Below are 56,249 nucleotides of genomic sequence, written 5' to 3' on the forward strand. Positions count from 1 at the left end.
CATCCTCGCCCATTGGGCGTCCGTCAGTACAAATCGTTCCATTCACAGCTTGAATCACAGCAACACCCAAATGGGAATCCCAAATCCCCACAAACCCTAATGTTGTTTTGATGACACTTCATGTCGCAAGTCTCATCATCAGCAGTCCAAACGCGAGCGCCGGGCCGAAGGGCAGTCTTTGCTGCATCAGCCCCGCACTGCCGGCCTCCGCGCGCAGCACGGACCAGACGGCGAACCCGGCGAGCCCGGCAAGCCCGGCGATCACCACCGCCCAGGGCAAGGCGGCGGGCGGCAGCCAGGCGGCGCCGGCCGCCAGCAGCTTCGCATCCCCCGCCCCCAGCGCGTCGATCCCGCGCAGCCGCCGCCAGAGCAGGCGCAGCCCGGTAAAGCCGAGATAGCCCAGCGCCGCGCCCGCCGCATGCGCGCCCAGCGCCTCCGGCTGCCGCAGCGCGGTCGCGGCCAGCCCGGCCAGCAGCAGCGGCAGGGTCAGCGCGTCGGGCAGCCGCAGACAGTCGAGATCGATCAGCGCCAGGGCCAGCAGCGTCGCCGCGAAGGCGAAATCGAGCGGCACCAGCGGCCCCGCCGGGTCCAGCGCGGCGATGACCACCGCCAGCAGCAGCGTCGCCAGCTCGATCAGCAGCAGCTTGCGCGGGATCGCGGCACCGCAATGCGCGCAGCGCCCGCGGCGCAGCAGGAAGCTCGCCAGCGGCACCAGGTCGGCCGGGCCGAGCGGCGTCGCGCAGGCATCGCAGCGCGAGCGCCGCCGCGCGAGCAGGCGGCCGCGCGGCAGGTCCTCGACCAGCGTGCCGATGAACGAGCCGATGAACGGCGCCACGAGAAGCGTGCCCGCGACCAGAATATTTCCCTGAACTGTCATATGTTTTCGGCTCCGGCGGCGGCGCCCTCGGGGCATAAGGTAAAAAATATCTTTCCGCGAGACACAAGCGATGCTCGATCACGCCGCCACGCGCCCTGATGAGGAGAGTTCAGCCATCGGCCCGGCGCTGCTGCGGGCCGGGCTGGTCGATCCCATCGGCATCGCGCGGGCGCGCGCGCTCGCGGCGGAAACCGGGCTCGGCCTCGCCGCCGCCCTGGTCCGCCTCGGGCTGATCGGCGAGCGCAGCCTCGCCGAGGCCGCCGCCGCCGCCGCCGGCCTCGCCCTGCTGGCGCCGGACGCCTATCCCGCCGCCCCGGTCCTGCCCGAGCGGCTGCGCCCGCGCTTCCTGCGCGATGCGCGGGTGCTGCCGCTGGCGCTGGACGCGGGCGTGCTCGACCTCGCGATGGTCGATCCGTTCGATGGCTTCGCCGCCGGCGCGGTGGCGGCGGCCACCGGCTGCGCGGTGCGCCGCGCCGTCGCCGTGCCGATCGACCTCGATGCAGCGCTCGACCGGCTCTACCCCGAATCCGGCGCGGCGGACGCCGCGACTGACGCCGCCGAAGAGGCCGCGCCGAGCGAGGCGGATGCCGAGCGCCTGCGCGATCTCGCCAGCGAGGCGCCGGTGATCCGCCTGGTCAACCAGCTCATCGCCCGCGCGGTCGAAACCCGCGCGTCGGACATCCATATCGAACCCGAGGAAGACCGCCTGCGCATCCGCTACCGCCACGACGGCGCGCTGATCGAGGCGGAAACCCACCCCGCGGCGATGGCGCCGGCCATCGTCTCGCGGGTCAAGATCATGGCGCGGCTCGACATCGGCGAGCGCCGCCTGCCGCAGGATGGCCGCATCCGCCTGCCGGTGCGCGGCCACGAGGTCGATTTCCGCGTCTCCTCGATCCCGACGATGCACGGCGAGACCATCGCCATCCGCGTGCTCGACCGCAGTGCGATGAGCTTCGAGTTCGGCGCCCTGGGCCTCGACCCCGCCATCGTCGCCGCCTTCCGCGCCGCACTCGCCGCACCGAACGGCATCGTCCTCGTCACCGGCCCGACCGGCAGCGGCAAGACGACGACGCTCTACACCGCCCTGCTCGGCCTCGACCGCGCGAGCCGCAAGATCGTCACCATCGAGGACCCGATCGAATACCGCCTCGCCGGCATCAGCCAGAGCCAGGTCAAGCCGCAGATCGGGCTGGATTTCGCCCAGCTCCTCCGCGCCATTCTTCGGCAGGACCCGAACGTGATCATGGTCGGCGAAATCCGCGACCTCGAAACCGCGCAGATCGCGACCCGCGCCGCGCTGACCGGCCATCTCGTGCTCTCGACCCTGCACACCAACTCGGCGGTCGCGACCATGACCCGCCTGCGCGACATGGGGCTCGAACCCTATCTCGTCGCCTCGGTGCTGCGCGGCGTGCTCGCCCAGCGGCTGATCCGCCGTCTCTGCCCCGCCTGCCGCCGGAGCGCACCGGCGAGCCCGGCCGAGGCGGCGCAGCTCGGCATCGCCGCCGGCACGCCGCTCAACCACCCCACCGGCTGCCCCGAATGCCGCGACACCGGCTATCGCGGCCGCATGGCGATCGCCGAATTCCTCACCCCCACCGCCGAGCTTGCCGCCCATCTCGCCGCCGGCGCCGGCGAGGCGGAGCTGGCCCGCGTCGCCGGCCTGCGCAGCCTGGCCGATGCCGCGCGCGATGCGGTGCTGGCCGGCGAAACCTCGCTCGCCGAAAGCCTGCTCGCATGATGAAGCGCGATCATGCCTGATTTCGTCTTCCGCGTGATCGACCGCGCCGGCGCCCCGGCCCGCCTCGCCATCGACGCGGCGAGCGAGGCCGAGGCGATCGAGACACTCAAGCGCCGCGGCCTGATCCTGCTCGGCACCGCCCCGCGCCGCGGCGCCTCCCTGCTCGCCCTGCTCAACCGCGACATCGGCGGCGCCCCCCGCCTCGGCGCCGACGCGCTGGCCGATTTCACCCGCGAACTCGCCTCGATGCTCGGCGCCGGGCTCGACCTCGAACGCGCCTTGCGGTTTGCCGCCAGCACCGCCGCCACCCCGCGCGGCCGCGCCATCATCCTCGCGATCTGCGACAAGGTGCGCGACGGCGCCGCCCTCTGGCGCGCGCTCGGCGAGGCCCCGCGCAGCTTCCCGCCCTTTTATGTCGGGCTGGTCCGCGCCGGCGAGGAATCCGGCGCTCTCGCCGCGACGCTCGAAGACCTCGCCGAATTGCTGGAGCGCAACCGCTCGCTGCGCGCCGCGATGATCGCCGGCCTCACCTACCCCGCCCTGCTCGCCCTCGCCGCGACCGGCGCGATCGTCTTCCTGCTGACCAACGTGCTGCCCGAATTCGTGCCGATCTTCGCCGAAAACGGCGTCCCCCTGCCCGCCACCACGCGCCTGCTGCTGGCGGCCGGGCAGGCTTGCGCCGCGTTCTGGCCCTATGCGCTGGCGCTGCTCGCCCTCGCCATTCCCGGCATCCGCCTGCTGCTCGCCCGCCCCGCCCCGCGCCTGCGGTTCGACCGTCTGGTGCTGCGCCTGCCGCTGCTCGGCACCCTGCTGCGCGAGGCACTGGCGGCGCGCTTCACCCGCACCCTCGGCACGCTGCTCGGCAACGGCGTCGCCCTCGTCCCGGCGATGGCGATCGTGCAGAACGTGATCGGCAACCGCGCCGCCGCCCTCGCCATCGCCACGGCGGCGGATGCGGCGCGGCACGGCAAGGGCCTCGCCGCCGGTCTCGCCGCCGCACGGCTGATGCCGGAGCGGACGGTGCATCTGCTCCGCCTCGGCGAGGAAACCGGCCAGCTCGGCCGCATGGCGCTGCGGGCCGCCGCGATCCACGAGGAACGCGCCCGGCTCGGCGTGCAGAAGCTGGTCTCGCTGCTGGTCCCCGCCATCACCATCGTGATGGGCGGCGCGATCGGCTTCATCGTCGCCTCGCTGCTGCTGGCCATGCTCGGTCTCGATGCCCTCGCCCACTGAGCCCGTACCCACTGAGCCATCGCCCACTGAGCCCGCACCTGACGATCGCGGCTACACGCTGCTCGAACTGCTGATCGTCGTCGTCATTCTCGGCCTGGCCCTCACGCTCGCCGCCAATGCCGCACCCTGGCGGCGCATCGGCCGCGACCCCGCGACCGCCGCCGCCACCCTCGCCGGGGCGCTGCGCACCGCCCGCGCCGTCGCAATCGCAACCGGACGGCCTGCCACCTTCGCGATCGAGCCGGCGGACGGGCGCTGGGTCGCCCCCACCGCTGCGGGGCGGCTGCCGCGCGGCATCGCCATCGCCTTTCACGGCCCGGTCGCGCGCGGCTGGGGGCGGATCGTCTTCTCCCCCGATGGCAGCGCGACCGGCGGGCAAATGCTGCTCGCGCGCGGCGCCGCCCGGGCGGGGGTGGCGGTGGACTGGCTGACCGGACGGATCAGCACCGATGCCGCGGCGCGATAGCGGCTTCATCCTGCTCGAAACCCTGGTCGCCTTCGTCATCGCGGCGCTGGCGGTCGCGGTGCTCTACCGCGCCGCCTTCGATGGCGCGGCGGGAATTGCGATCGGCGGACGCGAGGCGGCGGCGGTGGAACGCGCGCAGTCCCGCCTCGCCGCCCTCGCCGCCTTCGCGCCGCGCGGCCACTACGTCCGCACCGGGCAGGATGGCGGCGGCTTCCGCTACCGCGAGGAGGCGGCGCCGCTGCCGATGGCGAAGGGCGCGCCGCTGCGGGCGCTGCGCCTGTCGGTCAGCGAGCGCTGGGGCCGCGCCGGAAGGGCGGTGACGCTGGTGACCATCCGCGCAGCCCCGCCATGAGGCGGGAGGCGGGCTTCACCCTGCTGGAAATGCTGGTCGCGCTGGTCGTGCTCGGCCTGCTGCTCGCGGGGCTCGCCCAGGCCAGCCATTTCGGCATCGCGACCTATCGCCGCACCACCGGGACGATCGCCGCCACCGCCGACCGGCAGGCCAGCTTCCGCGCCCTGCGCCGGCTGATCGCCCAAGCCCGCCCCGGTCAGCCGGCCGGGTCGGCGCACAACCTCGCCCTCGTCACCACCCTGCCGCGCGCCGCCGCCCTGTCGAGCCGCCTCGTCTTCGCCGAAATCGGCGTCACCCGCGCGGGCGATCTCGTCCTGGCGTGGCGGGCGGCGCCGACCGGCCCGCCGCTCGGCCCGCAGGCATCGCCCGCCGGCACGGCCCATGTCGAAACCCTCGCCCGCCACATCGCCGCGATCGAGCTGCGCTACTGGTGGGCCACACGGCCGGGCGCGCCGCCAGCCTGGCACGACGCCGGGCCGGCAGGCGCGCTGCCGCGCCTGATCCGGCTGCGCATCATCCCCACAGCCGGGCAGCGCCCCTGGCCGGACCTGATCGCCGCCCCCTGGCGCGCCCCCTTCGCCGCCGGCGGATAGGCGCGCAGCGGTCGAGTGACACAAAACCTTAATTTTCAATTTTTCTTTAGTCGCGTAACCAGAATATTAATGGATTTCATTCATTGGTACATCGCGACCCTGCGGTCGCTGGTGCCCGGCGCCTCGCGGCGGCCGGGCGGGCAGGATGCGGCGGTGACAATCACCGCCGCCGCCGGCGCGCCCCCCGAATCCGCCGAGGTCACGCAGGACGGGCGCGGCGGCCCCCGCGCACTCGGCCGGCTGGGGCAGATGCGGCGGAGCGCGGTGATCCGGCCGGTGGTGCTGCGGCTGCGTGGCGCCGGCGCGCTGATCCGCCGCGTCACCCTCCCCGCCGCCGCGCGGCGCGACCTCGCGGCCGCACTCGCCTTCGAGATCGACCGCCTGACCCCCTTCACCGCCGACGAGGTACTGGTCGCCCACGAGATCGTCGCGCGCGACACCGCGCAGGGCCTGCTCCATGTCCGGCTCGCGGTGCTGCCCCGCGCCTGGATCGCCGGCCTCCTCGCCGCACTGGCCGAGGCCGGGTTCGCCGCCGTGCGGATCGAGACCGCCGGCGCCGAGGGCGAGGCCGTATTCACACTTCCCGGCGCGCGGCGGCAAAGCCGCGTCCCCCCGGCGCTCGCGCTGCTCGCCGCCGGCCTCGCCGCGCTGTGCCTCGCCATCCCGCCGGCGCGCCAGGCGCTCGCCCTGCACCGGCTCGGCGCGGCGCAGGCAGCGCTCGCCCCGCAGCTCCGCCTTGCCGAAGCCCTGCGCGCCCGCCTCGCCGCCGAAGACCGCTTCCGCGCCGCGCTCGGCGCCGAGGCAGCGCGCGAGGGCGACACGCTGCTGATGCTCGCCGCCCTCACACGCGCCCTGCCGGACCGCAGCTACCTCACCGATCTCTCCCTGCGCGACCGGGTGGCGACGCTCGATGGCGAATCGCCCAACGCCGCCGGGCTGGTGGCCCGGCTCGCCGCCGATCCGCATTTCGCCGATCCGGCCTTCGCCGCCCCCGTCACCCGGTCGCTGAACGGCGGCGGGGATGTGTTCTCGATCCGGGTGCGGCTGCGCAACGATGAAGCGGGCTGACGCGATGGCACAGCTCCCGCGCGACCTGCCGGACGGCCGCGCCGGCCAGGCGCTCGCGCTCGCGATCTCGGCGGCGCTGCTCGCCCTTGTCGGCTTCGGCGTCGTCCGCCCCGGCCTCGCCTGGTATCGCGGCCTCAGCGCCCGCGTCGCCACCACGAACACGCTGCTCGCGCATGAGCGGCGTCTCGTCGCCGACCTGCCGGCGCTGCGCCGCAGGGCCGCGCAGGGCCGCCCCGGCGCCGGGCGCGACGCCTATCTCCCCGGCGGCTCCGCCGCCATCGCCGGCGCGCGGTTGCAGGGCGCGGTGCAATCCCTCGCCGCGACGCACCGGATCGGGCTGGACAGCGCCGAACTGCTCCCACCGGTCAGCCTCGGCAGCGTCCAGCGCATCCGCCTGCGGATCGCGATGACGGCCTCCTACCCCGCGCTGATCGGCTTTCTCGACGCGCTCGGCGCCGCCACGCCGCGCATGCTGGTCAACCGGCTCGACCTGCACGCGACCGGCGTGCCCGCCGCCGGCACCGCGCTGCCCCTGCATGCGAGCTTCACCGTCTCGGGCTTCCGCATCGCGAAGGCGGCACGATGATCGGCGCGCGGCTCGGCCTCTTCGGTCTCGTGCTGGCGCTGGCCGCCACCGCCGCGGCGCTGGCGCTCGCCCCGATGCCGGCAGCGCGTCCCAGCCCCGTGGCCGCGCGCCCGACCCGGACGACCTCGCCCCCGCCCGCCGCACCCGGGACCGCCGCCACGGCGCAGATCCTCGCCCGTCCCCTGTTCCGCCCCGACCGCCGGCCCGTCGCCGTCGCGGCCGACACCGCCGCGACCGGGATGCCCCGGCTCTCCGGCATCCTGCGCGGCGATGCGGTACGGCTCGCGATCTTCGCAACACCGTCCGGCAAGCCGGTCCTGCTCGGCGAGGGGGCTCATCTCGGCGGCTACCGCATCGCGCGGATCGGCCGGCGCGCCGTGCTGCTGGAGGGTCCGCGCGGCCAGCTCCGCCTCGTGCCGCGCTTCGCCCACGAGACCGGCGCCGCACCGCAAGCCAACCCGCCGAAGCCGGCCGCCGATGCCGGCATCCTTGTCCATCCCGGCCCTCGATAATTCCCAGGAGATCCAGCGAAACCATGCGCGTCCGTGTCCATGCCGGCGTCATCGCGGCAGCCTCTCTGCTCGCCGGGTGCACCCCGCGGCCGGCGCCGCCCGACGCCACCCGCCTGCTCGCCCCCGCACCCGCCGCCCCCGCGGCGACCACCGCGCCGGGCCGCGCCGATGCGGTGATCGCCACCCCGGCCGTCACCGGGGCGATCACCGCGAGCCCCGGCCACGCGCCACCCGCGAGCCTCCCCGGCGCCCCGCTGCCCGCGGGCAGCGGCGATGTCTCGCTCGACTTCGCCGATACCGACATCCGCGCCGTCGTCGCCCAGATCCTCGGCAACATGCTGCACGTCACCTACACGATCGACCCGGCGGTGCAGGGCAAGGCGACGCTGCGCACCGCGCACGACATCCCCGCCTCCGCCCTGATCCCGACGCTGCAAACCCTGCTCGCGCAGAACCACGCCGCCCTCATCCGCAGCAACGGGCTCTACCAGGTCGTCCCGGCGGACAAGGCGGCGGCCGCCCTCGCCACCGCGCCGGGGCTCGACGGATCGAGCGTCGTCACCCTCACCCATGTCAGCGCGGCGCATCTCGCCGCCGTGCTGCAACCCTATGTCGGCAAGGGCGGCAAGGTGGTCGCCGCGCCGGACCGCAACGCCCTCATCGTCGGCGGCAACCCGCAGGTCCGCGCCACCCTGCTCGCGCTGATCCGCGCCTTCGACGTCGATGCCCTCGCCGGCCAGTCCTACGCGCTCTACCCCGCCAGCGGCGCCAACGCGCGCGATTTCGCCACCGCCCTGACCCAGGCGCTGCACGCCGGCAAGGCGGGCGGGCTGGCGAAGGTGGTCCCGCTGGTGCGCATCGGCGCGGTGCTGGTGATCGCCCCCTCCGGCGCCGCCATCCGCGCGGCGGACCGGGTCTATCGCACCCTCGCCCGGCAGGAAGCGGCGACGCACCGGGCCTGGCACGTCTATTACCTGCGCAACAGCCGCGCCGGAGACGTCGCCGAGGTGCTGCAGGAAGCCTTCACCCCCGACGACGTCACGGCCCAACCCTCGGCGCCCGACACCACGGGCGGCACCGCCCCCGGCGTCTCGGCGCAGACGCTGATGGGATCGGGCGGGCTGGTGGGCAACGCGGCCGGCGCCGGCACCTCGGGCACCGGCACCACCGCCGGGCTCGGCGCGACCCCCGGCTCCGGCAGCGGCACCGCCTCCGGTCTCGGCGCCGGCCTCGCGTCCTCCGCCGCATCGCCCGCCGCATCGCCGGCATCATCCCGCGCGGCGGCGAGCAACCCGCTGCTCGGCCCGCTCGGCGGCAGCGCCGGTGGTGGTGGTGGTGGCGCGACCAGCGGCCTCAGGATCATCGCCGACCCCCGCCAGAACGCGATCCTGGTGCGGGCGGACGCCTCGGAAAACGCCTCGGTCGAGGCGATGCTCCGCAAGCTCGACATCGAGCCGCTGGAAGTCGAGATCGACGCGACGATCGCCGAGGTCGATCTCAACGGCGCGCTGAAATACGGCACCCAGTTCTTCTTCAAGTCCGGCGGCATCAACGCGGTGCTCAGCACCGGCGCGACCGCCGCCCTGAACCAGAGCTTCCCCGGCTTCGTCCTCGCCGGCCATGGCGCCGACGGCGCCCCGCTCGCGATCTCCGCGCTGCAATCGGTCACCCAGGTGCAGGTGCTCTCCTCGCCGCAGCTCCTCGTGCAGAACGGCCGCACGGCCAACCTGCTGGTCGGCAATCTCGTGCCCTATCTCTCGCAGACCTCGCAGAGCACGCTGACCACCGGCGCGCCGGTCATCAACTCGGTGAACTACCAGGAAACCGGCGTGATCCTGCAAATCACCCCGCATATCTCCAGCGACGGCCTGGTGGCGCTCACGGTTTCGCAGCAGGTGAGCAACGTCGCCCCCTCGGTCACCACCCAGGGGCTGAACTCGCCCACCTTCTCCGAACGCGCCGTCTCCTCCAGCGTCGTCGTGCATGACGGGCAGACGATCGGCCTCGCCGGGCTGATCACCGACAATGTCCAGCGCGGCAATTCCGGTCTGCCCTTCCTCAAGGATGTGCCGCTGCTCGGCCCGCTCTTCGGCACGCAGGACAACAACCGCGCGCGGCAGGAGCTGCTGGTGCTGATCACCCCGCATGTCGTCCACGACGCGACGGACGCGGCGGCGCTGACAAGCGACCTCGAACAGGCGCTGCCCAACGCCGCCAACGTGCCCGCCGAACTCAACGGCCTGCCGATGGACGGATCGGCCGATCCGCAAGCGGCGCTGCGCCGGCATCTCGGGCTGCACTGAGCATGGCGCGGCCCCGCCGGCACGACGATCGCGGCTTCGCGCTGCTGATCGTGCTGGCGGTGCTGGTGCTGTTCGGCTTCCTCGTCACCCGGCTGCTGGTCGCCGCCCGCCAGCAGATGGCGATCGCCGGCAACCTGCGCGACGCCGCGGTGGCGGCGGCGGCGGCCGAGGGCGGCGTGTGGCTCGCCGTCGCCCGGCTCGATGCCGGCGGCGCAGCACCGGGTGAGGTGCGGATCGGCGCATCGCAGGTGCGGCTCGCGACCAGTGGCGTCGCCGGCCGGATCAACCCGGACACCGCACCCGCCCCCCTGCTGGCGGCGCTGTTCCGCGTCGGCGGCATGGCGGCCGCACCGGCCGGCAGCCTCGCCGAAACCCTGACCGAAGCGCGCGACCCTGCCCTTGCGCCCGCCAGCCTCGCGACCCTCATCGCCCGCTACCGCGCCGCCGGCAGCGCCGAAGGCCCGCCGCAAGCGCCGTTCCGCAGCCTCGCCGAGCTTGCCAGCCTGCCCGGAATGACGCCGGGCCTGCTCGCCCGGCTGCGCCCGCATCTCTCGCTCTACGCCCCCGCCTTGCCCGACCTCGCGAGCGCGGATGCGGCGGTGCGCGCGGCGGTGGGGCTGGCAGGGCGGATCGATGTGCCGGGCGGGCATGTGAGCGGCCCGCCGGTGGTGCGGATCGAGGCGGTGGCGACCGGGCCGGGTCTCGCCCGCGCGGCGCGCTGCGCGACCGTCCGCCTCACACCCGCGAATGTCGACGCGCCCTATATCGTGCTCGACTGGTCGGATGCGCGCTGTGGCTGAGCCCGGCTCAGCGGTTGCAGATCGTCCCCGGCGCGCCCGGCGCCGCGGTCACGTCCTTCGGCCCTTTCGAGCACAAATCATACGCCAGTCCCGGCCGCGCCGAGGGCGCCTGGTACACGAACCCATGCCCCCACGGGTCGCGCGGCAGCGTGGTCTGCTTGAGGTAGGGTCCGTGCCAGCCGCTCACCCCTGCCGGCCTGGTGATCAGCGCCTGCAACCCCTCATCCGTGGTCGGGTAGCTGCCGACATCGAGCTTGAACAGGTCGAGCACCGAGCCGATCCGCTCGATCGACTGTTCGGCGATGCTCGCCTTCGCCCGCCCGAGCTGGCTGAGCAGCGCCGGCCCGACCAGGGCGATCAGCAGGCCGAGAATGACGATGACGACCAGCAATTCGAGCAGCGTATAGCCTGCCTCGTCCCGCGCCGGAGTTCTTTTCCCAAACATGTGACACTGGATATCCGACATCCCGGCCCGCGCGCCAGCGCGGCGTTTTCCCGCCGGCGCGATGTCACGGAGACTTCACGATGACGGGCTTGCTGCGCTGCATGCTCCTCGCCGCCACGGTCTATCACCTGCCGCCGCGGGTCCTGCCGGTGATCGCAAGGCTGGAGGGGGGACATCCCGGGCTGGTTCGCCCTGATTCCAACGGCACCGCCGATTACGGGCTGATGCAGGTCAACAGCATCTGGCTCGACACCATCGCCCGCCGCGCCCGGCTCGGCCGGCGGGAGACGCGGCGCCGGCTGATCGAGGATCCGTGTTTCAACATCGCCGCCGCCGCCTTCATCCTGCGCACCGACATCGACCGTGCCGGCACGCTGATGCGCGGCATCGGAGACTATCACTCGGCCACCCCGTCGCTCAACGCCGCCTACCGCGCGCGCGCCCTCGCGATGGCACGGCGAATGTTTCAGCTGAAATAATTTCACGGTTCTGCAACTGAATCGTCACAGCACAAGGAAATTTGATCTGTATATTTTTAACGTAGGTTAATAAATTATTTTGGAGACAATCATGAAACGAGCCTTGGCAATGGCTTGTTCAGCGCTCTGCGCGCTGAGCATTACCATTCGGCCGGCACTTGCCGAGCAGGATGGACGCCTCGCCTTCAACCGTCCGGACGATGCCCACGCCTTCGTCGCCGGGCTGATGGACCGCGAGGCCTGGCACAATGGCGGCCAGGAACGCGGTCAGGAACAGGGTGAACGCGGCGAGCATCGGCATCACCGCTTCCACCTCACCCACGCGCAGCTCGTCCAGCTCGTGCGCAAGAAGATCAAGTATGTCTTCGTGCTGTATCAGGAGAACCGCTCGTTCGACTCCTATTTCGGCACCTTCCCCGGCGCGGATGGGCTCTATTCGCAGCCGGCCGCGAAAACCCCCGGCTTCGTGCAGACGCTGGTCAACACCGATGGCAGTGCGACCACCATCTCGCCCTTCCGCATCGGGCCCAAGCAATATGCGTGGGACACCGACGACATCGACCATTCGCACGCCCGCATCGCCGCCAAGATGGACGTCGTCGCCGGCAAGCCGCTGATGGACAAGTTCGCCGTCACCGAGGAGCTGAAATACTCGCCGACCGGCAATCCCTCGGTGAAGGCCAAGCAGTTCGGCGAACTCGCGATGGCCTACGAGGATTGCGACACGGTGCCCTTCCTCTGGCGCTACGCCGCGCGCTTCGTGCTGTTCGACCATGTGTTCCAGAACATTACCGGCCCCTCGACGCCCGGCAACCTGTCGATCTTCGCCGCCCAGACCGGCCTGACCCAGTGGGCGCTGCACCCGAACCAGTCCTTCGCCTCCTTCGACCCGACCACCGGGCCGACCGCGACCAACCCGCACGGCCTCAAGGTGACGGAATCTGGCGCCGGCGAGCCGGTTATGGATGACAACGATCCGTTCTGGGGCTCCCCGCTCGACCCGAACCAGAACGCCAACGTGCCGGTCAATCCGGGCGATTTCGGCGGCTCCGCCTTCACCTACGGCGTGCAGCTCAACCAGACCTACGCCTCGATCGCGATCAACACGATGGGCCGCAACGCCGCCGCGATCACCAGGCACGATACCGATGCCGCCGGCGACCTCGCCGACATCAACGACGACATCTCCTACCTCACCCAGTCCGGCCACAAGCAGGTCAACTGGGGCTGGTACGAGGAAGGCTACGACCACGAGCCGACCGACCCGGCCAACCCGGTCGATGCCAACGGCACCCACGCCTCCTACATCACCCACCACAACGGCCCGCAATATTTCGGCTACGTCGCCAACAACCCGGACGAGCGCGCCAACCTGCACGGGCTGGGCGACCTGTTCACGGCGCTCAAGGGCGGCACCCTGCCGGCCTCGGGCGGCGTGTTCTACGTCAAGGGCGGCTTCCAGAACATCTTCGGCCTGACCCCGGTCAACCCGGTCGCCAAGGTGCAGGCCAACTTCCTCGGCGATGACGACCACCCCGCCTACTCGGATGCGCAGATCAGCGAGGCGATGGTGGCCAAGGCGGTGAACGCGATCGCCAGCAGCAAATACTGGAAGCACGCCGCGATCATCATCACCTGGGACGATTCCGAAGGCGATTACGACCATGTGCCGCCGCCGGTCATCGTCAACGGCCCGGACAAGCAGGTCTTCAAGTTCGGCCCCCGCGTGCCGATGATCCTGATCTCGCCCTATGCGAAGACGCACCAGGTCGATCACCAGGATGGCAGCCAGTCCTCGGTGGTGAAATTCGTCGACGAGGTGTTCGGCCTCACGCCGCTCGCCTTGCTGCCGGATGAGCTGAAGGGCCGCGCCGATGGCGAGAGCGAGTTCGGCGAGGCGAATATCGGCCCGTCCGACGCGCTGACCCCCTATGTCGGCGACCTGATGGGCGCCTTCGACCCGGCCCGCCTGACCGGCCGCGCGGAGCCGCTGCCGGCGGACTACGCGATGATCCCGAACAAGGTCATCATGTCGCTGCCGCATTACGGCGGCAATGGCTGCCAGGCCGACCACATCGTGCCGACCGACGTCGCCAAGGGCATCACCACCACGATCCCGGCCGACTTCAACCCGCTGCCGAGCACCAACCCGACTCCCTAGAGCATCATCCGATCAGATGGAATCATCTGATCAGATAAAGATGCTCGGTTTACGAATATGTCAGAGCACGACATCCGATCCGAAAGGATCGGAACGTGCTCTGATCCTTTCGGCGATCACCCGTCCCGGCGCATGCGAATGCGCCGGGATTTTTCATGCCCCCGCGCCCACGCCTTTTGCCCCGACCAGATGATTCCATCTGATCGGATAAAGATGCTCTAATTATCAACAAGATAGAGCACGACATCCGATCCGGATGGATCGGAAAATGCTCTAATCCAGCCCGTCATCCCGGCGCGGGCGGAACCGCGCGAGGCGCGGCGCCAGCACCGGCAGCACGAACAGCGACAGCAGCGTCGCCGTCAGCAACCCGCCCAGGATCACGATCGCCATCGGCCCCTCGATCGCATCGCCCGGCGAGCCGGAGGCGATGGCCAGCGGCAGCAGCCCGAGCGCGGTGACGATGGCGGTGATCACGATCGCCGGCAGCCGGTCCGCCGCCGCCAGCCGCGCCGTCGCCGCCGACCACGGCAGCCCCTACTCGGTCGCCAGCCGGCGCATGTGGATCAGCAGCAGCAGCCCGTTGCGCAAGGTGAGGCCGAACAGCGTCGCCAGCCCGACCATCGCGCCGAGGCCGAGATGCCCGCGCAGGAAAATCCACACCGTCGCCACCCCGCCGGCAAACGCCACCGGCAGGATGCCCACCACCAGCGCCACCGCCCGCGCATCGCGCAGCGCCAGCGCGATCAGCGCGAGAATGACCGCGAGCGCGATCCCCGCATCAGCGACCAGCGCCCGCCGCGCCGCCCCCCCGGCCACCGCCGTCCCGCCATAGTCCACATAAACGCCGGCCCCGAGCTTCACCTGTGCGAGATCCCGGCGCAGCGCCGCGATCACCGCGGCGGCGCTGCCATGCCGCGTCTGCACCGCAACCACCTGCACCCGCCGCCCCTTCTGGTGCAGGATCTGCGCCGGCGAGCGCGTCTGGCGGATCGTCGCGATCAACCGCAACGGCACCAGCGTTCCGCCCGCCGCCGCCACCGGCAGGTTCCCCACCGAGGCCGGCAGCCGGCGCAGCGCGCGCGGCAGCGTCACCACCACCGGCTGGACCAGCGTGCCGCGATAGACATGGCCGACGATCTGCCCGGCATAAGCCAGCCGCAGCGCCTCCAGCGCCGCCCGCGCGCTGACGCCGAAGCGCAGCATCGCCGCGCGGTCGAGCGTGACGGCAAGGGTCGGCTCGGCCGCGCTCGCCGCCGGCGCCGCGGCGATGACGCCGGGCAGCTTCCGCGCCAGCGTGGCGATCCGCCGCGCCGCCGCGTCGATCCGGGCGAGATCAGGCCCGAACACCGCCACCGTCACCGGCGCGGTATCGCCGGACACGCTCTCCTCGATCCGCTCGGAAAGGAACGTCCGGCTCCACCACGACAGGCCGTCGATCCCGCGCACCGCATCGAGAATCCGCCCCGCCGAGCGCGCCGCGTGCCGATTGCCGCGCCGGCTCAGCGTGATGTCGATCTCGGCCTTGTTCACCCCGGCATGGCCGTTGCTCATCGAGGCGCGGCCGATATGCATCACCGCGTTGGCCACCTCGGGCAGGCGGTCGATCGTGCCGACCACCTGCCTGCCGATCGCCAGCATCGCATCGACCGACATGCCGGGGGCGGCGAGGTAATGCACGATCACGTCGTTCTCGCGAAACCGCGGCAGGAACCGCGCCTGGAGCAGCGGCACGCTCGCCGCCGCGGCGATCACCGCCGCCAGCGCCAGCGCCGCCGCCAGCCCGCCGGCACGCTCCAGCCTGGCCAGCGCCCGCTGGTAGGCGGGTTGCAGCAGCACGATCGGCGGGGTCCGCACCGCCCGGCCGTCACCGCCGCCAAGCAGCAGCGCCGCCAGCGCCGGTGTCACCACCAGCGCCACCGCGAGCGAGGCGGCGATCGCCGCGATATAGGCGATGCCGAGCGGCGCGAAGAGCCGGCCGGCGACGCCGCCGAGCATGATCACCGGGGTGAAGGCGGCGATCACCGCCGCACTGGCAAAGACGATCGCACTGCGCACCTCAAGCGAGGCGCGCAGGATCACCCGCAACCGTGGCTCCGGCGCCGTCCGCGCCCGGTTCTCCCGCAGCCGCCGGGTGATGTTCTCGACATCGACCACCGCATCGTCCACCAGCTCGCCGAGCGCGATCGCCAGCCCCGCCAGCGCCATGGTGTTGAGCGTGATGCCGAGCGCCGTGATCACCCCCACCGCCGCCAGCAGCGAGACCGGAATGGCGATGAACGAGATCAGCGCCGCCCGCCAGTCGCGCAGGGCGGCGAGCAGCACCAGCAGGATCAGCCCCGCGCCGATCAGCAGCACATGGCCGAGATCGAGCAGGGCAATGCGGATGAATGCCGCCGGGGTGAAGGCGCGCGGATCGACGCCGACCCCCTGCGCCACCAGCCCCGGCGTGAGCCGTGCCACCACCTGCCCCGCCTCGTTGGCGACCTTGAGCGTGTTGGCGCCATAGAGCGAGGAGACCAGCAGCAGCAGCCCCGGCCGGTCATGGATCAGCGCCGCCCCGAAGCGCGGCGGCGCGCCCACCCGCACCCGGGCGACATCGCCGATGCTCACCGGCAGGCCGCCCCGCGTCCCGAGCCAGCTCTGCGCCAGCGCCGCCGCGTCGCGCGCCTGCCCCTCCGGCGCCAGCACGAGGCGCTGCGCCCCGGTATCGATGAACCCGGCGCCGATCACCGCACTCGCCGCATGCGCCGCCCGCGCCACGTCGGCGGCGGTGAAGCCGGTCGCCAGCAGCCGCCCCGGCCGCAGTGCGATGTCGAATTGCGGCGGCCGGGCGCCAAAAATCACGATCGTCGCCACCCCCGGCACCGCCAGCAGCGCCGGGCGCAGCTCGGTCTCGGCGATCGCCGTCAGCCGTTCGAGCGACATGCCGGCCCGCGGATACAGCCCGATCTCCAGCGCCGTCCCGGTCGAGGACTGCATCGGCGCGAGCCGCGGCACGATCCCGGCCGGCAGGGTTCCGCCCAGCTCGGCGAGCCGCCCGGCAACGCGCTGGCGGTCGGCATAGGGATCGGTGCCGCCGTGAAACACCAGATGCACCACCGAGAGCCCGGCCTCCGAGGTCGAGCGCATCCGCGCCAGCCCCGGCAGGCCGGTCAGCCGCCGCTCCAGCCGGTCGGTCACCAGCTGCTCGGTCTGCAACGCGCTGAACCCCGGCGTCGCCGATTCGATCAGCACGGTCGGCGCGGTGAATTCGGGAAACACGTCATACCGCGCCCCCGGCAGCCGGGCGATCTGGATCGCGGCAAGCCCCGCGACGACAAGGACGACGACGAGGCGATAACGCAGCGCGATGCGGACAATGGCGGGAAGCATGGGCGCGGCCTCAGTCCCCGTCGCCGTCGCCGCCGCCGCCGGCCAGCATCGAATTCAGCAGCCCGGCGCCGCGAACGACGATCGCCGGCGCGCGCGGCAGCGCCGCCGCCGGCACGAATTGCGTTTGACCCGCGCCGGATGGCGCAGAGGAACCCGCGCCAACTGGCGCAGACGGATCAACGCCGGATGGCGCCAGCAGCCCTCCGCCGCCCAGCGCGACCGCGGCGAAGCGCCCCGGCGCCGTCCGCACGAACACGAAGGCCCGGCCCCGATGCCAGACCAGCGCGGCCACCGGCACGTCATATCCCGCGATCCGCCGCCCCGCCGGCAGCGACACATCGAGCGGCGCGCCCACCGGCAGCGGCGGGCCGGTGAACAGCAGCGCCTGGCCGAGCAGCCCCGGCGGCTGAACCCCGGCCGGGCCGATGTCCCGCAGCGCCGCCGCCGTCCCGTCGGGGAGCCGCGCCGTGGCCCGGGCAGGCGCCGGCTTCAGCGCGGCGCCCGCCTGCACCACCAGCACCAGCGCGCCGCCGCCGGCAAGGGCGCGGAACGCCGGCCCATCCTGCGCGATCGCCCGGCCGAGCGGCGCGCCGAACCGCGCGATCGCCTCCGCCCGCAAGGCGGCGAGCCTGGCGGCGCTGCTGGCCGCCGCCGCTTCGGCCTGTTCGAGACTGGCCTGCGACACATTGCCCGCCGCGCGATAGAGCTGGCGGGTCCGATCGAGGGTGGCGGCGTCCAGCTTCGCCGCCGCGGCGGCGGCCACGATCCGGCCGCGCAGCGCGAGCGCCGGGGCCGGGTCGAGCACCCGCCCCTCGGCGTGGCGCTGCGGCGCCTCGGTGCGCAGGGTCGGCGTCACCGTGGCGATCAGCCCGCTCGCCAGCGTCGCGTTGTCGAGCGTCAGATCCGCCGCCCGCGCGCGAACGCCTGCCAGCGGCAACAGCAGCAGCGCCGCCACTGCCGCCACCGCCGCGCGATATCGTCCCTGCCTCATGCGGGCGTCTCCCTGAAAACCGGTATCTCCAGCGCATCGGCGAGGCCCGAGAGCGCCCTCAGCATCTCGGCCTCGGCGGCAAGGCGCCGGCTGCGCGCGAGCAGCGCGCCGCGCCGCGCCTCCAGCAGCCGCAGCCGCCCGGTGGTGCCGAGCCGATAGGCAGCAGCCGCCTGCGCGTCCTGCCGCCCGGCCACCACCTCCAGCCGCCGCGCCGCGCGCAGCACCGCACGGCTGCCCCGCCACGCCGCGGCGGCGACATCGATCCGCGCCAGCGCCCGCGCCTGTACCCGCTCGAAGGCGGCGGCGGCCACGCGGCGCCGCGCCCGCGCCACCGCGATCTGCCCCTGGTGCTGGTTGAGCACCGGCAGCGGCAGCGACAGCGAGAGCACGAACTTGTTGTCCCCCTGGTCGTATTCATAGCCGGGCCCGATCCGCAACCCGGGGAACTGGCTGTCCACCGCCTGGCGCAGCGCCGCATCGGCGGCGCGATAGCGGGCGAGGGCGGCCTCGATATCGGGCCGTGCGACCAGCGCGCGACGCACCAGCGCCGGCAGGTCGCGCGGGGGTATCGGATGGGCGAAGGCGGCGAACGACAGAGGCGCATGGCGCAGCGCCGCCACCGGCATGCCGATCGCCGCGGCAAGGCGGGCGCGGTCGTCATCGCGCCGCCGCCGGGCCTCGGCCACGGCCAGCCGCGCCCGGTCCGCCGCCTGCGTGGCGCCGGCCAGCACGCTCGCCGCCAGCATCCCCGACGCCGCCCGCCCGGCGATCGTCGTCTCGATTTCCGCAGCCGTACCCGCCAGACGCCGGCTGAGCCGCAGGGCGCGGCGGTCGATGAACAGGGCGAGCAGTGCCGCGCGCACCGCGCCGCGCTCCTGCCAGGCGGCTTGGGCGACCATGTCCCGCGCGGCGGCGACGCGCGCATCGGCGGCGGCGATCCCGGCCTGCCGGGCGCCGAAATTCGCCAGCAGGAAGCTGATCTCCGGCCCGATCCGGATCGGCGAGGGATTGGCCTGCGTCGCGTTGAAGGTCGGCGACAGCGACAGGGTGGGGTTCGGCACCTGCCGCGCCAGCACCGCACCCGCCGCGGCCGCGCCGGCCTCGGCGGTGGCGAGCTTCAGCCCCGGCCGCTCATAGACCGCGACCAGCGTCAGCGCCCGCAGCCCGAACCCGCGATCCGGCGCCACGCTCATGGCGCGGAGAAAGCGCACCAGCCCCGGCTGATCCAGCCGCCGCGCGGTCAGCGCCGCCGCCGTCGCCGCCGGGTCGATCGGCGCCGGGCGATACCGCGCGCAACCGGCCAGCGCGAGCAGCAGCGCCGCACCGGCAAGCCCGCGCCACCACACGCCGCCCGCGCGCCGCGCGTCGGCCCCACCCGCACAACCGCCAGCCGGGCGCGAAACCGCCCCGGCCCTCACCCCCAACGCAACACCAGCGGATCGAGCCGGCGGGCGATCTCCAGCAGCCCCGCATGCGTCGCCGGGTGCAGCGGTGCGAGCGGATGGCGCACCGCCTCGCTGCGGATCACCCCGCCCTCGCGCATCAGCGCCTTCGCGGCGATCAGCCCGCACTGGCGGTTTTCATAGTTGATCAGCGGCAGGATGCGCTCGTAGCCGGCCACCGCCTCGTCGCGCCGTCCGGCGAGATGGGCGTGGACGATCGGGCCGATCAGGTCGGGATAGCCGCCGCCGGTCATCGCCCCGGTGGCCCCCGCGTCGAGATCGGCGAGCAGGGTGATCGCCTCCTCGCCATCCCACGGCCCCTCGATCGCGCCACCGCCCAGCTCGATCAGCCGGCGCAGCTTCGCCGCCGCCTGCGGCGTCTCGATCTTGAAATAGGCGACCTGCGCGATCTCGCGCGCCATCTCGGCGAGCAGTTCGGCCGGCAGTGGCGTGCCCGCCACCGGCGCGTCCTGGATCATCACCGGAATCCGGATCGCATCCGACAGGCGCTGGAAGAAATCCCACAGCCCGGCGGCGCCGACGCGGATCGTCGCGCCGTGATAGGGCGGCATCACCATCACCATCGCCGCCCCCATCGCCTCGGCGCGGCGGCTGCGCTCGATGCAGAGATCGGTGCTGAAATGGCTCGTCGTCACGATCACCGGCACCCGCCCGGCGACATGTTCGAGCATCCGCCGCATCAGGATCTCGCGCTCCTCGTCGGCCAGCACGAACTGCTCGGAGAAATTGGCGAGCAGGCACAACCCGTCCGACCCGGCATCGATCATGAAATCGACCGCGCGGCACTGGCCCTCGAGGTCGAGCCGGCCGGCGGCGTCGAAAATCGTCGGCACCACGGGAAAGACGCCCCGGTGGCGCGTCCTGGTCTGCAACTCGGTCATGGTCATTCCTGCGGCAGTCGTGCGGGTGAAGATTTGGCGCGTGAAGGTTGGGGCGAAAAGATTGCCGCAGCTTCCCCCTGCGTGCGGAAATGTCAATCGGCGGCGGCCTTTCCCGTTGCGATACCGTGCCGAACGCTTGCATTCCGCCCCCGCCCGGCCCACAACCCCGGCATGTCACACGATCGGGCCGGAGCGCCGGGGCCGTCCGCCTCCCGCCGCGCCAGGCTGGCCGGAGCGATGCGGCGGCTCGCCTGGGGCCTTGTCTACCGGCTTTACGAGGCGCGCCTGTCCCGCGATGTCGCCGCCGACGCGCTGCCGCACCATGTCGGCATCATCCTCGACGGCAACCGCCGCCACGCCCGCCTGGCCGGGCTCAGCGATCCGGGCGAGATCTATCGCCGCGGCGCCGCCAAGCTCGACGAGATCCTGGCCTGGAGTGCGGAGCTCGGCATCCCGATGATCACGCTCTGGGTGTTCTCCCCGGCCAATCTCGGCCGGCCGGAGGCGGAGGTGGGCGGCATTCTCGGCGCCGTCGAGGCGAAGATGCGCGCCCTCGTCGCCGATCCGCACATCAGCCGCCGCGGCGTCCGCCTCGCCGCGATCGGCCGGCGCGACATCCTGCCGCCCGCCCTGCTCGACGCGATCGACGCCGCCGAGGACGCGACCAGCGGCAACGAGGGCATGACGGTGACGCTCGCCATCGGCTATGGCGGGCGCGAGGAGATCGCCGATGCCGTCCGCGCCCTGCTGCGCGACTGCGCCGCCGCCGGGATGGACTGCGCTTCCGCCGCCGAAGCCGTAACCCCCGAGGCGATCCGCCGGCATCTCTACCTTGGCGACATGCCCGACCCCGACCTGATCATCCGCACCAGCGGCGAGATCCGGCTCTCCGGCTTCATGCTCTGGCAGAGCGTGCACAGCGAGCTGCATTTCTGCGACGCCACCTGGCCCGCCTTCCGCCGGATCGACTATCTGCGGGCGATCCGCGCCTTCCAGCGCCGCGACCGCCGCTTCGGCCGCTGACCCGGCCGCCCCGTGCCGGCCACAGGATCATCCGATCCATCCGATCGGATGATGCTCTAGATCAGCCCACGGGCGGCGAGGCTGCGCATCAGCTCCAGCGTGCCGAAGCGCCAGGGCGCGCACTCCGGGCAGGGCCGCACCCGGTTGCGCAGCCGCCCGAGCCGGGCGGAGGCGATGGTGACGAGATCGCCATCCTTGTGGGTGAAGCCCTCGCCCGGCCGGTCGCGGTCCTGGATCGGCGCGAACATCGTCCCCAGCATCAGCACGAACCCGTCCGGATACTGATGATGCGCCCCGGCGGCGGCCTCGACCAGCTCGACCGGGTCGCGGCTGATCTCGGTCATCGAGCTCATCCCTTCGAGCCGGAACCCGTCCGCCCCCTCCACCGTCAGGTCGAGCCGGGCGCGGCGCACATCGTCGAGCGTGAACCCCTCGTCGAACAGCCGCACGAACGGGCCGAGGCCGCAGCTCGCATTATTGTCCTTCGCCTTGCCGAGCAGCAGCGCCGAACGGCCCTCGAAATCGCGCAGATTGACGTCGTTGCCGAGCGTCGCCCCCACGATCCGCCCCGCCGGCGACACCGCGACGACGACCTCCGGCTCCGGATTGTTCCACGTGGAACACGGATGGATGCCGACATGGGCGCCGAACCCCACCGCGCTCATCGGCTGGCCCTTGGTAAAGATCTCGGCATCCGCGCCGATCCCCACTTCAAGATATTGCGACCACAGGCCCCGCCCGATCAGCGCCGCCTTCACCGCCATCGCCTGCTCCGAGCCCGGGCGCAGCGCGCGCAGATCGGCGCCGATCAGCCGGTCGAGATCGGCGCGGATCTGCGTCGCCTTCTCCGGCGCGCCGCGCGCCTGCTCCTCGATCACCCGCTCCAGCAGGCTGACCACGAACGTCACCCCCGCGGCCTTGACCGCCTGCAGATCGACCGGCGCGAGCAGCCACGGGCGTGCGGGATCGCGCGTCGCCTCGTCACTGTTGGCGAGGATCTCGTCCAGCCGCCCGATCGTCCGCCCCGCCGCCGCGCGTGCATGGCCGGCCGGATCGTCGAGCGCGAACAGCGCCGAGGCGGTCGGCACCGCGCGGCTGGTGATGTCGACCAGCTCGGCGCCGCGCACCGCCACCACCACCGGCCCCGCGCCGGGCAGGAAGGCGCGGCCGGCCAGGGTCGCGCCCCCGGCATCCTCGGGCAGTGCGTCATCCACACGGATCGCATCGGTCATCTTCGTCGTCTCCCCCCCTCTGGTCCCGTCTTCCGGTCTTATCGATTGTTCAGCCCGAGCGCCTCGATCGCGGCGGCGATGGCGAAAATCCGCCGGTCGGTCTCCGCCGCGCCGCAGACCATCAGCCCCACCGGGGCCGCGCCGGGCGCATTCAGCGGCAGCGAGATCGCGCAGCCATCGATCATGTTGATCAGCGTCGGGTTGCGCAGCACGCGCAGATTGGCGGCGGTGAAGGCCGCGTCGTCGTCCATCTCCGCGATCGTCGGCGGCAGGATGGCGACGGTCGGCATCAGCAGCGCGTCATGCGGGGCGAGCCGCGCCCGCGCCCGCGCCACCAGCTCGGCGCGCCCGGCCAGCAGGTCGATGTAATCCGCCGCCGACAGCTCCGCCCCCCGCCGCAGCCGCACCAGCACGCGCGGATCATAGGCCGCAGCGCCGCGCTCCAGCAGCGCGCGGTGCCAGGCATGGCTCTCCGCCGCGGTCAGCCCGCCGCGCGCGTTCAGCGTCGCGACCTCGGCGAATTCCGGCATGGCGATGGTCTCGATCCGCGCCCCCGCAGCGGCCAGGCGGCGCAGCGCCGCGTCGAACCCGGCGGCGACCGAATCGTCCAGCGCATCGAGTGCGACATCGCGCGGCACGGCGAGCCGCAGCCCGGCCAGTTCCGCCGGCGCCGGCGGGGCTTCCGGCGCGCCGGCCATGATCGAATCGAGCAGCGCGCAGCACCCCACCGAGCGCGCCAGCGGCCCGACCGAGTCGAGCGAGGATGACAGCGGCACCACCCCCGCGCGCGGAATCCGCCGCGCCGTCGGCTTGAACCCGACGAGATCGTTGAACACCGCCGGAATCCGGCACGAGCCGCCGGTGTCGGTGCCGATGCCGGCATGCGCCATCCCCGCCGCCACCGCGGCCGCCGAACCCGAGGACGAGCCGCCCGGAATCCGCAGCCCCGCCTGCCGCCAGCGCGCCGGCGGCGTGCCGTAATGCGGGTTGGTGCCGATGCCGGAATAGGCGAACTCGGTCATGTTGGTGCGGCCGATCGGCACGAAGCCCATCCGCCGCAGCCGGGCGATGGCCGGCGCGTCCTGCGCCGCCGGCCCGGATCCGGCCAGCACCCTGGAGCCGGCGTGGGTCTCCTGCCCCGCCATGTCGAACAGGTCCTTCACCGCGATCGGGATGCCGGCGAAGGGCGAGGGCGCCATGCCGGCGCGGCGCATCGCGTCGAACCCCGCGGCCGCCGCCCGCGCCCCGGCCGCATCGACCGAAATGAACGTCACCGCCCCGTCCCCATCCGGGTCGGCGATCGTGGCGAGGCAGTCCTCCACCAGCGCAGCGGCGGTGGTGCGCCCGGCCGCGAGGTCGCGGGCAAGGGCGTCGAGCGTGGGCAGGGCTGGCGTGGGCAGGGCTGGCACGGGGTCGGTCATCGGGGTCGGCTCTCCTCTGCGGGTCGGAGCCAGTCTCGCCGGGCGGCGCAATGCTGTCGAGAGCCCGCTTCGCGGGACACTGTCGAGAGCCGGCTACGCGGGACATTGTCGAGAGCAAGCCGCCGTCTCGGCCGCATCCCGCGCGGCTTGCTCTCGCCAGCACCGCGCCGCGCGCGGGCACACGGATCTGTGATTCGCCACCTGCCTCGCCTATATCGGCGCTACGGGCTGGCGCCTTTTCCCCATCACCACCGGCCCGCGGAGGTCCCTATGACGGGGTTGAAGTTCGTTCGCACCATCCTGCTCGCCGCGCTCCTGTTCACCGGCGCCGGCCTGTCCCTCGCCCCGGCGCACGCGGCATCGCCGACGCCGCAGCAAATCCAGGCGCTGATCGCCAGCGGCCATCCCGGTGCTGCGCTGTCCGACCTGCGCGATGCGCTGCGCGCCCATCCGCAGAGCGGCGTCGCCTGGTATCTGAAGGCCGAGGCGGAGGACGCCACCGGCCACGTCGCCGCCGCGCGCAGCTCGCTCGCCCGCGCCGAGGCCTATGCGCCCGGCCTGCCCTTCGCCGATCCCGGCCGCGTCGCCGCCCTCAAGGCGCATCTGGCCGCCGGCCCCGCCGCCGCGCGCGGCGGTGCCCACATCCATCCGGCAGTGCTGATCATCGGCGGGCTCGTGGTGCTGTTCCTGCTGGTCCGCTGGCTCGGCAACAACCGCCGCCGCGCGATGCAGGCGCCCTGGCCCGGCACGCAAGGCTACGGCCCCGGCTACGGCCCTGGCGGCGTGCCGCCCAACGGCGCCCCGCCCTATGGCGCCCCCGGTGGCGGCATGGGTGGCGGCTTCGGCGGCGGGCTCGGCAGTTCGCTGATGACCGGCCTTGCCGCCGGCGCCGGCTTCGCCGCCGGCGAACGCATCATCGACGGTCTGACCGGCGGCCATGGCGGCGCGCCGATGGTCGATCCCAATGGCGGCAACATGGGCGGCGATACGGGCGGCACGCCGCCCGACCGTGACGACGGCCTGCTCGGCAATCCCGGCTGGGACAATGGCGATGCCGGCGGCGGCAACGATTTCGACCCCGACAACAACTGGTAACCCCGCGCGCCCGATCGCGCGACGCCAAGCGCCCGGCATCCCCCCGATGCCGGGCGTTTCGTTTCTGAACAATTTCCGATCCTGTTTCGGAACAATTTCCGATCCTGACGGATCAGGACAGTTTCCGGTCCTGCTGGACCGGATGACGCTCTACCGCCCCTGCGCGGCGAGCAGGGCGAGATATTCCCACACCATCGTCGCCCCGGCGAGCGCGGTGATCTCGCTGACATCATAGGCCGGCGCGACCTCGACGAGATCCATCCCCACGAAATCGATCCCGCCGAGCCGGCGCAGCAGCGCCTGCGCCTGCCACGAGGCCAGCCCGCCGATCTCCGGCGTGCCGGTGCCCGGCGCGAAGGCGGGATCGAGACAGTCGATATCGAAGCTGAGATAGGTCGCCCCCGTCCCCGCCACCGCGCGGATCCGCGCGGCGACGCGCTCCACCCCCTGCTCGTGGACGTCCTGCGCCGAGAGGATCGTCACCCCCTGCGCCAGCGTCCAGTCATGCGCCTCGTTGAGCAGCGGCGAACGGATGCCGATCTGGATCATCCGGCGCGGATCGACCAGCCCCTCCCTCAGCGCGTGGTAGAACACCGAGCCGTGGCTGTAGGCCTGGCCGAAATTCTCCGCCCAGGTATCGGCATGGGCGTCGAAATGCACGAGGCCGACCGGCCCGCCCCGCGCCTTCGCCAGCGCGCGCAGCAGCGGCAGGGTGATGCCGTGCTCGCCGCCAAGCGCGACCAGATGCCCGATTGAGCCCGCCTGCGCCTCGATCAGCGCGAGACTGCCCGGCAGATCGCCGAGGGCGATGGCGAAATCCCCGGCATCGGCGAGGTCCATGTCATCGACCATGACGCGGAAATGCGGATGATGATTCCCCGCCAGCATCCGCGAGGCGACGCGGATCGCCGCCGGGCCGGACCGCGTGCCCGCCCGGTTGGTCACGCCGAGATCGAGCGGAATGCCCGCCACCACAAGGGCCGCATCGCGCCCCCGGCGATCGAGCCCGAGAAAGGTCGGAAATGTCGCGAAGGTCGGCGCGTCGCTGCCCTGAACCTGTGTCATGGGCAGAGGCTAACAGCTGGCCTTCCGGTCCGCTACCTGGAGCCCATTCCGATCCATCAGGATCGGATGTCGTGCTCTAGTCGAGCCGCGGCTCGATCCGCCGGGGCGACACGCCGCGCGGCGCGGCCGGGCGGGGCTGCGGCATCTCGCGGCCGATCGGCGCGCGCGGCGCCGGCCGCATGGTCTCGGCCGGAAGCGGCGGCGGCGGTGGCGGCGGTGCGGCGGCGGCCGGGCGGCGAACCGTGCGCTCATAGCCCCCCGCCGCGCGCGGCAGCGGATCGTAGACCCCCTCATCCACCGTGACGCCGCGCAGCGGCTCGGGCAGGCGCATGGTCAGGATGCGCAGCTCCTCCTGCACCTGTTCGAGCTGCTCCTCGATCGCCTCCAGCCGGGATTTCACGCCGAACACCGAGAACGGCATCGCCAGCATCGCCAGCGCGTAAAGCAGGCCGACCAGCAGCAGCACGAGCCCGAGCCAGGACGGCATCCAGGCCGGCAGGGAGAACGGCAATGTCATGGACGCTATTTACCGGCGCTTCCCCCCGCCTCGCAAGCCTTGCCGCGCGGCGCGGTGGGAGCCTTGCCTGCCACCCGCCGCGCGGACATAACAGGCATCGAGAAAACGGGAGGGCTCATGGCTTCGGATCTGGACATCGCGCGCGCGTCACGCCTGCGCCCGATCGGCGACATCGCGGCCACCGCCGGCATACCGGCGGAGGCGCTCATCCCTTACGGCCACCACAAGGGCAAGGTGGATGGCGGCTTCATCCGCTCCCTCGAAGACCGGCCTGACGGCGCGCTGGTCCTCGTCGCCGGCATCAGCCCGACACCGGCGGGCGAGGGCAAGACGACGACCTCGATCGGCCTCGGCGATGCGCTGCGCGCCGCCGGCGCCAAAACGATGATCGCCCTGCGCGAGCCCTCGCTCGGCCCCTGCTTCGGCCAGAAGGGCGGGGCCACCGGCGGCGGCCGTGCCCAGATCGCGCCGATGGAGGAGATCAACCTTCATTTCACCGGCGATTTCCACGCCATCACCAGCGCCAACAACCTGCTCGCCGCCCTGCTCGACAACCACGTCTACTGGGGCAACGAGCTTGGCATCGATCCCCGCCGGATCGCCTTCCGCCGCGCCATCGACATGAACGACCGCGCCCTCCGCCAGACGGTTCTCGGCCTGGGCGACGGCGCGAACGGCGCTGCCCGCGAGCAGAAATTCGACATCACCGTCGCCTCCGAGGTGATGGCGATCTTCTGCCTCGCCCGCGATCTCGACGACCTGCAACGCCGCCTCGCCCGCATCGTCGTCGCCGAGCGGCGGGACGGCTCGCCCGTCACCCCGGCCGATCTCAAGGCGGTCGGCGCCATGGCCGCCCTGCTGCGCGACGCGCTGCAACCCAACCTGGTCCAAACGCTGGAAGGCACGCCGGCGCTGGTCCATGGCGGGCCCTTCGCCAACATCGCCCATGGCTGCAACTCGGTCATCGCCACCCGCACCGCGCTCAAGCTGGCGGACATCGTGGTGACCGAGGCCGGGTTCGGCGCCGATCTCGGCGGCGAGAAATTCCTCGACATCAAGTGCCGGCAGGCCGGGCTCGCCCCCTCCTGCGCCGTCGTCGTCGCGACGATCCGGGCGCTGAAAATGCACGCCGGCGTGGCCAAGGCCGATCTCGGCGCCGAGAATCCCGGCGCGGTCGCGCGCGGTGCCGCCAATCTGCGCCGCCACGTCGCCGCCATGCGCGCCTTCGGCCTGCCGGTGATCGTCGCGATCAACGGCTTCGTCACCGATACCGAGGCCGAGCGCGACGCCCTGCGCGCCGCCCTCGACGAGGATGGCGGCGCGCGGGTCTGCTTCTGCACCCATTGGGCCGATGGCAGCGCCGGCGCGGCCGATCTCGCCCAGGCGGTGATGGAGGCGATCGCGGCGAAATCCGCCCGGTTCGCCCCGCTCTACCCGGACGACATGAAACTGCCGCACAAGCTGCGCACCATCGCCCAGCGCATCTACGGCGCCGACGACATCGAACTGTCGCCGCTGGCGGCCAAGCGCCTCGCCCGGTTCGAGGCGCAGGGTCATGGCCACCTGCCGGTCTGCATCGCCAAGACGCAATACAGCTTCACCGCCGACCCCGACCGTCGCGGCGCGCCCACCGGCTTCACCGTGCCGATCCGCGATGCCCGCCTCTCCGCCGGCGCCGGCTTCGTGGTCGCCCTGGCCGGCGATGTCATGACCATGCCCGGCCTGCCGCGCATCCCCGCCGCCGAGGCGATCGGGCTCGACCCCGATGGCGCGATCCATGGGCTTTTCTAGAGCACGTTCCGATCCATCAGGATCGGATGTCGTGCCCTATCTTGTTGATAACCAGAGCATACAGCCCCCATGAACACGCCGAACCCGCCCCACCCCACCCCGCCGGCCGCCGCGCGCAAGCCGGTCCGCATCGAGCAGCTCGGCCGGGTGCGGACCGATGACTACGCCTGGCTGCGCGATGCCAACTGGCAGGCGGTGCTGCGCGACCCCGCCGCCCTCGATCCCGAGATCCGCGCCCATCTCCTCGCCGAGAACGCCTATACCGACGCCGTGCTCGCCGGCACCAGGGACCTGCAGGCGACGCTGCTCGCCGAAATGAAGGGCCGGATCAAGGACGATGACTCGACCGTGCCCGCGCCGCACGGCGCGTACGCCTATTACCGCCGCTACGATCCCGGCGCCGAGCACCCGGTCATCGCCCGCACGCCGCGCGCCGGCGGCGCCGAACAAATCCTGCTCGACCTGCCGGCGCGCGCGAAGGGCCACGCCTTCTTCTCCGCCCCGGCGGTCGCGCACAGCGAAGATCACCGCCTGCTTGCATGGGCGGAAGACACGCAAGGCTCGGAAGTCTACCGCATCCATGTCCGCGTGATCGAAACCGGCGCCGAGCCCGCCCCGCCGATCGAATCCTGCAGCGGCGATTTCACCTTTTCCCCCTGCGCGCGCTTCATCTTCTGGGTGTTCCGCGACGATCACGGCCGGCCGACCAAAATCTTCCGCCGCGCCCTGGCCGATGGCAGCGACACACTGGTCTACGCCGAGCCCGATCCCGGCTTCTTCCTCGGCGTCGAGACCAGCCTGTCCGGCGGCTCCATCCTCGTCTCCGCCGGCAACCAGGACACCAGCGAGGTCTGGCGCATCCCCGGCAACGACCCGACCGCGCCGCCCGCGCTCATCGCCCCCCGCGAGCCGGGCCTGCGCTACGATGTCGAGGATGCGGGCGACCGTCTGATCATCCGCACCAATGCCGACGGCGCGGTGGATTTCAAGCTGGTCGAGGCGCCGCTCGATACCCCGCTCGACGCCCCGCTCGACTCCCTGGGCCGTGCGCACTGGCGCGACCTCGTGCCGCACCGGCCGGGCCGCTACCTCGTCGGCGCCTTCGCGCTGAAACACCACATCGTCCGGCTCGAACGGATCGAGGCGAACACCCGCATCATCGTCGCCCCGCGCGATGGCGGCGCCGAATGGGAGATCGCGCAGGACGAGCCGGCCTATGTGCTGCGCGCCGAATCCGGCCTCGAATACGACACCGGGACGATCCGCTACGTCTATTCCTCGCCCACCACGCCGCGCCAGACCTTCGACTACGATCTGGCCACCCGCACGCCGATCCTGCGCAAGACCCAGGACATCCCCTCCGGCCACGACCCCGCGCGCTACGAAACACGGCGCATCGACGCCATGGCGGCCGATGGCGCGTCGATCCCGGTGACGGTGCTGATGCGCCGCGGCCAGGCGCTGGACGGCGCGGCTCCGCTGCTGCTCTACGGCTATGGCGCCTATGGCATCCCGATGGAGCCGTGGTTCCGCACCTCGATCCTCTCGCTGGTCGATCGCGGCTGGATCTTCGCCATCGCCCATGTCCGCGGCGGCACCGAGAAGGGCTGGAACTGGTTCCTCGGCGGCCGCGCCGCGCACAAGATGAACAGCTTCACCGATTTCACCGCCGCCGCCGAGGCGCTGATCGGGGGCGGCTATGCGCGGGCGGGGAACATCGTCGCCCAGGGCGGCTCGGCCGGCGGGCTGCTGGTCGGCGCCGCCTTCACCATGCGGCCGGATCTCTGGGCCGGGGTGATCGCCGAGGTGCCTTTCGTCGACGTGCTGAACACGATCTCCGACGACACACTCCCCCTCACCCCGCCGGAATGGCCGGAATGGGGCAACCCGATCACCGATCCCGCCGCCTATGACACGATCGCCGCCTATTCGCCCTACGACAATCTCGCCCCCCGCGCCTATCCGCCGATCCTGTGCACCGGCGGCCTGTCCGACCCGCGGGTGACCTATTGGGAGCCGGCGAAATTCATCGCCCGCCTGCGCGCGCTCGCCACCGGCCCGGCGCCGGCGCTGCTCAGGATCGACATGGAGGCCGGCCATGCCGGCGCCGCCGGCCGGTTCGACGCGCTGAAACAGACCGCGCTGAACTACGCCTTCGCGCTCTGGTCGGTCGGCGCCGGCTGATTCAGAGCATCATCTGATCAGATGGAGCCATCTGATCAGATAAAGATGCTCTGTTTATCAATGTGGTGGAGCACAACATCCGATCCGAAAGGATCGGCTACCGCTCCAGCCGCCAGACCGGCTCCTTCAGCGTCTCGATGAACGCCTCGTGCGCGGCCAGTTCCGCCGCACTCGCGACGATCGGGCGCGGCGTGCGCGGCCCCTCGCTGCGATATTCGACGAGGCGGATCGTGCTCTCGGCGGCAAGGTCGAGCCCGCGCTGCCGCCCGCCGGTCAGCTCGACATAAACCTCCGCGAGCAGCTTGCAGTCGAGCAGCGCGTTATGGGTGGTGCGGGCGGAGAGATCGATGCCGAAGCGCCGGCACAGCGCGTCGAGCGAGTTCGGCATCCCCGGAAAGCGCTGCTTGGCCAGCGCCAGCGTGTCGATCATCCGCGCCCTGTCGAGGGCGGCGCGGCCGATGCGGGCGAATTCGGCGTCGAGAAAGCCGAAATCGAACGGCGCGTTATGCGCGACCAGGCTGTCCTCGCCAAAGAACGCCAGCAATTCGGCGGCGATCTCGGCGAATTTCGGCTTGCCGGAGACATCCGCGCTGGTCATGCCATGCACCCGGCTCGCCTCGGCGGGAATGTCGCGCTCGGGGTCGATCAGCGTGTGGAACACCTTGCCGGTCGGCAGGTCGTTCCAAAGCTCGATCGCCGCGACCTCGATCACCCGGTCGCCGCCGAGCGGCTCCAGCCCCGTCGTTTCGGTATCGAACAGCACCGCGCGCGCCATCGCCGTTCCCTCCCTCGCTCTAGAGCATCATCCGATCAGATGGAATCATCTGGTCGGATAAAGATGCTCGACTTATCAATATGATAGAGCACTACATCCGATCCAATCTGATCGGATGATGCTCTAGCCGGCGAACACCACCGTCTTGCTGCCGCTGATGAACACCCGCCGCTCCAGATGGCCGAGCACCGCGCGCGCCAGCACCCGGCGCTCGATGTCGCGCCCCTTGCGCACCAGCGCCTCCGGCGTGTCGCCATGCGAGATGCGCTCGACATCCTGCTCGATGATCGGTCCCTCGTCGAGCGCGGTGGTGACGTAATGCGCCGTCGCCCCGATCAGCTTCACCCCGCGCGCATAGGCCTGGTGATAGGGCTTGGCCCCCTTGAAGCCGGGCAGGAAGGAATGGTGGATGTTGATGCAGCGCCCGGCCAGCTTCGCCACCAGCCCGTCCGACAGAACCTGCATGTAGCGCGCGAGGATGGCGAGTTCGGTGCCGCTCTCGCGCATCAGCCGCCACACCTCGGCCTCCTGCTCCATCTTGGTATCCGGCGCGATCGGCAGATGATGGAAGGGAATCCCTTCGAGATCGAGGTGGGCGTAGCTCTCGCGCGGATGGTTGGCGATCACGCCGACAATGTCCATCGGCAGCTCGCCGATCCGCTGCCGATAGACCAGGTCCACCAGGCAATGATCGAACCGCGAGACGAGGATCATCGTCCGCATCCGGTGCCCGCTGGGAATAATTTCCCATTCCATCCCGAACTCGCGCCCCACCGCGGCGAATTCCGCCTCCAGCCCCGACGCAGGAGCGTCGCCCACTGGGGCAAACACCACGCGCATGAAGAAGCGCCCGCTCGCCCGGTCGTCGAATTGCTGCGCCTCGCGGATGTCCTGCCCGTGCGCGTGCAGGAAATGGCCGACGGCGCCGACAATGCCGGGCCGGTTGCGGCAGGAAAGGGTCAGGATGGAGCTCATGCGGTTCGGTCTCTCCGGAGTGCGATGGTCGCCGCCGGGCCGCCCTTGGCGCCGGCACGCTCCTTCCCTATCAACATGGGCGCAGCACGCAAGCAGCGCGGAGGAAAACACCCATGGCCGCCACCATCACCTATGTCTTCACCAGCCATTCCCCCTGGACCTATCTCGGCCATGCCGCCTTTCTCGACATCGCCCGCCGCCACGGCGCGACGGTGGAGTATCGCCCGGTGCCGCTCGGCGCGATCTTCGCCGAAACCGGCGGCCAGCCGCTGGCCAAACGCCACCCGGTCCGCCAGCACTACCGTCTGCTCGAACTGCAACGCTGGCGCGCCCGCCGCGGCCTCGCGCTCAACTTGCATCCGCAATTCTTCCCGGTGGACCCGGCGCTGGCGGATCGTCTGGCCATCGCCATCGTGGACGCCGGCGGCGACCCCGACCCGTTCCTCCGCCGCGTCTTCGCCGCGGTCTGGACCGAGGACCGCAACCTCGCCGATCCCGCGACCATCGCCGACCTCGCCGCCGCATCCGGCATCGCGCCCGAACTCCAGGCCCGCGCCGGCACCCCGGAAATCGCCGCCGCCTACCAGCGAAACCGCGAGATCGCCGAGGCCGCCGGCGTGTTCGGCGCGCCCTCCTACATCCTGAACGGCGAGCTGTTCTGGGGCCAGGACCGGCTCGACCTGCTGGACGACGCGCTGGCCACCGGCCGCCCGCCCTATACGGCCTGAACTGCCGGTGCCGTCAGCTACCACGGCACCGCCTGAACTGCGGGTGCCGTCAGCTACCACGGCACCGCCTCGCCGCGATGGTCGAAAAACCCGCCGCTCTCGGCTGGGGTAAGCCGGTCGATCACCGCCAGCAGCCGCGCCGCCGCCACCTCCGGCGTCTGCACGTCGAGCCCGCTGGCGGCGAAGGGGGACGAAAGCCCCGTCGCTACCGTGCCCGGATGCAGCGCGACGCAGATCGCCGCCTGCGACCGCCGCGCCAGCTCCACCGCGGCCGTCCGCACGAACTGGTTCAGCGCCGCCTTCGACGCGCGATAGCCATACCACCCGCCGAGCCGGTTATCGCCGATGCTGCCGACCCGCGCCGACAGCGTGGCGAACACCGCCCGCCCCTCGCGCGGCAAGGCCGGCAACAGATGCTTCATCAGCAGCGCCGGGCCGATCGCGTTCAGCGCGAAGCTGCGGGCGAGGCGGGCCGCGTCCAGCTCGCGCAGGCTCTTCTCCGGCATCTGTGCCGCATCGTGCAGGAAGCCGGTCGCATCGATCGCGAGGCGAATGGCGCCCCGCGCCGCCACCGCCCGCACCGCGTCGGCAATGCTGGCCTCATCGAGCAGGTCGAATCGCGGCGCGCTGCCCCGCCCGAGCCCGATCACCGCGGCGAAGCGCGGATCGCCCGCAAGGGCCGCCACCAGCGCGCCGCCGATGCCGCCGCCCGCGCCGAACACCACCGCCACATCGTCCCGTCCCGTTCCGTCCATGATATCCCTCCGCTCTGCACCGGATATGGCGCGGAACCGCCGGCGCGAAACCGCCCCTTGCCGCCGGCGCCGCTTCATGATCGAAACAGTCCATGATCCTTTCCGGCCACGCACGCCTCGCCGGGGTGATCGGCTATCCGGTCGCCCATTCCCGCTCGCCCCGCCTGCACGGCACCTGGCTCGAACGCCACGGGATCGACGGCGCCTATCTCCCGCTCGCCATCGCCCCGGACGATTTCGCCGCCTGCGTCGCCGCCCTGGCGAAAATGGGTTTCGCCGGGGCCAACGTGACGATCCCGCACAAGGAAGCCGCCTTCGCCGTGTGCGACCGCGTGGCCGACAGCGCGCGGCGCGCCGGCGCGGTGAACACGCTCGTCTTCACGCCGACGGGGATCGAGGGCGCGAATACCGACGGATCGGGCTTTCTCGCCAATCTGCGCGCCCATGGCGTCGATCCCGCCGCCGGCCCGGCGCTGGTGCTCGGCGCCGGCGGGGCCGCGCGGGCCATCGCCACCGCATTGCAGGATGCGGGGGCGGCGGTCACGCTATGCAACCGCTCGCCCGCGCGCGCGGCGGCGCTGGCGCGGGAATTCGGCCTCGCCCATCTCCCGTGGGAGGCGCGGGCTGAGGCGCTGGCGGACCACGCGCTGGTGGTCAACACGACCTCGCTCGGCATGGCCGGGCATCCGGCGCTCGAACTCGATCTCGCCCGCGCCGCCCCCGGCATGGCGGTGGCGGACATCGTCTATGTCCCGCTGGAAACCAGGCTGCTGGCCGAGGCCCGGGCGCGCGGCCTCGTCGCGGTCGAGGGGCTGGGGATGCTGCTGCACCAGGCGGTGCCGGGCTTCGCCGCGTGGTTCGGCGTCACCCCGGTGGTGGACGATGCGCTCTACCGCGCCGTCGCTTCCGACCTGATGGGATGAAGATCATCGGCCTCACCGGCGGGATCGGGATGGGGAAATCGACCGTCGCCGGGATCTTCCGCCGCCGTCGCGTGCCGGTGTTCGATGCCGATGCCACGGTGCGCGCGCTCCAGGCGCCGGGCGGGGCGGCGCTTGCGCCCATCGCCGCTTCGTTTCCCGGCGTGGTGCGCGCCGGCGTGCTCGACCGCGCCGCCCTGCGCGCGCATGTGCTGGCCGATCCCGCCGCGCGGCGCCGCCTGGAAGCGATCATGCACCGCATGGTGCGGGAAGCTGAGAAAAAATTCCTGGCCGCCGCCCGCAGGCGCGGCGCCCGCGCGGTGCTGCTCGACATTCCGCTGCTGTTCGAAACCGGCGGCGAGGCGCGGGTCGATCTGGCGCTCACCGTCTCCGCCCCGCGCGCGGTGCAGATCGCGCGGGTGCTGCGCCGCGGCCTGCCCCGCACGGAAATCGAGCGGATCATCGCCCTGCAAATGCCGGATGCCGAAAAACGCCGCCGCGCCGATGCGGTGATCGCCACCGGCCTGTCCCGCCATCACACGGTGCGGCGCGTCCGCCAGCTGATGGCGGCGCTTGTATTCCCGCCCCCAACCGGCCAGCCAGCCGGCCGGCCGTTCCGCCAGAAATTCAGCCGGCCATTCAGCCGGCGGCGGCGATGATCCCGCAGAGCTGCGGATAGATTTCGTTCGCCCAGCGCGAGCCGGAGAACACGCCGTAATGGCCGACGCCGAGCTGGAGGTGGTTGCGCTTCTGCGCCGGTTTCAGCCCGGTGCAGAGATCGAGTGCCGCGATCGACTGGCCGGGCGGGCAGATATCGTCACGCTCGCCCTCGACGGTGAAGACCGATGTCTGGTCGATCGCCGCCGGCCGCACCATCTGGCCGCGCCAGCTCAGCTGGCCGCGCGGCAGGTCGTGCCGCTGGAACACGCGCTCGACGGTTTCGAGATAGAATTCCGCCGTCAGGTCCATCACCGACTGGTATTCGTCGTAGAATTTGCGATGCGCCGCCTCGCTCGCGTCATCCTCGGTGACGATGGCGCGGAACTGGCGCAGATGCGCGCCGATATGCCGGTCGAGATTCATCGACACGAAGGAGGCGAGCTGCACGAACCCGGGATAGACCGCCCGCCCCGCGCCGGCGAAGCGGCTCGGCACGGTGGTGATCAGGTTCTTGCGGAACCAGGCGATATCGCGGGTCTTGGCGAGTTCGTTGACCTTCGAGGGGTTGCGCCTGGTATCGATCGGCCCGCCCATCAGCGTCATGCTGCGCGGCGTCGCCGGATCGCCGGCCTCGGCCATCAGCGCGGTCGCGGCGAACACCGCCACCGCCGGCTGGCAAACGGCAACCACATGCGCGCCCGGCCCCAGCTCGCGCAGGAAATCCATGATATGCGCCACGTATTCGTCGAAGCCGAAGCGCCCGGCCCCCAGCGGAACGTCGCGCGCGTTCTTCCAGTCGGTGATGAACACGTCGTGATCCTGCAACATGACCTCGACGGTATTGCGCAGCAGGGTCGCGAAATGGCCCGAGAGCGGGGCGGCGATCAGCACGCGCGGCCCCGGTGCTGCCATGTCCTTGCGGAAATGCAGCAGGTCGCCGAAGGGCGTGCCGGTCACCACCGTCTCGGTGACGGCGACATCCCGCCCGCCGGCGCGCACGCGGACGATGCCGAATTCCGGCCGCTTGTGGGAGATGCCGCTATTGCCGAAAATCTCCAGCGCCGCCCGCGCGGCCACCGGCAGGCTGGGAATGCCGAAGGGTGGCTCCATCAGCTCGAACAGCGGCAGCATCGTGCGCGCCGCCATGCGCAAGGGGGCCAGGAGATCGTCCTGAGTCTGGTAGATGTCATACATCATGGGCGCAAACCGCCTTTCTCGTCACGCCACTCTGGCGCCGAAAATATCAATGTTCCGTAAATGAATTCAGAAAGACGGGCGCGGGCCTCCCGTTCGTCCGGCACAAGCCAGCACCGCATCAGCGCGAAACCCCTGTTCTGCCCCTGCCGTGCCATGCGTCAGGTGCGTTGTGTAACATTCTCTTTACAATATGGGCGAGTTCTCAGGAAAAAGAAAGCGCTATCATCGCCCACCGCCCCGCAGCCCGTGCAGCGCCCGCCGCAGCGGCCCGAGCGCGCGCCACATCCGGCTGCGCTCGATCGTTTCGGCGTGACGCCGCGCCGCCGCTGCCGCCTCGCCCGCCGTCGCCGCCCGCTCCTCCAGCGCCGCCATCTCGCGCCGCAGCCGGCCGATCTCGCGGTTCAGCGCCGCGCGGTCGAGCCGTTCGAGCGTTGCGTCATGCCCGCCAGCACCCACCCGCACCTTCGCCGGATCGGCGATGCGCGCATGCGCCGCCTGCGCCGCCGCCAGATCCACCTGCGGCGGCAGCAGCGGCGCGAGGGTGCGGTAGAGATAGGCCGAATCCTCGATCAGCCGGGGGAAGGACACCATCACCACCTTCACCTCCGCCGCCACCAGCCGCTCCAGCAAATGATGAAAGCCGAGGGCCAGCACCCGCGCCTGGTCGAGCGGATGCAGCGAATACACCACCCCGCCCGGCGTCACCCCCCGATGCGCCCAGGGCTTGTCCATCACCAGCGGCCAGTCGGGCTCGGCCGCCATGTTCTGCAATTCGAGGATGGTCCGGCTCGCCGCCGCATCGGCGAGATCGCGCATCGGCACGATCACGCCATCGAGCACGATCCCCGGATCGGCCAGCACCTGGTCGATGAATTCCGTCACCCAGGGCGATTTGACGACATAGGGCATGTCCGCGTCCAGCGCCGGCAGCGGCAGGTTCTCGGCCCCGGCATTGGCCTCCTCGTTCCACGCGGCATGTTCGCCGAAACGGGAGAAATGCGTCTCCATCCCCAGCTCGGCGAGCCAGCGCACGAGGAACGAGGTGCCGCTCCGCCCGGTGCCGGCGATCAACAGATGGTGCTTCGGCGGGTTCGTTGCGTTCATGCACATGATCGTGCCGGGACTGCGCCGCGCGATCAAGCCGCGCCCGTCAAGCTGCGATCGGGCGTGATGGCGGCAATGCCGCCGCCCCCCGTCGCCAGCGCCGCCGATTTGCGGTAGGTCACGCCACCATGGCCTATACTGTAAAGGAAATCTTTCCCACCCTGCAGGGCGAGGGGCGCAATGCCGGCCGCGCCGCGGTGTTCTGCCGCTTCGCCGGGTGCAATCTGTGGTCCGGCCGGGAACAGGACCGCGCGGGCGCGGTCTGCCGCTTCTGCGACACCGATTTCGTCGGCACCGACGGTCCGGGCGGCGGCCGCTTCGCCGATGCCGCCGGCCTCGCCCGCGCCATCGCAGCCGCCTGGCCCGCCGCTTCCACCCGCGACGCGCTCGTCGTCTTCACCGGCGGCGAACCCCTGCTCCAGCTCGACGCGCCGCTGATCGAAGCGGTGCACGATTCCGGCTTCGAAATCGCGGTCGAGACCAACGGCACGATCGAACCGCCACCGGGCATCGACTGGCTCTGCGTCAGCCCCAAGGCAGGAGCCGACCTCGTGGTCCGCCAGGGATCGGAGCTGAAACTGGTCTATCCGCAGCCCGAAGCCGCCCCGGAGCGCTTCGCCGGGCTCGATTTCGCGCATTTCCTGCTCCAGCCGATGGACGGGCCGGACCGCGCGGCCAACACGCGCGCCGCGATCGATTACTGCCTCGCCCATCCGCAATGGCGCCTGTCGATGCAGACCCACAAATATCTCGGCATCCCCTGACCATGTACGAAATCACCAAGGAATTCCGCTTCGAGGCGGCCCACACGCTGAACCGGCAGATCGCCACCGAGGCGAGCCGCCGCATCCACGGCCATTCCTACCGCGCCACGGTCACCCTGCGCGGCGCGCCGGATGCGAGCGGCATGCTGATGGATTTCGGCAGGCTCGGCCAGCACCTCGCCGCGATCCGCGACGCGCTCGACCACCGCTTCCTCGACGACGTGGACGGCCTCGGCCCGGCGACGCTGGAAAACCTCGCCCGCTTCATCTGGGCGCATCTCGCCCCTGCCTGCCCCGGCCTTGCCCGCGTCGCCGTGTTCCGCGATTCCGAAGGCGAATCCTGCGCCTACAGCGAATAGGATAAAATTCCGCGAACCGGAGATGCGCACCGCATGAGCGAAACCAACGCCTATGGCCAGATCGTCGGCGCGCCCGTCCCCGGCTGGACGCCGCGCCCGCTCCCCGACGCCGCCGGCTTCGAGGGGCGCTATTGCCGGCTGGAACGGCTGGACCCCGCCCGCCACGGCGCCGGCCTGATCGCCGGGTTCCGCGCCGCACCGGACGAGCGGGACTGGACCTGGTGGCGCACCGCCCGGCCGGCGGACGAGGCCGCCTACCGCGACTATGTCGAGTCCATGGCCGCACCCCCCGGCCGCATCGCCTATGCCATCATCGAGGCGGCAAGCGGCCAGCCCGCCGGCCACGCCGCCTTCATGAACATCGCCGCGGCGAACGGCACGCTCGAACTCGGCTCGATCAACTTCACGCCGCTGCTCCAGCGCCACCGTGCCGGCACCGAGGCGCTGTTCCTGATGCTCCGCCACGCCTTCGACGACCTGGGCTACCGGCGGGTGGAATGGCAGTGCAACAGCCTGAACCAGCCCTCCCGCGCCGCTGCCCTGCGCCTCGGCTTCACCTTCGAGGGCGTCTTCCGCGAGAACGCCGTCACCCAGGGCCGCAACCGCGACACCGCCTGGTTCTCGATCATCGCCCCCGAATGGCCCGACCGCCGCGCGGCGCTCGCATCCTGGCTGGCACCCGGCAATTTCGACGAGGCCGGACGCCAGCGCCGCAGCCTCGCCTCGTTCCGTACATGAAACATCGATAACTGGTTGATTTCCATCATGGACAGTCTCGCCAAACCGGTCCAGAGTGATGAGGAACCCGATCGGCGAAACGCCAGATCCAGAGGGAGGAAAACAGAATGTCTCGAATCGCACTCGTTACCGGCGGCACGCGTGGCATCGGCGCGGCCATCAGCGTCGCGCTGAAGGCAGCCGGCCGTACCGTCGTTGCCACCTATGCCGGCAACCAGGCGGCGGCCGAGAATTTCACCGCCGTTCACGGCATCGAGACGGTGAAGTTCGATGTCGGCGATTTCGAGCAGACCATCGAGGCCATCGGCCGCCTGACCAGCCGCCTCGGCCCGATCGAGGTTCTCGTCAACAATGCCGGCATCACCCGCGACGCCACCCTCGCGCGCATGACCCGCGACATGTGGGACGCGGTGATCGACACCAATCTCGGCTCCTGCTTCAATCTCTGCAAGGCGACGTTCGACGGGATGAAGGAGCGCAAGTTCGGCCGCATCGTGAATATCGGCTCGATCAACGGCCAGGCCGGCCAGTACGGCCAGGTCAACTACGCCGCCGCGAAATCGGGCATTCACGGCTTTACCAAGGCGCTCGCCCAGGAAGGTGCGCGCTTCGGCATCACCGTCAACGCCATCGCCCCCGGCTATGTCGATACCGACATGGTGCGCGCGGTGCCGCCGGAAGTGCTTGAGAAGATCATCGCGAAAATCCCGGTCGGCCGCCTCGGCCATGCCGAGGACATCGCCCGCGGCGTGGTCTTCCTAACCGCCGACGAGGCCGATTTCATCACCGGCTCGACCCTGTCGATCAACGGCGGCCAGCACATGTACTAGTGTCCTGCCCCTGAAATTCGTGGGTGAATTTCAGGGACAAGCAGGCCACTAAACTATTGTTTTTTCTAGTGTCCACTGTGAACCTGAAATCCGATGGATTTCAGATTCGGGACACTGGAGCATCATCCGATCAGATGGAATCATCTGATCGGATAAAGATGCTCTGACACCCCGCTCCGGCCCCGGTTTTTATTCCAGGGCCGGATGGGAATTCCGTCCTACTGAATTGTTTCCTGCCGTTTGGAATTATTTCCTACGGTCGAGGAAGCGAGCGATCCCTTCCCGCGCCGAAGCATCCTGCATGTTGCAGGCCATCGCCTCGCCCGCCACGTCATAGGCGTCGGCGATGCCAAGCTCGATCTGCCGGTAGAACTGCGCCTTGCCGATGGCGAGGGCGGCGCGCGGCTTGGCGAGAATCTGCTCCACACGCCGCGCCACCGCGTCGTCCAGCCCGTCATCCGGTGCGACCTCGTTGATCAGGAAGCGCCGCGCCGCCTCGGCGGCATCGATCATCTCGCCGGTGAACAGCATCTCCAGCGCCGCCTTGCGCGGCACCGCGCGGGCAAGGGCGACACTCGGCGTCGAGCAGAACAGGCCGAGATTGATACCCGAAACCGCGAAACGCGCGCTCGCCGCCGCCACCGCAAGGTCGCAACTCGCCACCAGCTGGCAGCCCGCCGCCGTCGCCACCCCCTGAACCCGCGCGATCACCGGAACCGGCAGGCGCTGCAAGCCGAGCATCACCGCGGTGCAGCGCGCGAACAGGTCGCGATGCGCGTCCGCCGCCTCGCGCGCGATCATCTCCCGCAAATCGTGCCCGGCGCAGAAGGCGCGGCCCGCCGCCGCCAGCACCACCACCCGCGCATCCGCATCCGCCGCGATCGCGCCGATCGCCGCATCGAGGGCAGCGAGCAATTCGTCCGACAGCGCATTGAAACTCGCCGGCCGGTTGAGCGTGAGCGTGACCACGCCCCGCGAATCCCGCCCGATCAGCAACGGCGCGTCCAGCGTGCCGGAAACCTGCGTGTCCATCTCGTCTCCTTGCTTTTAGAGCACTTTCCGATCCGATTGGATCGGATGTAGTGCTCTATCTTGTTGATAAATAGAGCATCTTTATCCGATCAAATGATTCCATCTGATCGGATGATGCTCTAGAATCAGCCGCTCGCCGCCTGCGCCACCTTCTCCGCCAGCCGCGCCGGCGCTTCGGACAGGCGGTCGAATTCATGCACGAAACTCCCGAGCCCCACGGTCTGCGACCGCAATTCGACCGCGAGCCCATGCAGCTCCGCCGCCGGCAGCAACGCCTCGGTGTCGTCCCAACCCGTCCAGCCCGGCCGCTCGGCATAGCCGAGAATCTGCCCGCGCCGCCCGGTCAGCAGCCGCTGCACCCCGGCGGTGAAGGCGTTCGGCGCGCTGACCCTGATCCGGTGGATCGGCTCCAGCAGCACCGGCTCGGCCTTCGCCAGCGCCTCCGCCATGCCCGCCCGCGTCGCCGCGCGGAACGCCATGTCCGAACTGTCTACCGCGTGGAACCCGCCATCGACCAGCGTCACCGCGACATCCACCACCGGATGGCCGAACGGCCCGCGCCGCATCGCCTCCTCCGCCGCATCGGCCACCGCGGCGATATACTGCTTCGGCACCGCGCCGCCGACGATGCGGTCGGCAAAGGCGAAACCCTCGCCCCGCGCGCGCGGCGCGATCTCCAGCGTGACATCGGCGAACTGGCCATGCCCGCCGGTCTGCCGCTTCAGCCGCGCATGCTCGCGCACCGCCCGGCGGATCGTCTCGCGGAACGCGACGCGCGGCCGCGCCGTCCGCACCGCAACCCCCGCGAGCTGCTCCAGCCGCTCCACCGCACTGCCGAGATGAAGCTCGCCCAGCCCGGCCAGCCGCGTCTCGCCGCTTTCGGGATCGCGCGCGAGGCGGAGCGCCGTGTCCTCCTCCAGCAGTTTTTCGAGCCCGCCGGCGAGCTTGACGTCATCGCGCCGGTCCGCGGCCGCGATCGCAACCTCGTGCAGCGGCGGCGGGGCGGCGGGAAAGCCGAGATGCGGCGCCGCCTCGCCCAGCGCGAAGCCGGTCCCGATCCCTTCGAGCCGGCCAAGGGCGACGACATCGCCCGCCCCGGCCTCGGCGATGCGCTGCAACTCGCCCGCGGCAAAGCGCATCATCCCGCCGATCCGCACGCCGCTATGGCTGGTCCCGTCGCGCAGCGCCCCGCGCCAGACCCGGACGAAGGAAAGCTTGCCCGCCGCGCCGCGCCAGCTGGTGCGAAACACCTGCGCCAGCGCCGGCCCGTCGGGCGCGATGCCGTGCCGCGCCGCCGTGGTCGTCACCTCCGGCGCGTCGTGCCGCAGCGCCTTCCACAGCCGCAACACCCCATGCGCGTGCTCGGCCGCGCCGAACATCACCCCCGCCAGGCTGCCCGCCTCCATGTCCCGGCGGAAATGGCCGTAGAGCGATGCCGGGCTCGGCGCCGCGCCCTCGATCACCTGTTCGAGCAGCTCGTCGTCGCGGTCGGCAAGACTGTCGACCAGCGCGTCATGCGCCGCCTGCTCGGTCGCTTCCGCCGCCGCCGGCAGGCCGATCCGCTCCGAGGCGGCATCCGGCCGGTAGCGGAACGCCCGCTCGGACAGCAGGTCGACATAGCCGCTCACCCGCTCGCCCTCGCGCAGCGGCATCTGCCGGGCCACCAGCGGCACCGAAGTCTCCGCCTGCATCGCCGCCAGCAGCGCCTCGGCCGGCGCGCCCATCGCATCCACCTTGTTGACGAACACGAGGAACGGCACGCCCTGTTCCTCCAGCATCCGAAACACCGGCCGCAGCGCCAGCGCCCGCTCCGGGTCCGGCTCGGCGACGACGACCGCGAGATCCGCCACCGCCACCGCCGCCGCCGCCTCCTGCGCGAATTCCAGCGATCCGGGGCAATCCAGCAGCACCCAGCGCTCGCCGAGGAAGTCGCAATGCAAGGGTACGATCTCGCGGGTGGCGGGCGGCGCGCGCCCCGCGCGGCGAAGATTGCCCGCGACGGCGGACAGGGCGATGCTCAGCGTGCTCTTTCCGCTTCCCTGCGGCCCCAGCAGGGCGACGGCGCGCGGCCCGTGCGGGGCCGCTGCGTGGGCGGGGTCTTCCATGACACTGCTCTCCCGACGGGAGACAGTATTCGCCTTTTTCGTCCGGATTTGAACCGGAAAGTTGCACCAGAGCATCATCCGATCAGAGGGAGGCCTCCGATCGGATGAGGATACTCTGTCTTGTCAAGACGATAGGGAACATTCCGCCGCCCGCCCCGCTGGCGCGAGGGCGGGCGCGCGGCGCGGCCTCAATACCCCAGCGCGCAGCCATCCTTGCGCGGGTCGGACCCGCCGATCAGCACGCCGCGCCCGCGATCGATCCAGATCGCCTGGCCGCCGCCATGCGGCCGCGCATCCGGCCGGTCCTCGCGCACCACCTTGTGCCCGCGCGCGACCAGCCCTTCGAGGCTCGCCATCGGCACCGAGCGCTCCAGCTCCACCTGCCCGGCGAAGGGGAACACCCGCGGCAGGTCGAGCGCCTCCTGCACGTCGAGCCCGTACTGGCGCATGTTGGTCACCAGCCAGGACTGGCCCATCGGCTGGTAATGCCCGCCCATCACGCCGAATGGCATCACCGCCTCGCCGCCCTGGGTCGCCATGCCGGGGATGATCGTGTGCATCGGCCGCTTGCCAGGGGCGATGCAGTTCGGATGGCCGCGCTGGATGCGGAACCCCATGCCGCGATTGTGCAGCACCACGCCGGTATCCCCGGCGAGAATGCCCGAGCCGAAGCTCTCATAGGTCGAGTTGATGAACGAGCAGGCATTGCCGTCCTCGTCCACCACGCAGAGATAGACGGTGTCGCGATGCAGCGGCAGCGCCGTCTCGCCGGCGCGCGGCAGGTCCACCATCGCCCGGTCGTCGTGGATCAGCGCCCGCAGCCCGCCGAGATACGCGTCGCTGAGCAGATGCGACACCGGCACCTCCGCCTGGTCCGGGTCGGCCAGCAGCGCGTCGCGATCGCGGTAGACGAGGCGCGCCGCCTCGATATGCCGGTGCAGCCGGATCGGCCCCATCGGCCCGTCCGGCGCCGGGCCGAACCCTTCGAGAATGCCGAGCAGCATCAGCGCCAGCAGGCCCGAGCCGTTCGGCGGGCATTCCCAGATCGTCAGCCCGTCGAAATCGCGCTTGATGGGGGTGACGAATTTCGCCGCGGTCCGCCCGGCGGCGAAATCCGCCTCGGTATGCACCCCGCCGCGCGCCCGCAGCTCAGCCACGATCCCGGCGGCGACCGGCCCCTCGTAGAACGCCTTCGCCCCGTCCCTGGCGATCGCCCGCAGCGTGCGGGCAAGCTCGGGCTGGCGGAACATCGTGCCCGCGACCGGCGCGGCGCCGCCCGGCAGCAGGGCGGCGGCACCGCTGCGGCGCAGCTTGCCCTCGACCAGCTTCCAGTCGAACGCGACGCGCGGATGCACCGGATGCCCTTCCTCGGCATAGTGGATCGCCGGCGCCAGCGCGGCATCGAGCCCGCGCCGCCCATGCGCCGCCAGCAGCGTCTCCCATGCCGAGACCGCCCCCGGCACGGTGACGGCGTGCGGCGAGATATTGTCGAACTGCGTGATGCCCTGCTGCTCGAAATAATCGACCGTCGCCCCGGCCGGCGCGCGGCCCGAGCCGTTCAGCGCGATCACCTCGGGGCTGCCGGCCTTCTTGTAGAGGCAGAAACAATCGCCGCCGATGCCGGTCGAATGCGGCTCGATCACGCCGAGCACCGCCGCCGCCGTCACCGCCGCATCGAGGGCGTTGCCGCCCGCCCGCAGCGCATCGAGCGCGGCGAGGGTCGCCGCCGGCATCGAGGTCGCGGCCATCGCCCGCCCGGCATAAACGGCGCTGCGGCCCGGAAAGTCGAAATCGCGCATTCTCTGGACACTCCTGTAACGGTTTGCCGATCCAATCGCATTCCGCCGCCGGATTGACAATGCGTCCGCGCTGGCCAATGCAGCCTCATGGCCGAGAACACGTCCCCGCCGATCACCTATGACGATTTCGCCCGCGTCGACATCCGCGCCGGCACCATCGTCGATGCCAAGCCCTTCCCCGAGGCGCGCAAGCCCGCCATCCGCCTGTGGATCGATTTCGGCAGCGAGATCGGCGTGAAGCGCTCCTCGGCGCAGATCACCGTGCATTACGCGCCGGACCGGCTGATCGGCCGGCAGGTCTGCGCCGTGGTCAATTTCCCGCCCCGCCAGATCGGCCCCTTCATGTCCGAGGTGCTCACCCTCGGCATGCCGGACGAGAACGGCGAGGTCGTGCTGATCCGCCCCGATTTCACCGTGCCCGACGGAGGACGCCTGTTCTGATGGCCGCGCATTACTACACCGTCTCGTGGGACCAGCTTCACCGCGACTCCAAGGCGCTGGCCTGGCGGCTCAACGCGCTGGCGCCCTTCGATGGCATCGTCGCGATCACCCGCGGCGGGCTGATCCCGGCCGCCATCATCGCCCGCGAGCTGGAATGCCGCCTGATCGAGACCGTCAGCATCGTCACCTATGACGAGGAGCGGATCGGCAAACCCACCATCACCAAGCCGCCCACCGCCGCCGGCGACGGTGCGGGCTTCCTGATCATCGACGACCTGGTCGATACCGGCACCACCGCGCGGGAGGTGCGCCAGCTTCTCCCCCGCGCCCATTTCGCCACGGTCTATGCCAAGCCGGCCGGCAAGGCGCTGGTCGATACCTTCATCACCGAGGTCTCGCAGGACACCTGGATCCTGTTTCCCTGGGACACCGAGCCGCAATTCGTCGCCCCCATCGCCCGCGCCGGCACCCCGCCGCGAAGCACCTAGAGCATCTTTACCCGATCCATCCGGGTCGGATGATGCCCTATCATACTGATAAACCGAGCATCTTTATCCGATCAGATGGCTCCATCTGATCGGATGATGCTCTAACCGCCAGCGCAGGCGGCGCACAGCCCGCCGACCTCGACGATCGCGCTGCCGGCGGCAAAGCCGATCCGCGCCGCGGCGGCTTCCAGCGCCGCGGCCACCGCCTCGTCCTCCAGCTCGGCCACCGCGCCGCACTGGCGGCAGATGAAGAACTGTGCCGCATGGGTATGGCCCTGCGCCTCGCCCGCCGGATCGGCGCAGGAAACATACGCGCTCAGGCTCTCAACCTTGTGCACGAGATCCGCCGCGATGAGGAATTCGAGCGCGCGATAGATCGTCGCCGGGGTGGCGCCGCGATGGCTCTCGCGCAGCCGGTCGAGCAATTCGTAGGCGGTCAGCGGCCCCTCGGCGGCGAGGATCAGGCCGAGCACGGCACGGCGCTGCCGCGTGAGCTGCCGGCCGGCGGCGGCACAGGCGGCGGCGGCCTCATCCAGCCGGCGCTCGATCGTGGCGCTGGGGCGGGACGGCATCAGGCGCGGTCGGGCGGCGGGATCATCGCCCCGTTATAGAGCGGCTCCAGCGGCGCGGCCACCCGCCCCCTTGCGCCGTCCGGCGGCTGCATTACGCTCGGCCGCAGGGAGACAACGAACCATGACGAACCATCGGCGAGGCCCTGGCCGAAACCGCCCGCCGCCACCCCGACCGCGAGGCGCTGGTGGTGCGCGAGAGCGGCGAGCGCTTCACCTACGCCGCGTTCGACCGCGCGGTGGACGATGTCGCCGCCGGCCTGCTCGCCCTCGGCCTGCGCCGCGGCGACCGCATCGGCATCTGGTCGCCCAACAACGCGGAATGGGCGATCCTGCAATTCGCCTCGGCGCGGGCGGGGATCATCCTCGTCACCATCAACCCGGCCTATCGCACCGCCGAGCTGGAATACGTGCTGAACGACGTGCAGTGCCGCGCCCTCGTCCTCGCCCGGACCTTCAAGTCGAGCGACTACGTGGCGATGCTGGGCAGCATTCCGCCGGACCGCCTGCCGCATCTCGAACGCCGCTTCGTCATCGGCGTCCCTGAGGCGCGCGCCGCGGATCTGCCCGCCGGCATGGCGCCCTTCGCCACCATCGCCGCCGCCGCGACCCCGGCGAGCCGCGCCACCCTCGCGACCCTGCGCGCCGACCTGCAATTCGACGACCCGATCAACATCCAGTTCACCTCGGGGACGACCGGCGCGCCCAAGGGCGCCACCCTCTCGCACCACAACATCCTCAACAACGGCTATTTCGTGGGAAGGGGGATCGGCCTGCGGGATGGCGAGAAAATCTGCATCCCGGTGCCGCTCTATCACTGCTTCGGCATGGTGATGGGCAATCTCGCCGCCATCACCCATGGCGCGACGATGGTCTATCCCGCCGCCGGGTTCGATGCGCTGGCAACGCTGAGCGCGGTGGCCGAGGAGCGCTGCGCCCATCTCTACGGCGTGCCGACCATGTTCATCGCCATGCTCGAACATCCCGGGTTCGAGGGGTTCGACCTCTCCTCGCTGCGCGGCGGGATCATGGCCGGCACCTCCTGCCCGATCGAGGTGATGCGCCGGGTGATGAACCGCATGCACATGCCCGAAATCACCATCTGCTACGGCATGACCGAGACCTCCCCGGTCAGCTTCCAGTCCGCGACCGACGACACGCCCGAGCGCCGGGTGGCGACGGTCGGCCGCATCCACCCGCATCTCGAGGTCAAGGTGATCGACGCCGAGGGCAGGATCGTCAAACGCGGCGAGCGGGGCGAGCTGTGCACGCGCGGCTATTCGGTGATGCTCGGCTACTGGGGCAACGCCGCGAAAACCGCCGAGGCGATCGACGCCGCCGGCTGGATGCATACCGGCGATCTCGGCGTGATCGACGAGGAGGGTTATTGCACCATCGTCGGCCGCAGCAAGGACGTGGTGATCCGCGGCGGCGAGAACATCTACCCGCGCGAGGTGGAGGAATTCCTGTTCACCCACCCCAGGATCGCCAGCGTCTCGGTGTTCGGCATCGCGGATGCGAAATGGGGCGAGGTGCCCTGCGCATGGGTGAAGCCCAACCCCGGCGAGACCCTCACGCCCGCGGAGGTGATCGGCTTCTGCGAGGGCCGGATCGCGCATTACAAGATCCCCCGCGTCGTGCGCATCGTCGAGGAGTTCCCGATGACGGTGACGGGCAAGATCCAGAAATTCCTCATGCGCGAGATGATGGAGCGCGAAACCGGGGAGCGCGAGACTGGGCAGCGCGCTGCCGGCGGATAGCGGCGCCGCCCCACACTTGCCGCACGCCGGGTTGCAAATCCAAGCCGGATTGGTCATGCAAACTTCCCTTTTTGTGAAATCCCGGCGCCCGGCGCGGCGGCCGGCGGAGACGAATGATGGCGGTGGTGATGGACCAGGGATTGCGGACGGTCGGCAGCACGGTGCGGTACGGCCGGCTGGCGGCGCTGAGCTGGCTGCATTTCCTCAATGACGGCTCGGCCAACTACCTGCCCGGCGTGCTGCCGGCGGTGCTGGTGGCGATGGGCGAGCCGGTCTCCCTCGCCGGCACGGTGATGGCGGCATTGCTGATCGGCCAGGCGTTGCAGGTCGGCACCGGCCTGCTGGCGGACCGTTTCGGCGGAAGGGGCTTCATCGCCGCCGGCGTGCTCGGCACCGCGCTGGCGGCGGCGCTGATCGGCCGCTCCGGCAGTCTTGCGCTGCTGCTCCCGGCGCTGGTGCTGATCGGGATCAGCAACGCGATGTTCCACCCGCAGGCGCTGGCCGGGGCGCGCCAGCTCAGCGGGCCGCGCGTCGGGCTCGGCATGTCGCTGTTCCTGGTCGGCGGCGAGGTCGGGCGCGGGCTGTGGCCGCTGATCGCGAGCTTCATCGTCGTCACCTTCGGGCTGAAGGCGCTCTCGCTGCTGGCGATTCCGGCGATGGCGAGCATCCTGCTGCTCTGGGCGGTGCTGCCGGTGCAGCCGCCGCGCCATGTCGCGGCCCAGCCGATCGCCTGGCGGCGCCATCTCGGGCCGATGAGCGCGCTCGTCGCCTTCCAGTCGTTGCGCGCACTGGCGATCTTCGGCACCACCACCTTCCTGCCGGTGCTCTGGCACCTGCGCGGCCACAGCCTGACCGCGGGGGCGGCGCTGATCACGGTGATGCTCGTGGTGGGCATCATCGGCAATGTCGGCGGCGGGCACCTGGCCGACCGGATCGGCCGCCGCCCGATCCTCGCCGGCTCCAGCCTCGCCGGCGCGGCGCTGCTCGCGGCCTTCCTGCTCACCAGCGGCGCCGCGCAATGGATCGCCCTCGGCCTGCTCGGCATCGCCCTGTTCGCCACCCTGCCGGTCGGCATCCTCGTGGGGCAGGACATCTTCCCCGAGAACCGCTCGCTCGGCTCCGGCATCGCGCTCGGCCTGTCGAACGGGCTGGCGGCGGTCGGGCTGATGGGGCTCGGGCTGATCTCCGCCGCCGTCCCGCCGCTGCACATTCTCTGGCTGCTGGTCGCGATCCTGTTCGCCGCCTCCCTTCTCGCGCTGCGGCTAGAGCATCATCCGATCAGATGAGTCCGTCAGATCGGATGTCGTGCTCCAGGCCCGCGCACGCACCCGAAGCGGGCGTGATGGCCGCGCCTCAGATCTCGACGACGATGCGCCCGCGCACCTTGCCGGCGACGATCTCCGCCGCCGCCGCCGCGATCCCCTCGAAACCGATCGTCGTGGTCAGCCGGGCCAGCGTCGCGCGGTCGAGTTCGGCGGCAAGGCGCGTCCAGGCCGCCTCGCGCTTCGCCCGCGGCGCCATCACCGAGTCGATCCCGGCAAGGATGATCCCGCGCAGGATGAACGGCAGCACGGTCGCCGGCAGGTCGCTCCCCTGGGCGAGGCCGCAGGCGGCGACCACCCCGCCATAGCGCGTCTGTGCCAGCGCGTTCGCCAGCGTATGGCTGCCGACGGAATCGATCGCCCCGACCCAACGCTCCTTGCCGAAGGGCCGGCCGGGCGCCGACAGCGTCGCCGCATCGATGATCTCCGCCGCCCCGAGCGAGGTCAGGTAAGCCGCCTCGGCCGCCGCCCGGCGCGAGGAGGCGATCACCCGATACCCGGCATGGGCGAGCAGGGAAATCGCGATCGACCCCACGCCACCCGCAGCTCCGGTGACGAGAATATCCCCGCTCTCCTTGCTGATCCCCTGCGCCTCCAGCGCCATGATGGCGAGCATCGCGGTGTAGCCGGCGGTGCCGATCGCCATGGTCTCGGCGGCGCTGAGCCCGGCGGGGATGTGGATCAGCCAGTCGCCGGGAACGCGGGCCCGCCCGGCATAGCCGCCGTGATGCGTCTCGCCGACGCCGAAACCGTTGAGCAGCACGGCATCGCCCGGCGCAAAACGCGGATCGGCGCTGGCGGTGACGGTGCCGGCGAAATCGATCCCCGGGATCAGCGGAAACCGCCGGGCGATCGGCGCGCTGCCGGTGATCGCCAGCCCGTCCTTGTAATTCACCGTGGAATGGCTGACCGCGACGGTGACGCTGCCCTCCATCAGATCGTGATCGCGCAGGGTCTCGGCGCGGCAGCTCTGGCCGGCCTCGTCCTTGCGGATGACCAGGGCGCGGAATTCGTCGGACATGTTGGCTCCTCCTCGCCTGTGATCGGCGTTCTGCTCCCGGTCTAGAGCATCATCTGATCGGATGGAATCATCCGGTCAGATAAAGATGCTCTGCTTTTCAAAATGCCAGAGCATCATCTGGCCAGATGAAATCATCCGGTCAGATAAAGATGCTCTGCTTTTCAAAATGCCAGAGCATCATCCGGTCAGATGAACCTGCTCTCGCGGGCGGCGCGGCCGATGCACGGGGGCGGCGGCGTCTCAGCCCTTCTTCGGCGCGGGCGGGAGCGCGATGGCGAGCGAGAGTTCCTTGAGCCGTGCTGTGGGAACCGGCGCCGGCGCGCCCATCATCAGGTCCTGGCCCTGCTGGTTGAGCGGGAAGGCGATGACCTCGCGCAGATTGGGCTCGTCGGCCAGCAGCATCACCATGCGGTCCACCCCCGGCGCCGAGCCGCCATGCGGCGGCGCGCCGTAGCGGAAGGCGTTGAGCATGCCGCCGAACCGCGCCTCGACCTCCTCGGCGCCATAGCCGGCAATCTCGAAGGCGCGCAGCATGATGTCCGGCCGGTGGTTGCGGATCGCCCCCGACGACAGCTCGACGCCGTTGCACACGATGTCGTACTGGAACGCCTTGATCGTCAGCGGGTCCTGCCCGTTCAGCGCCTCCAGCCCGCCCTGCGGCATCGAGAACGGGTTGTGGCTGAACACGATCTGCCCGGTCTCCTCGTCGCGCTCGTACATCGGGAAATCGACGATCCAGCAGAACTCGAATTTTGCCCCGTCGATCAGGCCGAGATCGGTGCCGAGCTTCGTCCGCACCGTGCCGGCGAACTTGGCGGCGTCGAGCGGCTTGCCGGCGGCGAAGAACACGGCATCGCCCGGTTTCGCGCCCGTCGCCTCGCGGATCGCCTCGGCCCGCGCCGGTTCGAGGTTCTTCGCGATCGGCCCCTTGGCGCCGTCTTCCTCGAAAATGATGTAGCCGAGCCCGCCCGCCCCTTCCGACCGCGCCCATTCGTTGAGCTTGTCGAAGAAGGAGCGCGGATTGCCCCCCGTGCCCGGCGCGGGAATGGCGCGCACCACGCCGCCGCCGGCGACGATCTTGGCGAACAGGCCGAAGCCAGAATCGCGGAACGCCTCGGTGACATCGGTGATCAGCAGCGGGTTGCGCAGGTCCGGCTTGTCCGAGCCGTATTTCAGCAGCGCCTCGTCATAGGCGATGCGCGGGAACGGCCATTGCGTGACGCTGCGCCCGCCGCCGAATTCGCGGAACAGCCCGCCGAGCACCGGCTCGATGGTGGCGAACACGTCCTCCTGCGTCACGAAGCTCATCTCGAAATCGAGCTGGTAGAACTCGCCGGGCGCGCGGTCGGCGCGGCTCGCCTCGTCGCGGAAGCAGGGCGCGATCTGGAAATAGCGGTCGAAGCCGGCGACCATGAGCAGCTGCTTGAACTGCTGCGGCGCCTGCGGCAGCGCGTAGAACTGGCCCGGATGCACACGCGAGGGCACGAGGAAGTCGCGCGCCCCCTCGGGGCTGGAGGCGGTCAGGATCGGCGTGGTGAACTCGGTGAAGCCGCGCGCCGTCATCTCCCGCCGCAGCCAGGCGATGACATTGGCGCGGAGCATGATGTTGCGGTGCAGCTTCTCGCGGCGCAGGTCGAGGAAGCGGTAGCGCAGCCGCAGCTCCTCGGGGAATTGCGCCTCGCCGGCAACCTGGATCGGCAGCACATCGGCGGTCGACTGCACCTCGACCGTCTCGGCCACCAGCTCGATCTCGCCGGTCGGCAGGCGGGGGTTCACCGTGTCGGCGTCGCGCCTCACCACCCGCCCGGTCACGGTGATGACGCTCTCCACCCGCAGCGCCTCGGCCGCGGCGAACACCGGCGAGCCGGCGGGAAACACGCATTGGGTGATCCCGTAATGGTCGCGCAGGTCGATGAAGAGCAGCCCGCCATGGTCGCGCTTCACGTTCACCCAGCCCGAGAGGCGCGCGGTGATGCCGGCATCGGCAGCGCGCAGGGCGCCGCAATCATGGGTGCGATATTCGTGCATGGGGAGCCAGTCCTGACAGAAAACAGCGGCAAATGAGCGGCGCGGGTCTTTTCTGTCAAGACGTTGCGTGCCAGTTGATCGCACATGAAACCGAGTCCGAGCTTTCCCGAACCCGTGCTGATCGCGACCACCGAGGCCCTCGCCGCCCTTTGCGACCGTCTGGCGGCCGAGCCCTTCGTCACCGTCGATACCGAGTTCATGCGGGAAAAGACCTATTTTCCCGAGCTTTGCGTGGTCCAGCTCGGCGGTGCGAACGATGTCGCGGTGATCGACGCGCAGGCCGAGGGGCTCGACCTCGCCCCGCTCGGCGCGCTGTTCGCCAATCCGGCGGTGACCAAGGTCTTCCACGCCTGCCGGCAGGACATCGAGATTTTCCTGCTGAAATTCGGCGCCGTGCCCACTCCGCTGTTCGACACCCAGGTCGCGGCGATGGTCGCCGGCTTCGGCGACCAGGTCGGGTATGACACGCTGGTCTCCTCGCTCGCCGGCGGCCGGATCGACAAGGCGCACCGCTTCTCCGACTGGTCGGCCCGGCCGCTCTCCCGCGCCCAGGTCGCCTATGCCGCGGCGGACGTCACCTGGCTGCGCCCGGTCTATGAAGGCCTGCTCGACCGGCTGACGCGGGAAGGCCGGATCGACTGGGTGGCCGAGGAAGCGGCGGTGCTGACCGATCCCGCGACCTACCGCACCGAGCCCGAGGATGCCTGGCGCCGGCTCAAGCTGCGCGGCGGCAACCGCCGGCAGCTCGCCCTCATCAAGGCGATCGCCGCCTGGCGCGAGCGCGAGGCGATGCGGGTGAACGTGCCGCGCCAGCGCATCGTGCGCGACGAGCAGATCCCCGAGCTTGCCGCCATCGCCCCGGAAGATGCCGAGGGGCTGACGCGGGTGCGCGGCATTTCCAGCGGCTTCGCCGGCGGCAAGTCCGGCCGGGCGCTGCTGGAGGTCATCGCGACGACGAAATCGATCCCCGATTCCGCGCTGCCCGAGGCCCCGCGCGCCGCCGAAACCGCCCGTCCGCCCGCCGGCCTCGTGGCGCTGCTCAAGGTGCTGCTCGCCGAGCGGGCCGGGGCGAACAACGTCGCCGCCCGGCTGATCGCCTCCGGCGAGGATATCGACCGCCTCGCCAGCGAGGACGCGCCGAACCTGCCCTGCCTGCAAGGCTGGCGCGCCGAGCTGTTCGGCAACGACGCGCTCCGCCTCAAGGGCGGGCGCATCGCGCTGGCCGCGCGCGGCCGCCGCGTCGAGGTCGTCGACCTGCCCTGACCATGGCGACGACACCGGAACAGCCGCAGCCAACCGGGGCTGAACCGGACGACGAGGTCGCCCCGCTCCGTGAGGAATTGCTGCGCAAGTCGCGCAAAATCGCCGCCAGCCTCGAAGGGCACAAAATCCTGACCGACGACGATCTCTACGACGAGAACGGGTTGCCTTTCGGCAACGACGATGTCTCGCAAACCGGGATCTAGGGCACTACATCCGATCAGATGATGTTCTGGCCCGCCACCACGCCTGAGCGATGAGCACCGGGGCGCCGCGCCGGGAACACCGACCGGCAAGTCGCCCGGCCGGCCCGCTGGCCTTACAGCAGCGCCCGGCCCAGCGCGTAGCAGCCCGCACCGCCCAACCCGGCGAAACAGCCGACCGGCCAGTTCGTGAGATATGACAGCGCGATGGCGCCGGCCATCAGCGCCAGCGCGATCGCCACCGAAGCCGCGAGCGCCACCGCCGGCCGCGCCGAAACCGCCCGCCCGCACGAAGCCGGGCCGACCATCAGGGCGAAGGTCAGCAGCGCGCCGACCACCGGCACGGCGACCGCCGCCGCCAGCGCGATGGCGGCGAGAAAACCGAACTCCCACAGCGCCGGCCGCGCGCCGCGCGCCGCCGCGAGATCCGCCCCGATCGCGCCGAGCAGCAGCGGGCGGAACCCCGCCAGCACCGCCGCCACCGCACCCGCCCCGGCCAGCGCCATCCCGCCGAGTGCCGCGCGCGAAACCCCGAGCACCTGGCCGAACAGCAGCGCATAGACCTGGGCGGCATAGCGGTCGGTCCAGGAGAGCAGCAGCGCGCCGGTCGCGAGCAGCATCACCAATGTCAGCGCCGTCGCCACCTCGGGCCGGCCGCGCCGGCCAAGCGCCCAGATCGCGACCACGCCGGCGAGCCCGAACCCCGCGATCCCGGCGGAGGGCGCGATGCCGAGCAGCACCGCCGCCGCCGCCCCCGGAAACGTGCCGAGCGGCAGCGCATGGGCGGCGAAGGAGGCGCCGCGCAGCACCACGAACCAGCCCACCACCCCCGCCGTGACCGCGACGATGAGGCCCGCCGCCCAGGTATCGAGCATGAAGGCGGAAAACATCTCAGCGCCGCATCCGCGCCGCGAGCCCGGCGGCGACATAGGCGCCGACGACCAGCGCCACCACGAAGAAACTCACCGGCCAGCCATGCCGCCCGCCCCAGCCGTAGCTCTCGTAAGCCAGCGCGATGCCGCCCCAGCTCGCGCCGATGCCGATCGCCGCCGCCAGCGCCACCGCCCCCGGCAGGGTGCGCGCCGCCCGCAGCCCCGCCGAAGCCGGGCCGATCAGCAGCGCGGTGGCCAGCACCGCGCCGACGCTCATCGCCGCCAGCCCCACCGCCAGCGCCAGCACGGCGAGATGCGCGAACCCGACCAGCTTCACCGGAACCCCCCGGCTTGCCGCGAGATCGGGGCCGATCGCGACCAGCAGCAGCGGCCGCGCCAGGGCGGCCATCGCCGCCAGCGCCGCCGCCGCGCACAAGGCGGCCGGCAGCACCATCCCTGGCGGGATCGCGAACATCGAGCCGAACATCACCGTGCTCGCCGCACCGCCGACGCCGCTCATCGTCGCGTCGAGATAGAGAAACAGCGCCGCAAGCCCGAGCCCGGCGCCCAGCACCACGCCGCTGGCCAGATCCCGCTCGGCGATCCGCCGCCCGCCGGCCAGCGCCATCGCCGCCGCCCCGCCCAGCGCCATCGCCACGAACCCGGCGAGCGGGCGAATCCCGAACAGCAGCGCCGCCGCCCCGCCGGCGCCGGAAATATCGCCCAGCGCATGCCCGGCGAAAGCCTGCCCCCGCAGCACGGTGAACACGCCGACCACGGCGGACACCAGGGCTGCGGCAAAACTCACCGCCAGCGCCACGCCGACCGGCCCCAACGCGAACCACCCCGCCCCGCTCATGACCCGCACTCAGGGAATGCGAACGACA

52 protein-coding genes and 1 pseudogene (1 of these 53 running past the window's edge) are annotated in these 56,249 nt (G+C 71.2%); 29 read left to right on the forward strand and 24 right to left on the reverse strand.

Features of this window, described 5'->3' with window-relative positions; genetic code table 11:
• Positions 1–118: 118 nt before the first annotated feature.
• Entirely contained in the window at positions 119–877 is a 759-nt protein-coding gene (locus B7Z76_RS10905) for an A24 family peptidase (RefSeq protein WP_291343895.1), read from the reverse strand.
• Positions 878–947: 70 nt separating this feature from the next.
• On the opposite strand from B7Z76_RS10905, the gene B7Z76_RS10910 reads away from it, so the two are divergent.
• The 10 genes from B7Z76_RS10910 to B7Z76_RS10955 all read left to right on the forward strand — a co-directional run bounded on the left by B7Z76_RS10910 (position 948) and on the right by B7Z76_RS10955 (position 10,534).
• The gene (locus tag B7Z76_RS10910) at positions 948–2,621 is read left to right on the forward strand and encodes a GspE/PulE family protein (protein WP_291343897.1); all 1,674 of its coding nucleotides are present in this window, start codon (positions 948–950) and stop codon (positions 2,619–2,621) included.
• A gap of 12 nt (positions 2,622–2,633) precedes the next feature.
• Positions 2,634–3,854, forward strand: coding sequence for a type II secretion system F family protein (locus B7Z76_RS10915; RefSeq protein WP_291343899.1), 1,221 nt, complete (start codon positions 2,634–2,636; stop codon positions 3,852–3,854).
• Positions 3,838–4,320: a GspH/FimT family pseudopilin gene (locus B7Z76_RS10920; RefSeq protein ID WP_291343901.1), complete on the forward strand. Its 483-nt coding sequence runs from the start codon at positions 3,838–3,840 to the stop codon at positions 4,318–4,320. Before B7Z76_RS10915 ends, B7Z76_RS10920 begins: the two co-directional genes overlap by 17 nt.
• Positions 4,304–4,672, forward strand: coding sequence for a type II secretion system protein (locus B7Z76_RS10925; protein ID WP_174503405.1), 369 nt, complete (start codon positions 4,304–4,306; stop codon positions 4,670–4,672). Before B7Z76_RS10920 ends, B7Z76_RS10925 begins: the two co-directional genes overlap by 17 nt.
• Positions 4,669–5,265: a prepilin-type N-terminal cleavage/methylation domain-containing protein gene (locus B7Z76_RS10930; RefSeq protein ID WP_174503406.1), complete on the forward strand. Its 597-nt coding sequence runs from the start codon at positions 4,669–4,671 to the stop codon at positions 5,263–5,265. The genes B7Z76_RS10925 and B7Z76_RS10930 overlap by 4 nt, the downstream gene beginning before the upstream one ends.
• Before the next feature lie 69 nt (positions 5,266–5,334).
• Positions 5,335–6,333: a PilN domain-containing protein gene (locus tag B7Z76_RS10935; RefSeq protein ID WP_174503407.1), complete on the forward strand. Its 999-nt coding sequence runs from the start codon at positions 5,335–5,337 to the stop codon at positions 6,331–6,333.
• Positions 6,320–6,919 (forward strand): type II secretion system protein GspM, encoded by a 600-nt coding sequence (gspM, locus tag B7Z76_RS10940; protein ID WP_174503408.1) that lies wholly within the window; start codon positions 6,320–6,322, stop codon positions 6,917–6,919. The genes B7Z76_RS10935 and gspM overlap by 14 nt, the downstream gene beginning before the upstream one ends.
• Positions 6,916–7,431, forward strand: coding sequence for a hypothetical protein (locus tag B7Z76_RS10945; protein ID WP_291343903.1), 516 nt, complete (start codon positions 6,916–6,918; stop codon positions 7,429–7,431). The genes gspM and B7Z76_RS10945 overlap by 4 nt, the downstream gene beginning before the upstream one ends.
• 23 nt (positions 7,432–7,454) lie before the next feature.
• Positions 7,455–9,734, forward strand: coding sequence for a type II secretion system secretin GspD (gspD, locus tag B7Z76_RS10950; protein WP_291343904.1), 2,280 nt, complete (start codon positions 7,455–7,457; stop codon positions 9,732–9,734).
• Positions 9,735–9,736: 2 nt separating this feature from the next.
• Entirely contained in the window at positions 9,737–10,534 is a 798-nt protein-coding gene (locus tag B7Z76_RS10955; protein WP_291343905.1) for a type II secretion system protein GspK, read from the forward strand.
• A gap of 7 nt (positions 10,535–10,541) precedes the next feature.
• On the opposite strand, the gene gspG is transcribed toward B7Z76_RS10955, so the two are convergent.
• Positions 10,542–10,979 carry a type II secretion system major pseudopilin GspG gene (gspG, locus tag B7Z76_RS10960; protein ID WP_174503412.1) on the reverse strand — a complete coding sequence of 146 codons (438 nt, stop codon included), beginning with the start codon at positions 10,977–10,979 and terminating at the stop codon, positions 10,542–10,544.
• Between the two features lie 80 nt (positions 10,980–11,059).
• On the opposite strand from gspG, the gene B7Z76_RS10965 reads away from it, so the two are divergent.
• Both B7Z76_RS10965 and B7Z76_RS10970 read left to right on the forward strand, forming a co-directional pair.
• Positions 11,060–11,458: a lytic transglycosylase domain-containing protein gene (locus B7Z76_RS10965; RefSeq protein WP_174503413.1), complete on the forward strand. Its 399-nt coding sequence runs from the start codon at positions 11,060–11,062 to the stop codon at positions 11,456–11,458.
• Positions 11,459–11,567: 109 nt separating this feature from the next.
• Entirely contained in the window at positions 11,568–13,619 is a 2,052-nt protein-coding gene (locus tag B7Z76_RS10970) for a phospholipase C (protein WP_291343908.1), read from the forward strand.
• A gap of 273 nt (positions 13,620–13,892) precedes the next feature.
• Here B7Z76_RS10970 and B7Z76_RS10975 read toward each other — a convergent pair.
• The 4 genes and pseudogenes from B7Z76_RS10975 to B7Z76_RS10990 form a co-directional block, all read right to left on the reverse strand.
• A pseudogene (locus B7Z76_RS10975) lies at positions 13,893–16,994 on the reverse strand (efflux RND transporter permease subunit).
• Between the two features lie 10 nt (positions 16,995–17,004).
• Positions 17,005–17,985, reverse strand: a complete 981-nt coding sequence (locus tag B7Z76_RS10980) for a hypothetical protein (RefSeq protein ID WP_291343910.1) — start codon at positions 17,983–17,985, stop codon at positions 17,005–17,007.
• Entirely contained in the window at positions 17,982–19,331 is a 1,350-nt protein-coding gene (locus B7Z76_RS10985; RefSeq protein WP_291343911.1) for a TolC family protein, read from the reverse strand. The genes B7Z76_RS10980 and B7Z76_RS10985 overlap by 4 nt, the downstream gene beginning before the upstream one ends.
• A 68-nt stretch (positions 19,332–19,399) precedes the next feature.
• The gene (locus B7Z76_RS10990) at positions 19,400–20,329 is read right to left on the reverse strand and encodes a dihydrodipicolinate synthase family protein (protein WP_174503416.1); all 930 of its coding nucleotides are present in this window, start codon (positions 20,327–20,329) and stop codon (positions 19,400–19,402) included.
• A 171-nt stretch (positions 20,330–20,500) separates the two neighbouring features.
• Between B7Z76_RS10990 and uppS the strand changes: the two genes are divergently transcribed.
• Positions 20,501–21,352, forward strand: coding sequence for a polyprenyl diphosphate synthase (gene uppS, locus B7Z76_RS10995; protein WP_291343913.1), 852 nt, complete (start codon positions 20,501–20,503; stop codon positions 21,350–21,352).
• 56 nt (positions 21,353–21,408) lie between these two features.
• Here the strand turns inward: uppS and B7Z76_RS11000 are convergent, their stop codons facing one another.
• Positions 21,409–22,584, reverse strand: a complete 1,176-nt coding sequence (locus B7Z76_RS11000) for a fumarylacetoacetate hydrolase family protein (RefSeq protein WP_291343915.1) — start codon at positions 22,582–22,584, stop codon at positions 21,409–21,411.
• A 38-nt stretch (positions 22,585–22,622) separates the two neighbouring features.
• Positions 22,623–24,005, reverse strand: coding sequence for an amidase (locus tag B7Z76_RS11005; protein ID WP_291343917.1), 1,383 nt, complete (start codon positions 24,003–24,005; stop codon positions 22,623–22,625).
• 270 nt (positions 24,006–24,275) lie between these two features.
• Here B7Z76_RS11005 and B7Z76_RS11010 point away from each other — a divergent pair, with 270 nt between their 5' ends.
• Positions 24,276–25,100 carry a tetratricopeptide repeat protein gene (locus tag B7Z76_RS11010; RefSeq protein WP_291343919.1) on the forward strand — a complete coding sequence of 275 codons (825 nt, stop codon included), beginning with the start codon at positions 24,276–24,278 and terminating at the stop codon, positions 25,098–25,100.
• A 150-nt stretch (positions 25,101–25,250) separates the two neighbouring features.
• Here B7Z76_RS11010 and speB read toward each other — a convergent pair whose 3' ends face one another.
• Positions 25,251–26,165 (reverse strand): agmatinase, encoded by a 915-nt coding sequence (gene speB, locus B7Z76_RS11015; protein ID WP_174503421.1) that lies wholly within the window; start codon positions 26,163–26,165, stop codon positions 25,251–25,253.
• A 76-nt stretch (positions 26,166–26,241) separates the two neighbouring features.
• The gene (locus B7Z76_RS11020; RefSeq protein ID WP_291343921.1) at positions 26,242–26,682 is read right to left on the reverse strand and encodes a hypothetical protein; all 441 of its coding nucleotides are present in this window, start codon (positions 26,680–26,682) and stop codon (positions 26,242–26,244) included.
• A 117-nt stretch (positions 26,683–26,799) separates the two neighbouring features.
• Here B7Z76_RS11020 and B7Z76_RS11025 point away from each other — a divergent pair, with 117 nt between their 5' ends.
• Entirely contained in the window at positions 26,800–28,473 is a 1,674-nt protein-coding gene (locus B7Z76_RS11025) for a formate--tetrahydrofolate ligase (RefSeq protein WP_291343923.1), read from the forward strand.
• Between the two features lie 69 nt (positions 28,474–28,542).
• The gene (locus tag B7Z76_RS11030; RefSeq protein WP_291343925.1) at positions 28,543–30,657 is read left to right on the forward strand and encodes a S9 family peptidase; all 2,115 of its coding nucleotides are present in this window, start codon (positions 28,543–28,545) and stop codon (positions 30,655–30,657) included.
• Positions 30,658–30,754: 97 nt separating this feature from the next.
• On the opposite strand, the gene dnaQ is transcribed toward B7Z76_RS11030, so the two are convergent.
• Entirely contained in the window at positions 30,755–31,432 is a 678-nt protein-coding gene (dnaQ, locus tag B7Z76_RS11035; RefSeq protein ID WP_174503425.1) for a DNA polymerase III subunit epsilon, read from the reverse strand.
• 123 nt (positions 31,433–31,555) lie between these two features.
• Positions 31,556–32,407, reverse strand: coding sequence for a formyltetrahydrofolate deformylase (gene purU, locus B7Z76_RS11040; protein ID WP_291343927.1), 852 nt, complete (start codon positions 32,405–32,407; stop codon positions 31,556–31,558).
• Positions 32,408–32,520: 113 nt separating this feature from the next.
• On the opposite strand from purU, the gene B7Z76_RS11045 reads away from it, so the two are divergent.
• A complete protein-coding gene (locus B7Z76_RS11045) occupies positions 32,521–33,135 on the forward strand; it encodes a 2-hydroxychromene-2-carboxylate isomerase (protein ID WP_291343929.1) in 615 nt (204 codons plus the stop codon).
• Between the two features lie 53 nt (positions 33,136–33,188).
• Here B7Z76_RS11045 and B7Z76_RS11050 read toward each other — a convergent pair whose 3' ends face one another.
• On the reverse strand, positions 33,189–33,890 hold the full coding sequence (locus B7Z76_RS11050; protein WP_291343931.1) for an SDR family NAD(P)-dependent oxidoreductase: 702 nt from the start codon (positions 33,888–33,890) through the stop codon (positions 33,189–33,191).
• Positions 33,891–33,982: 92 nt separating this feature from the next.
• Here B7Z76_RS11050 and B7Z76_RS11055 point away from each other — a divergent pair, with 92 nt between their 5' ends.
• Both B7Z76_RS11055 and coaE read left to right on the forward strand, forming a co-directional pair.
• Positions 33,983–34,813, forward strand: a complete 831-nt coding sequence (locus B7Z76_RS11055) for a shikimate dehydrogenase (protein WP_291343933.1) — start codon at positions 33,983–33,985, stop codon at positions 34,811–34,813.
• Positions 34,810–35,469, forward strand: coding sequence for a dephospho-CoA kinase (coaE, locus tag B7Z76_RS11060; RefSeq protein WP_291343935.1), 660 nt, complete (start codon positions 34,810–34,812; stop codon positions 35,467–35,469). Before B7Z76_RS11055 ends, coaE begins: the two co-directional genes overlap by 4 nt.
• Here coaE and B7Z76_RS11065 read toward each other — a convergent pair.
• Positions 35,450–36,667, reverse strand: a complete 1,218-nt coding sequence (locus B7Z76_RS11065; protein ID WP_291343937.1) for a polyhydroxyalkanoate depolymerase — start codon at positions 36,665–36,667, stop codon at positions 35,450–35,452. The genes coaE and B7Z76_RS11065 overlap by 20 nt on opposite strands.
• A 222-nt stretch (positions 36,668–36,889) precedes the next feature.
• Positions 36,890–37,771 (reverse strand): hypothetical protein, encoded by an 882-nt coding sequence (locus tag B7Z76_RS11070; RefSeq protein WP_291343938.1) that lies wholly within the window; start codon positions 37,769–37,771, stop codon positions 36,890–36,892.
• Between the two features lie 128 nt (positions 37,772–37,899).
• Between B7Z76_RS11070 and queE the strand changes: the two genes are divergently transcribed.
• The 4 genes from queE (at position 37,900) to phbB (ending at position 40,462) form a co-directional block, all read left to right on the forward strand.
• Positions 37,900–38,535, forward strand: a complete 636-nt coding sequence (gene queE / locus B7Z76_RS11075; RefSeq protein ID WP_174503433.1) for a 7-carboxy-7-deazaguanine synthase — start codon at positions 37,900–37,902, stop codon at positions 38,533–38,535.
• Positions 38,536–38,537: 2 nt separating this feature from the next.
• Positions 38,538–38,894, forward strand: coding sequence for a 6-carboxytetrahydropterin synthase (locus tag B7Z76_RS11080; RefSeq protein ID WP_174503434.1), 357 nt, complete (start codon positions 38,538–38,540; stop codon positions 38,892–38,894).
• Positions 38,895–38,927: 33 nt separating this feature from the next.
• Positions 38,928–39,632 carry a GNAT family N-acetyltransferase gene (locus B7Z76_RS11085; RefSeq protein WP_291343941.1) on the forward strand — a complete coding sequence of 235 codons (705 nt, stop codon included), beginning with the start codon at positions 38,928–38,930 and terminating at the stop codon, positions 39,630–39,632.
• A 107-nt stretch (positions 39,633–39,739) separates the two neighbouring features.
• Positions 39,740–40,462, forward strand: coding sequence for an acetoacetyl-CoA reductase (phbB, locus tag B7Z76_RS11090; protein WP_174503436.1), 723 nt, complete (start codon positions 39,740–39,742; stop codon positions 40,460–40,462).
• 246 nt (positions 40,463–40,708) lie between these two features.
• On the opposite strand, the gene B7Z76_RS11095 is transcribed toward phbB, so the two are convergent.
• The 3 genes from B7Z76_RS11095 to B7Z76_RS11105 form a co-directional block, all read right to left on the reverse strand.
• Positions 40,709–41,494, reverse strand: a complete 786-nt coding sequence (locus B7Z76_RS11095; protein ID WP_291343944.1) for an enoyl-CoA hydratase — start codon at positions 41,492–41,494, stop codon at positions 40,709–40,711.
• Positions 41,495–41,619: 125 nt separating this feature from the next.
• Entirely contained in the window at positions 41,620–43,599 is a 1,980-nt protein-coding gene (locus B7Z76_RS11100) for an elongation factor G (RefSeq protein WP_291343945.1), read from the reverse strand.
• 188 nt (positions 43,600–43,787) lie between these two features.
• Positions 43,788–45,398, reverse strand: coding sequence for a gamma-glutamyltransferase family protein (locus B7Z76_RS11105; RefSeq protein WP_291343947.1), 1,611 nt, complete (start codon positions 45,396–45,398; stop codon positions 43,788–43,790).
• 87 nt (positions 45,399–45,485) lie between these two features.
• Between B7Z76_RS11105 and B7Z76_RS11110 the strand changes: the two genes are divergently transcribed.
• Complete coding sequence (locus B7Z76_RS11110) at positions 45,486–45,839, forward strand: tRNA-binding protein (RefSeq protein ID WP_291343949.1); 354 nt, start codon at positions 45,486–45,488, stop codon at positions 45,837–45,839.
• The gene (gene gpt / locus B7Z76_RS11115; RefSeq protein WP_174503441.1) at positions 45,839–46,327 is read left to right on the forward strand and encodes a xanthine phosphoribosyltransferase; all 489 of its coding nucleotides are present in this window, start codon (positions 45,839–45,841) and stop codon (positions 46,325–46,327) included. Before B7Z76_RS11110 ends, gpt begins: the two co-directional genes overlap by 1 nt.
• A gap of 101 nt (positions 46,328–46,428) precedes the next feature.
• On the opposite strand, the gene B7Z76_RS11120 is transcribed toward gpt, so the two are convergent.
• Positions 46,429–46,899 carry a Fur family transcriptional regulator gene (locus B7Z76_RS11120; protein WP_174503442.1) on the reverse strand — a complete coding sequence of 157 codons (471 nt, stop codon included), beginning with the start codon at positions 46,897–46,899 and terminating at the stop codon, positions 46,429–46,431.
• Positions 46,900–47,030: 131 nt separating this feature from the next.
• Here B7Z76_RS11120 and B7Z76_RS11125 point away from each other — a divergent pair, with 131 nt between their 5' ends.
• Both B7Z76_RS11125 and B7Z76_RS11130 read left to right on the forward strand, forming a co-directional pair.
• Entirely contained in the window at positions 47,031–48,656 is a 1,626-nt protein-coding gene (locus B7Z76_RS11125; protein WP_291343978.1) for an AMP-binding protein, read from the forward strand.
• A 113-nt stretch (positions 48,657–48,769) separates the two neighbouring features.
• Positions 48,770–49,942, forward strand: a complete 1,173-nt coding sequence (locus tag B7Z76_RS11130; RefSeq protein ID WP_291343953.1) for an MFS transporter — start codon at positions 48,770–48,772, stop codon at positions 49,940–49,942.
• Between the two features lie 67 nt (positions 49,943–50,009).
• Here B7Z76_RS11130 and B7Z76_RS11135 read toward each other — a convergent pair whose 3' ends face one another.
• Both B7Z76_RS11135 and aspS read right to left on the reverse strand, forming a co-directional pair.
• Entirely contained in the window at positions 50,010–50,999 is a 990-nt protein-coding gene (locus B7Z76_RS11135; RefSeq protein WP_174503445.1) for an MDR family oxidoreductase, read from the reverse strand.
• 240 nt (positions 51,000–51,239) lie between these two features.
• Positions 51,240–53,027, reverse strand: coding sequence for an aspartate--tRNA ligase (aspS, locus tag B7Z76_RS11140; protein WP_291343954.1), 1,788 nt, complete (start codon positions 53,025–53,027; stop codon positions 51,240–51,242).
• An 84-nt stretch (positions 53,028–53,111) separates the two neighbouring features.
• On the opposite strand from aspS, the gene rnd reads away from it, so the two are divergent.
• Complete coding sequence (gene rnd / locus B7Z76_RS11145; protein ID WP_291343955.1) at positions 53,112–54,290, forward strand: ribonuclease D; 1,179 nt, start codon at positions 53,112–53,114, stop codon at positions 54,288–54,290.
• Positions 54,291–54,292: 2 nt separating this feature from the next.
• Positions 54,293–54,493, forward strand: a complete 201-nt coding sequence (locus B7Z76_RS11150) for a hypothetical protein (RefSeq protein ID WP_291343957.1) — start codon at positions 54,293–54,295, stop codon at positions 54,491–54,493.
• Between the two features lie 113 nt (positions 54,494–54,606).
• Here the strand turns inward: B7Z76_RS11150 and B7Z76_RS11155 are convergent, their stop codons facing one another.
• The 3 genes in view from B7Z76_RS11155 to B7Z76_RS11165 are tightly spaced (at most 9 nt apart) and all read right to left on the reverse strand, a layout consistent with a single transcriptional unit that may run on beyond the window.
• Complete coding sequence (locus B7Z76_RS11155) at positions 54,607–55,380, reverse strand: metal ABC transporter permease (RefSeq protein ID WP_174503449.1); 774 nt, start codon at positions 55,378–55,380, stop codon at positions 54,607–54,609.
• Position 55,381: 1 nt separating this feature from the next.
• Complete coding sequence (locus tag B7Z76_RS11160; RefSeq protein ID WP_291343959.1) at positions 55,382–56,221, reverse strand: metal ABC transporter permease; 840 nt, start codon at positions 56,219–56,221, stop codon at positions 55,382–55,384.
• 9 nt (positions 56,222–56,230) lie between these two features.
• A protein-coding gene (locus tag B7Z76_RS11165; RefSeq protein WP_291343961.1) for a metal ABC transporter ATP-binding protein crosses the window boundary here: on the reverse strand, positions 56,231–56,249 show its final stretch. It continues 797 nt past the right edge of the window; the window shows 19 of its 816 coding nt (coding positions 798–816); the start codon falls outside the window, past its right edge — the gene reads right to left on this strand; the stop codon is at positions 56,231–56,233.

The sequence above is a fragment of the Acidiphilium sp. 20-67-58 genome, from assembly GCF_002255515.1.
Taxonomy (GTDB): Bacteria; Pseudomonadota; Alphaproteobacteria; order Acetobacterales; family Acetobacteraceae; genus Acidiphilium.

Coding starts and splice junctions, on each gene's coding strand:
- B7Z76_RS10905 (WP_291343895.1), bottom strand. CDS start 877: ATGACAGTTCAGGGAAATATTCTGGTCGCGGGCACGCTTCTCGTGGCG.
- B7Z76_RS10910 (WP_291343897.1), top strand. CDS start 948: ATGCTCGATCACGCCGCCACGCGCCCTGATGAGGAGAGTTCAGCCATC.
- B7Z76_RS10915 (WP_291343899.1), top strand. CDS start 2,634: ATGCCTGATTTCGTCTTCCGCGTGATCGACCGCGCCGGCGCCCCGGCC.
- B7Z76_RS10920 (WP_291343901.1), top strand. CDS start 3,838: ATGCCCTCGCCCACTGAGCCCGTACCCACTGAGCCATCGCCCACTGAG.
- B7Z76_RS10925 (WP_174503405.1), top strand. CDS start 4,304: ATGCCGCGGCGCGATAGCGGCTTCATCCTGCTCGAAACCCTGGTCGCC.
- B7Z76_RS10930 (WP_174503406.1), top strand. CDS start 4,669: ATGAGGCGGGAGGCGGGCTTCACCCTGCTGGAAATGCTGGTCGCGCTG.
- B7Z76_RS10935 (WP_174503407.1), top strand. CDS start 5,335: ATGGATTTCATTCATTGGTACATCGCGACCCTGCGGTCGCTGGTGCCC.
- gspM (WP_174503408.1), top strand. CDS start 6,320: ATGAAGCGGGCTGACGCGATGGCACAGCTCCCGCGCGACCTGCCGGAC.
- B7Z76_RS10945 (WP_291343903.1), top strand. CDS start 6,916: ATGATCGGCGCGCGGCTCGGCCTCTTCGGTCTCGTGCTGGCGCTGGCC.
- gspD (WP_291343904.1), top strand. CDS start 7,455: ATGCGCGTCCGTGTCCATGCCGGCGTCATCGCGGCAGCCTCTCTGCTC.
- B7Z76_RS10955 (WP_291343905.1), top strand. CDS start 9,737: ATGGCGCGGCCCCGCCGGCACGACGATCGCGGCTTCGCGCTGCTGATC.
- gspG (WP_174503412.1), bottom strand. CDS start 10,979: ATGTTTGGGAAAAGAACTCCGGCGCGGGACGAGGCAGGCTATACGCTG.
- B7Z76_RS10965 (WP_174503413.1), top strand. CDS start 11,060: ATGACGGGCTTGCTGCGCTGCATGCTCCTCGCCGCCACGGTCTATCAC.
- B7Z76_RS10970 (WP_291343908.1), top strand. CDS start 11,568: ATGGCTTGTTCAGCGCTCTGCGCGCTGAGCATTACCATTCGGCCGGCA.
- B7Z76_RS10980 (WP_291343910.1), bottom strand. CDS start 17,985: ATGAGGCAGGGACGATATCGCGCGGCGGTGGCGGCAGTGGCGGCGCTG.
- B7Z76_RS10990 (WP_174503416.1), bottom strand. CDS start 20,329: ATGACCGAGTTGCAGACCAGGACGCGCCACCGGGGCGTCTTTCCCGTG.
- uppS (WP_291343913.1), top strand. CDS start 20,501: ATGTCACACGATCGGGCCGGAGCGCCGGGGCCGTCCGCCTCCCGCCGC.
- B7Z76_RS11000 (WP_291343915.1), bottom strand. CDS start 22,584: ATGACCGATGCGATCCGTGTGGATGACGCACTGCCCGAGGATGCCGGG.
- B7Z76_RS11005 (WP_291343917.1), bottom strand. CDS start 24,005: ATGACCGACCCCGTGCCAGCCCTGCCCACGCCAGCCCTGCCCACGCTC.
- B7Z76_RS11010 (WP_291343919.1), top strand. CDS start 24,276: ATGACGGGGTTGAAGTTCGTTCGCACCATCCTGCTCGCCGCGCTCCTG.
- speB (WP_174503421.1), bottom strand. CDS start 26,165: ATGACACAGGTTCAGGGCAGCGACGCGCCGACCTTCGCGACATTTCCG.
- B7Z76_RS11020 (WP_291343921.1), bottom strand. CDS start 26,682: ATGACATTGCCGTTCTCCCTGCCGGCCTGGATGCCGTCCTGGCTCGGG.
- B7Z76_RS11025 (WP_291343923.1), top strand. CDS start 26,800: ATGGCTTCGGATCTGGACATCGCGCGCGCGTCACGCCTGCGCCCGATC.
- B7Z76_RS11030 (WP_291343925.1), top strand. CDS start 28,543: ATGAACACGCCGAACCCGCCCCACCCCACCCCGCCGGCCGCCGCGCGC.
- dnaQ (WP_174503425.1), bottom strand. CDS start 31,432: ATGGCGCGCGCGGTGCTGTTCGATACCGAAACGACGGGGCTGGAGCCG.
- purU (WP_291343927.1), bottom strand. CDS start 32,407: ATGAGCTCCATCCTGACCCTTTCCTGCCGCAACCGGCCCGGCATTGTC.
- B7Z76_RS11045 (WP_291343929.1), top strand. CDS start 32,521: ATGGCCGCCACCATCACCTATGTCTTCACCAGCCATTCCCCCTGGACC.
- B7Z76_RS11050 (WP_291343931.1), bottom strand. CDS start 33,890: ATGGACGGAACGGGACGGGACGATGTGGCGGTGGTGTTCGGCGCGGGC.
- B7Z76_RS11055 (WP_291343933.1), top strand. CDS start 33,983: ATGATCCTTTCCGGCCACGCACGCCTCGCCGGGGTGATCGGCTATCCG.
- coaE (WP_291343935.1), top strand. CDS start 34,810: ATGAAGATCATCGGCCTCACCGGCGGGATCGGGATGGGGAAATCGACC.
- B7Z76_RS11065 (WP_291343937.1), bottom strand. CDS start 36,667: ATGATGTATGACATCTACCAGACTCAGGACGATCTCCTGGCCCCCTTG.
- B7Z76_RS11070 (WP_291343938.1), bottom strand. CDS start 37,771: ATGAACGCAACGAACCCGCCGAAGCACCATCTGTTGATCGCCGGCACC.
- queE (WP_174503433.1), top strand. CDS start 37,900: ATGGCCTATACTGTAAAGGAAATCTTTCCCACCCTGCAGGGCGAGGGG.
- B7Z76_RS11080 (WP_174503434.1), top strand. CDS start 38,538: ATGTACGAAATCACCAAGGAATTCCGCTTCGAGGCGGCCCACACGCTG.
- B7Z76_RS11085 (WP_291343941.1), top strand. CDS start 38,928: ATGAGCGAAACCAACGCCTATGGCCAGATCGTCGGCGCGCCCGTCCCC.
- phbB (WP_174503436.1), top strand. CDS start 39,740: ATGTCTCGAATCGCACTCGTTACCGGCGGCACGCGTGGCATCGGCGCG.
- B7Z76_RS11095 (WP_291343944.1), bottom strand. CDS start 41,494: ATGGACACGCAGGTTTCCGGCACGCTGGACGCGCCGTTGCTGATCGGG.
- B7Z76_RS11100 (WP_291343945.1), bottom strand. CDS start 43,599: ATGGAAGACCCCGCCCACGCAGCGGCCCCGCACGGGCCGCGCGCCGTC.
- B7Z76_RS11105 (WP_291343947.1), bottom strand. CDS start 45,398: ATGCGCGATTTCGACTTTCCGGGCCGCAGCGCCGTTTATGCCGGGCGG.
- B7Z76_RS11110 (WP_291343949.1), top strand. CDS start 45,486: ATGGCCGAGAACACGTCCCCGCCGATCACCTATGACGATTTCGCCCGC.
- gpt (WP_174503441.1), top strand. CDS start 45,839: ATGGCCGCGCATTACTACACCGTCTCGTGGGACCAGCTTCACCGCGAC.
- B7Z76_RS11120 (WP_174503442.1), bottom strand. CDS start 46,899: ATGCCGTCCCGCCCCAGCGCCACGATCGAGCGCCGGCTGGATGAGGCC.
- B7Z76_RS11130 (WP_291343953.1), top strand. CDS start 48,770: ATGATGGCGGTGGTGATGGACCAGGGATTGCGGACGGTCGGCAGCACG.
- B7Z76_RS11135 (WP_174503445.1), bottom strand. CDS start 50,999: ATGTCCGACGAATTCCGCGCCCTGGTCATCCGCAAGGACGAGGCCGGC.
- aspS (WP_291343954.1), bottom strand. CDS start 53,027: ATGCACGAATATCGCACCCATGATTGCGGCGCCCTGCGCGCTGCCGAT.
- rnd (WP_291343955.1), top strand. CDS start 53,112: ATGAAACCGAGTCCGAGCTTTCCCGAACCCGTGCTGATCGCGACCACC.
- B7Z76_RS11150 (WP_291343957.1), top strand. CDS start 54,293: ATGGCGACGACACCGGAACAGCCGCAGCCAACCGGGGCTGAACCGGAC.
- B7Z76_RS11155 (WP_174503449.1), bottom strand. CDS start 55,380: ATGTTTTCCGCCTTCATGCTCGATACCTGGGCGGCGGGCCTCATCGTC.
- B7Z76_RS11160 (WP_291343959.1), bottom strand. CDS start 56,221: ATGAGCGGGGCGGGGTGGTTCGCGTTGGGGCCGGTCGGCGTGGCGCTG.